This window comes from Zobellella taiwanensis, assembly GCF_003012795.1.
GTDB lineage: Bacteria > Pseudomonadota > Gammaproteobacteria > Enterobacterales > Aeromonadaceae > Oceanimonas > Oceanimonas taiwanensis.
In genome coordinates, this window is record NZ_PXYH01000017.1 from 1 (window position 1) to 55,339 (window position 55,339).

At 61.2% G+C, this 55,339-nt stretch carries 53 protein-coding genes and 8 tRNA genes (1 of these 61 cut by a window edge); 34 read left to right on the plus strand and 27 right to left on the minus strand.

What is annotated here, in order from left to right; all coding sequences use genetic code 11:
• Positions 1-232 precede the first annotated feature (232 nt).
• The 3 genes from C7I36_RS12165 to rraB all read left to right on the plus strand — a co-directional run bounded on the left by C7I36_RS12165 (position 233) and on the right by rraB (position 3,053).
• A complete protein-coding gene (locus tag C7I36_RS12165; RefSeq protein WP_245880109.1) occupies positions 233-1,885 on the plus strand; it encodes a methyl-accepting chemotaxis protein in 1,653 nt (550 codons plus the stop codon).
• Between the two features lie 70 nt (positions 1,886-1,955).
• On the plus strand, positions 1,956-2,675 hold the full coding sequence (locus C7I36_RS12170; protein ID WP_106453980.1) for a 1-acylglycerol-3-phosphate O-acyltransferase: 720 nt from the start codon (positions 1,956-1,958) through the stop codon (positions 2,673-2,675).
• Positions 2,676-2,708: 33 nt separating this feature from the next.
• Complete coding sequence (gene rraB, locus C7I36_RS12175; RefSeq protein ID WP_106453981.1) at positions 2,709-3,053, plus strand: ribonuclease E inhibitor RraB; 345 nt, start codon at positions 2,709-2,711, stop codon at positions 3,051-3,053.
• Here the strand turns inward: rraB and C7I36_RS12180 are convergent.
• A complete protein-coding gene (locus tag C7I36_RS12180) occupies positions 3,038-3,556 on the minus strand; it encodes a GNAT family N-acetyltransferase (protein ID WP_106453982.1) in 519 nt (172 codons plus the stop codon). The two genes, rraB and C7I36_RS12180, sit on opposite strands and share 16 nt — an antisense overlap.
• 92 nt (positions 3,557-3,648) lie before the next feature.
• On the opposite strand from C7I36_RS12180, the gene C7I36_RS12185 reads away from it, so the two are divergent.
• Both C7I36_RS12185 and C7I36_RS12190 read left to right on the plus strand, forming a co-directional pair.
• Positions 3,649-5,889 carry a DUF6351 family protein gene (locus C7I36_RS12185; protein WP_106453983.1) on the plus strand — a complete coding sequence of 747 codons (2,241 nt, stop codon included), beginning with the start codon at positions 3,649-3,651 and terminating at the stop codon, positions 5,887-5,889.
• Between the two features lie 32 nt (positions 5,890-5,921).
• Positions 5,922-6,335, plus strand: a complete 414-nt coding sequence (locus C7I36_RS12190; protein ID WP_106453984.1) for a hypothetical protein — start codon at positions 5,922-5,924, stop codon at positions 6,333-6,335.
• Here the strand turns inward: C7I36_RS12190 and C7I36_RS12195 are convergent.
• Positions 6,332-7,144 carry a helix-turn-helix domain-containing protein gene (locus tag C7I36_RS12195; RefSeq protein WP_094040312.1) on the minus strand — a complete coding sequence of 271 codons (813 nt, stop codon included), beginning with the start codon at positions 7,142-7,144 and terminating at the stop codon, positions 6,332-6,334. The genes C7I36_RS12190 and C7I36_RS12195 overlap by 4 nt on opposite strands.
• Positions 7,145-7,580: 436 nt before the next feature.
• Here C7I36_RS12195 and C7I36_RS12200 point away from each other — a divergent pair, with 436 nt between their 5' ends.
• The 3 genes from C7I36_RS12200 to osmB all read left to right on the plus strand — a co-directional run bounded on the left by C7I36_RS12200 (position 7,581) and on the right by osmB (position 10,326).
• The gene (locus C7I36_RS12200) at positions 7,581-8,978 is read left to right on the plus strand and encodes an aspartate ammonia-lyase (protein ID WP_106453985.1); all 1,398 of its coding nucleotides are present in this window, start codon (positions 7,581-7,583) and stop codon (positions 8,976-8,978) included.
• Position 8,979: 1 nt separating this feature from the next.
• Positions 8,980-9,990: an asparaginase domain-containing protein gene (locus C7I36_RS12205; RefSeq protein WP_106453986.1), complete on the plus strand. Its 1,011-nt coding sequence runs from the start codon at positions 8,980-8,982 to the stop codon at positions 9,988-9,990.
• A gap of 117 nt (positions 9,991-10,107) precedes the next feature.
• The gene (gene osmB / locus C7I36_RS12210; protein WP_106453987.1) at positions 10,108-10,326 is read left to right on the plus strand and encodes an osmotically-inducible lipoprotein OsmB; all 219 of its coding nucleotides are present in this window, start codon (positions 10,108-10,110) and stop codon (positions 10,324-10,326) included.
• Positions 10,327-10,333: 7 nt separating this feature from the next.
• On the opposite strand, the gene C7I36_RS12215 is transcribed toward osmB, so the two are convergent.
• On the minus strand, positions 10,334-10,810 hold the full coding sequence (locus C7I36_RS12215; RefSeq protein ID WP_106454041.1) for a CAP domain-containing protein: 477 nt from the start codon (positions 10,808-10,810) through the stop codon (positions 10,334-10,336).
• A 192-nt stretch (positions 10,811-11,002) separates the two neighbouring features.
• On the opposite strand from C7I36_RS12215, the gene C7I36_RS17290 reads away from it, so the two are divergent.
• Positions 11,003-11,560, plus strand: a complete 558-nt coding sequence (locus C7I36_RS17290; protein ID WP_146137332.1) for a PAS domain-containing protein — start codon at positions 11,003-11,005, stop codon at positions 11,558-11,560.
• A gap of 9 nt (positions 11,561-11,569) precedes the next feature.
• Complete coding sequence (locus tag C7I36_RS17875) at positions 11,570-12,301, plus strand: methyl-accepting chemotaxis protein (RefSeq protein WP_146137333.1); 732 nt, start codon at positions 11,570-11,572, stop codon at positions 12,299-12,301.
• Positions 12,302-12,363: 62 nt separating this feature from the next.
• Here the strand turns inward: C7I36_RS17875 and C7I36_RS12225 are convergent, their stop codons facing one another.
• From C7I36_RS12225 to pepA, 3 genes are read right to left on the minus strand one after another with little or no spacing between them, the layout of a single operon-like run.
• Positions 12,364-15,216 carry a valine--tRNA ligase gene (locus tag C7I36_RS12225; protein WP_106453988.1) on the minus strand — a complete coding sequence of 951 codons (2,853 nt, stop codon included), beginning with the start codon at positions 15,214-15,216 and terminating at the stop codon, positions 12,364-12,366.
• A 4-nt stretch (positions 15,217-15,220) separates the two neighbouring features.
• On the minus strand, positions 15,221-15,664 hold the full coding sequence (locus C7I36_RS12230; protein WP_106453989.1) for a DNA polymerase III subunit chi: 444 nt from the start codon (positions 15,662-15,664) through the stop codon (positions 15,221-15,223).
• A 2-nt stretch (positions 15,665-15,666) separates the two neighbouring features.
• Positions 15,667-17,178: a leucyl aminopeptidase gene (gene pepA / locus C7I36_RS12235; protein WP_106453990.1), complete on the minus strand. Its 1,512-nt coding sequence runs from the start codon at positions 17,176-17,178 to the stop codon at positions 15,667-15,669.
• 160 nt (positions 17,179-17,338) lie between these two features.
• On the opposite strand from pepA, the gene lptF reads away from it, so the two are divergent.
• Both lptF and lptG read left to right on the plus strand, forming a co-directional pair.
• Positions 17,339-18,448: an LPS export ABC transporter permease LptF gene (lptF, locus tag C7I36_RS12240; RefSeq protein WP_219899651.1), complete on the plus strand. Its 1,110-nt coding sequence runs from the start codon at positions 17,339-17,341 to the stop codon at positions 18,446-18,448.
• Positions 18,448-19,518, plus strand: a complete 1,071-nt coding sequence (lptG, locus tag C7I36_RS12245; RefSeq protein WP_106453992.1) for an LPS export ABC transporter permease LptG — start codon at positions 18,448-18,450, stop codon at positions 19,516-19,518. The genes lptF and lptG overlap by 1 nt, the downstream gene beginning before the upstream one ends.
• Before the next feature lie 228 nt (positions 19,519-19,746).
• Here lptG and C7I36_RS12255 read toward each other — a convergent pair whose 3' ends face one another.
• A complete protein-coding gene (locus C7I36_RS12255; protein WP_106453993.1) occupies positions 19,747-20,244 on the minus strand; it encodes an RDD family protein in 498 nt (165 codons plus the stop codon).
• Between the two features lie 188 nt (positions 20,245-20,432).
• Here C7I36_RS12255 and C7I36_RS12260 point away from each other — a divergent pair.
• The 3 genes from C7I36_RS12260 (at position 20,433) to C7I36_RS12270 (ending at position 22,198) form a co-directional block, all read left to right on the plus strand.
• Positions 20,433-20,517, plus strand: a tRNA-Leu gene (locus C7I36_RS12260).
• Between the two features lie 74 nt (positions 20,518-20,591).
• The gene (gene rlmD / locus C7I36_RS12265) at positions 20,592-21,932 is read left to right on the plus strand and encodes a 23S rRNA (uracil(1939)-C(5))-methyltransferase RlmD (RefSeq protein ID WP_106453994.1); all 1,341 of its coding nucleotides are present in this window, start codon (positions 20,592-20,594) and stop codon (positions 21,930-21,932) included.
• Positions 21,933-21,991: 59 nt separating this feature from the next.
• A complete protein-coding gene (locus C7I36_RS12270) occupies positions 21,992-22,198 on the plus strand; it encodes a hypothetical protein (protein WP_106453995.1) in 207 nt (68 codons plus the stop codon).
• Positions 22,199-22,202: 4 nt separating this feature from the next.
• Here C7I36_RS12270 and C7I36_RS12275 read toward each other — a convergent pair whose 3' ends face one another.
• From C7I36_RS12275 to rsmC, 7 genes are all read right to left on the minus strand, one after another.
• Complete coding sequence (locus tag C7I36_RS12275; RefSeq protein WP_106453996.1) at positions 22,203-23,036, minus strand: ion transporter; 834 nt, start codon at positions 23,034-23,036, stop codon at positions 22,203-22,205.
• A 128-nt stretch (positions 23,037-23,164) separates the two neighbouring features.
• A complete protein-coding gene (locus tag C7I36_RS12280; protein ID WP_106453997.1) occupies positions 23,165-23,725 on the minus strand; it encodes a CBS domain-containing protein in 561 nt (186 codons plus the stop codon).
• 64 nt (positions 23,726-23,789) lie between these two features.
• Positions 23,790-24,122 (minus strand): hypothetical protein, encoded by a 333-nt coding sequence (locus C7I36_RS12285; protein WP_106453998.1) that lies wholly within the window; start codon positions 24,120-24,122, stop codon positions 23,790-23,792.
• 151 nt (positions 24,123-24,273) lie between these two features.
• Positions 24,274-24,359: transfer RNA gene (locus C7I36_RS12290), tRNA-Leu, on the minus strand.
• Between the two features lie 73 nt (positions 24,360-24,432).
• Positions 24,433-24,518: transfer RNA gene (locus tag C7I36_RS12295), tRNA-Leu, on the minus strand.
• 55 nt (positions 24,519-24,573) lie between these two features.
• Positions 24,574-24,659: transfer RNA gene (locus C7I36_RS12300), tRNA-Leu, on the minus strand.
• Between the two features lie 125 nt (positions 24,660-24,784).
• Positions 24,785-25,807 (minus strand): 16S rRNA (guanine(1207)-N(2))-methyltransferase RsmC, encoded by a 1,023-nt coding sequence (gene rsmC / locus C7I36_RS12305; RefSeq protein WP_106453999.1) that lies wholly within the window; start codon positions 25,805-25,807, stop codon positions 24,785-24,787.
• 294 nt (positions 25,808-26,101) lie between these two features.
• On the opposite strand from rsmC, the gene dapA reads away from it, so the two are divergent.
• Positions 26,102-26,974: a 4-hydroxy-tetrahydrodipicolinate synthase gene (dapA, locus tag C7I36_RS12310; RefSeq protein ID WP_106454000.1), complete on the plus strand. Its 873-nt coding sequence runs from the start codon at positions 26,102-26,104 to the stop codon at positions 26,972-26,974.
• Between the two features lie 44 nt (positions 26,975-27,018).
• Positions 27,019-27,606 (plus strand): HAD family hydrolase, encoded by a 588-nt coding sequence (locus tag C7I36_RS12315; protein WP_106454001.1) that lies wholly within the window; start codon positions 27,019-27,021, stop codon positions 27,604-27,606.
• A gap of 5 nt (positions 27,607-27,611) precedes the next feature.
• Here the strand turns inward: C7I36_RS12315 and hfq are convergent, their stop codons facing one another.
• Positions 27,612-27,986, minus strand: coding sequence for an RNA chaperone Hfq (gene hfq / locus C7I36_RS12320; protein WP_106454002.1), 375 nt, complete (start codon positions 27,984-27,986; stop codon positions 27,612-27,614).
• 103 nt (positions 27,987-28,089) lie between these two features.
• On the opposite strand from hfq, the gene C7I36_RS12325 reads away from it, so the two are divergent.
• Positions 28,090-29,262, plus strand: a complete 1,173-nt coding sequence (locus C7I36_RS12325; protein ID WP_106454003.1) for an MFS transporter — start codon at positions 28,090-28,092, stop codon at positions 29,260-29,262.
• On the opposite strand, the gene C7I36_RS12330 is transcribed toward C7I36_RS12325, so the two are convergent.
• From C7I36_RS12330 to mutY, 10 genes are all read right to left on the minus strand, one after another.
• Complete coding sequence (locus tag C7I36_RS12330) at positions 29,259-30,455, minus strand: multidrug effflux MFS transporter (RefSeq protein ID WP_106454004.1); 1,197 nt, start codon at positions 30,453-30,455, stop codon at positions 29,259-29,261. The two genes, C7I36_RS12325 and C7I36_RS12330, sit on opposite strands and share 4 nt — an antisense overlap.
• A 131-nt stretch (positions 30,456-30,586) precedes the next feature.
• Positions 30,587-30,796 carry a cold-shock protein gene (locus tag C7I36_RS12335; protein WP_106454005.1) on the minus strand — a complete coding sequence of 70 codons (210 nt, stop codon included), beginning with the start codon at positions 30,794-30,796 and terminating at the stop codon, positions 30,587-30,589.
• A gap of 322 nt (positions 30,797-31,118) precedes the next feature.
• Positions 31,119-32,093 (minus strand): hypothetical protein, encoded by a 975-nt coding sequence (locus C7I36_RS12340; RefSeq protein ID WP_106454006.1) that lies wholly within the window; start codon positions 32,091-32,093, stop codon positions 31,119-31,121.
• 89 nt (positions 32,094-32,182) lie between these two features.
• Positions 32,183-33,772 (minus strand): GGDEF domain-containing protein, encoded by a 1,590-nt coding sequence (locus C7I36_RS12345; protein ID WP_106454007.1) that lies wholly within the window; start codon positions 33,770-33,772, stop codon positions 32,183-32,185.
• 158 nt (positions 33,773-33,930) lie between these two features.
• Positions 33,931-34,006: transfer RNA gene (locus C7I36_RS12350), tRNA-Thr, on the minus strand.
• Between the two features lie 10 nt (positions 34,007-34,016).
• Positions 34,017-34,092: transfer RNA gene (locus C7I36_RS12355), tRNA-Phe, on the minus strand.
• A 31-nt stretch (positions 34,093-34,123) separates the two neighbouring features.
• A tRNA-Phe gene (locus tag C7I36_RS12360) sits at positions 34,124-34,199 on the minus strand.
• Positions 34,200-34,231: 32 nt separating this feature from the next.
• Positions 34,232-34,307 (minus strand) — tRNA-Phe (locus tag C7I36_RS12365).
• A 94-nt stretch (positions 34,308-34,401) separates the two neighbouring features.
• Positions 34,402-34,677, minus strand: a complete 276-nt coding sequence (locus tag C7I36_RS12370; protein ID WP_106454008.1) for an oxidative damage protection protein — start codon at positions 34,675-34,677, stop codon at positions 34,402-34,404.
• Positions 34,674-35,732, minus strand: coding sequence for an A/G-specific adenine glycosylase (mutY, locus tag C7I36_RS12375; protein ID WP_106454043.1), 1,059 nt, complete (start codon positions 35,730-35,732; stop codon positions 34,674-34,676). Before mutY ends, C7I36_RS12370 begins: the two co-directional genes overlap by 4 nt.
• 168 nt (positions 35,733-35,900) lie before the next feature.
• On the opposite strand from mutY, the gene C7I36_RS12380 reads away from it, so the two are divergent.
• The 3 genes from C7I36_RS12380 to C7I36_RS12390 all read left to right on the plus strand — a co-directional run bounded on the left by C7I36_RS12380 (position 35,901) and on the right by C7I36_RS12390 (position 39,886).
• Positions 35,901-37,079: an aminotransferase-like domain-containing protein gene (locus C7I36_RS12380; RefSeq protein ID WP_106454009.1), complete on the plus strand. Its 1,179-nt coding sequence runs from the start codon at positions 35,901-35,903 to the stop codon at positions 37,077-37,079.
• A gap of 153 nt (positions 37,080-37,232) precedes the next feature.
• Positions 37,233-37,949 carry a tRNA (guanosine(46)-N7)-methyltransferase TrmB gene (gene trmB, locus C7I36_RS12385; protein WP_106454010.1) on the plus strand — a complete coding sequence of 239 codons (717 nt, stop codon included), beginning with the start codon at positions 37,233-37,235 and terminating at the stop codon, positions 37,947-37,949.
• Positions 37,950-38,095: 146 nt separating this feature from the next.
• The gene (locus C7I36_RS12390; RefSeq protein ID WP_106454011.1) at positions 38,096-39,886 is read left to right on the plus strand and encodes a PglL family O-oligosaccharyltransferase; all 1,791 of its coding nucleotides are present in this window, start codon (positions 38,096-38,098) and stop codon (positions 39,884-39,886) included.
• A gap of 7 nt (positions 39,887-39,893) precedes the next feature.
• On the opposite strand, the gene C7I36_RS12395 is transcribed toward C7I36_RS12390, so the two are convergent.
• Positions 39,894-41,231 (minus strand): O-antigen ligase family protein, encoded by a 1,338-nt coding sequence (locus C7I36_RS12395; RefSeq protein WP_106454012.1) that lies wholly within the window; start codon positions 41,229-41,231, stop codon positions 39,894-39,896.
• 151 nt (positions 41,232-41,382) lie between these two features.
• Positions 41,383-42,015 (minus strand): cell division protein FtsY, encoded by a 633-nt coding sequence (locus C7I36_RS12400; protein WP_106454013.1) that lies wholly within the window; start codon positions 42,013-42,015, stop codon positions 41,383-41,385.
• 672 nt (positions 42,016-42,687) lie between these two features.
• On the opposite strand from C7I36_RS12400, the gene C7I36_RS12405 reads away from it, so the two are divergent.
• The 13 genes from C7I36_RS12405 to C7I36_RS12465 all read left to right on the plus strand — a co-directional run.
• Positions 42,688-43,887, plus strand: a complete 1,200-nt coding sequence (locus C7I36_RS12405) for an outer membrane beta-barrel protein (protein WP_106454014.1) — start codon at positions 42,688-42,690, stop codon at positions 43,885-43,887.
• 78 nt (positions 43,888-43,965) lie between these two features.
• Complete coding sequence (locus C7I36_RS12410) at positions 43,966-44,505, plus strand: polysaccharide biosynthesis/export family protein (RefSeq protein WP_181256363.1); 540 nt, start codon at positions 43,966-43,968, stop codon at positions 44,503-44,505.
• Positions 44,506-44,513: 8 nt separating this feature from the next.
• The gene (locus tag C7I36_RS12415; protein ID WP_219899652.1) at positions 44,514-46,724 is read left to right on the plus strand and encodes a GumC family protein; all 2,211 of its coding nucleotides are present in this window, start codon (positions 44,514-44,516) and stop codon (positions 46,722-46,724) included.
• A gap of 3 nt (positions 46,725-46,727) precedes the next feature.
• Positions 46,728-47,477 (plus strand): tyrosine-protein phosphatase, encoded by a 750-nt coding sequence (locus C7I36_RS12420; RefSeq protein ID WP_106454016.1) that lies wholly within the window; start codon positions 46,728-46,730, stop codon positions 47,475-47,477.
• 68 nt (positions 47,478-47,545) lie between these two features.
• Positions 47,546-48,157, plus strand: a complete 612-nt coding sequence (locus C7I36_RS12425; protein ID WP_219899653.1) for a tetratricopeptide repeat protein — start codon at positions 47,546-47,548, stop codon at positions 48,155-48,157.
• Positions 48,158-48,636: 479 nt separating this feature from the next.
• Positions 48,637-49,431, plus strand: coding sequence for a nucleotidyltransferase domain-containing protein (locus C7I36_RS17305; protein ID WP_146137334.1), 795 nt, complete (start codon positions 48,637-48,639; stop codon positions 49,429-49,431).
• A 153-nt stretch (positions 49,432-49,584) separates the two neighbouring features.
• Entirely contained in the window at positions 49,585-49,887 is a 303-nt protein-coding gene (locus C7I36_RS12435) for a nucleotidyltransferase domain-containing protein (RefSeq protein WP_106454018.1), read from the plus strand.
• On the plus strand, positions 49,884-50,348 hold the full coding sequence (locus C7I36_RS12440) for a Cthe_2314 family HEPN domain-containing protein (RefSeq protein WP_106454019.1): 465 nt from the start codon (positions 49,884-49,886) through the stop codon (positions 50,346-50,348). Before C7I36_RS12435 ends, C7I36_RS12440 begins: the two co-directional genes overlap by 4 nt.
• 260 nt (positions 50,349-50,608) lie before the next feature.
• Complete coding sequence (locus tag C7I36_RS12445) at positions 50,609-51,775, plus strand: nucleotide sugar dehydrogenase (protein ID WP_106454020.1); 1,167 nt, start codon at positions 50,609-50,611, stop codon at positions 51,773-51,775.
• Positions 51,775-52,863, plus strand: a complete 1,089-nt coding sequence (gene rfbB / locus C7I36_RS12450; protein ID WP_106454021.1) for a dTDP-glucose 4,6-dehydratase — start codon at positions 51,775-51,777, stop codon at positions 52,861-52,863. Before C7I36_RS12445 ends, rfbB begins: the two co-directional genes overlap by 1 nt.
• Positions 52,864-52,894: 31 nt before the next feature.
• A complete protein-coding gene (gene rfbA, locus C7I36_RS12455) occupies positions 52,895-53,773 on the plus strand; it encodes a glucose-1-phosphate thymidylyltransferase RfbA (RefSeq protein ID WP_106454045.1) in 879 nt (292 codons plus the stop codon).
• On the plus strand, positions 53,773-54,840 hold the full coding sequence (locus C7I36_RS12460; RefSeq protein WP_106454022.1) for a TDP-N-acetylfucosamine:lipid II N-acetylfucosaminyltransferase: 1,068 nt from the start codon (positions 53,773-53,775) through the stop codon (positions 54,838-54,840). Before rfbA ends, C7I36_RS12460 begins: the two co-directional genes overlap by 1 nt.
• Positions 54,812-55,339 carry the 5' portion of an acyltransferase gene (locus tag C7I36_RS12465; protein WP_106454023.1) on the plus strand. It continues 48 nt past the right edge of the window, so only the first 528 of its 576 coding nucleotides appear in the window; its start codon is at positions 54,812-54,814; its stop codon lies beyond the right edge, outside the window. The genes C7I36_RS12460 and C7I36_RS12465 overlap by 29 nt, the downstream gene beginning before the upstream one ends.

Genomic DNA, 55,339 nt, shown 5'->3' on the forward strand with positions numbered 1-55,339 from the left:
GAAGGTCAAAACCGGCATCACTGTCCCCGAGTTCGGGGTAAGTTAATGGCATGAGCCGTATACGTGGCCCGTATGTACGGTTCTGTGAGAGGGATGAGGCGGTAACGCCTCACCCTACTCGATGTGCGCCCGGCAGCGGCATATTTCACTATTGTTACAATTGGAGCATAATTGCGAATCTTTTGTATTCAATATTGTTTTAGGGAATGGGGAGAAGGGAATGGTGGCTAGCATGAGCCTCAGGGGTGTGATCCGGGTGATCATCGGGGTGGTGCTCGGCTTTGCGCTGATCCAGGGCGGTGCTCTGTATGGGCTGCTGCAGGCCCAGCGGGGTGTGGAGCAGGCCCAACAGAAGCGCTTCGAGTACTTCAACTCCGCCAACCTGCTGCGGATGATGTCGTCGGAGCTGACAGCGCGCATCCGCAACTATGTGTCTACCGGCGCGGAGCGGGAACTGGCCGTCTACCACAATGTACTGGCGATGACCGAAGGTCAGCAGCCCAGGGTGGACGGCAAGATGCTGTCCAACGAGCGGATGCTGCAGGCCATGGCGTTGACCCGGGAAGAGCTGTCCCTGCTGGAACGCGGGCGTCAGGCCACCCTGACCATGGCCCGGCTGGAGGCGGAGGCCGTCCGGCTGATGGAAACCGGCCAGGCCGAGCAGGCGCGGCAGAAGGTGTTCCATCCATCCTACGACGAATACCGCGACATCATGCTGGCCTCGGTCAACCAGTTCATTACCATGCTGCTGGCGCGGCTGGACGGGGAAATCCTCGAACGGGAGCGGCAAAACCGCAACATGGTTGTGGTCATGGTGCTGATGTCGGCGCTGTTGCTCGGCCTGGCGCTACTGCTGGGCTGGACCCTGAGACGCACCGTATTGCAGCCCCTGGGCACCGAGCCGGGCGAAATGGCACGGGTGGCCAGCCGCATTGCCGCCGGCGATCTCAGCCTGCGCTTCGGGCCGGGCACCCGGGGCGTATACGGCCAGCTGCATCACATGACCGACCAACTGCGCGAACTGATCGGCCAGATCAACCAGTCCAGCGCCGGCCTGGCCTCGGCGGCGGAGCAAACCTCGGCGGTGTCGCGGCAGACCAGCGGCAACCTGGAGCGCCAGCAGCAGGATACCGAGCAGGTGGCTACGGCCATCAACCAGATGTCGGCCACGGTACAGGAGGTGGCCCTGCATACCGGCCAGGCGGCGGAGTCCGCCCGTACGGCGTTCGAGGCGGCGGAGCAGGGGAAAAAGGTGGTACAGCAAACGGTGCTGTCGATCCACCGGCTGGCGGAAGATGTGGCCGCCACCGGCCAGGTGGTGCAGTCCCTGTCCGACAGCAGCGGCCGTATCAGCTCTGTGGTCGAGGTGATCCAGGAAATTGCCGATCGTACCAACCTGCTGGCGCTCAATGCCGCCATCGAAGCAGCCCGGGCCGGCGAGCAGGGGCGGGGATTTGCGGTGGTCGCCGAAGAGGTACGCAACCTGGCGGCCCAGACCCAGCAGTCGTCCCTGGAGATAGTGGCCACCATAGGCCGGCTGCAGGCGGACGCGGAGCAGGCCAGGGCGGCCATTGTCAACGGCCGCGGCCAGGCGGAGCAGACGGTGGCCCGGGCGCGGGAGGCGGAGCAGGCGCTGGAGCAGATCAGCCGGGCGGTGCAGAGCATCCACGACATGAATACCCAGATCGCCAGCGCCGTGGACGAGCAGGCGGCGGTCACCGAGGATATCAGCCGCAATATCACCCATATCCACGCCATGGGCGGCGACACCGCTGCCGGCGCCGAGCAGACCGCCGGTGCCAGCCGTGAACTGGCACAGCTGGCCGAGCAATTGCAGTTGGCGGTACGCGGCTTTCGGCTGGAGGCGGAGGGCGGCCGGGGCTGACGGACCGCCGGCCTTGTCGGTGCCGGGGGCGGTCAGTATACTGCCGTCTCCCAAATTGCGAGGATCCTTCATGTTAAAGCTGTTGCGGATGCTATTGCTTGGCCTGGCCATGATAGTCGTCTTTGTACTGGGTACCCTGCTGTGCCTGCTGCGCCCCCGTCATCCCAACAACGTCTACCTGCTCGGCCGGCTGTTCCACCGGGCCTGTCCCCTGGTCGGGCTCAAGGTCCGGGTGCGGGGGTATGAGCATGTCAGGGATCTGCACTCGGCGGTGTATATTGCCAACCACCAGAGCAACTGGGACATCATCGCCCTGCCGGGGGCCGTCATGCCGCGCACCGTGGCCATCGGCAAGAACAGCCTGTTCTGGATCCCCCTCTTTGGCCAGCTGTTCTGGCTGAGCGGCAACCTGCTGATCAACCGGGAAAACAAGGCCAAGGCGGCGAGTACCATCGGCAAGGTGGTCGAAAAAATCCGCCAGCGCAGCATGTCCATCTGGATGTTTCCGGAAGGGACCCGCAGCAAGGGCCAGGGCCTGTTGCCCTTCAAGACCGGCGCCTTCCATATCGCCCTCCAGGCCAGGGTGCCGATCGTGCCTATCGCCTGCTCCAGCTATTTCGGCCAGGTGGACCTGAACCGCTGGGACAACGGCGAACTGATCGTCGAGATCATGCCGCCCATCGCCATTGACGGCTACGAACCCGGCCACCTGCGCGAGCTGCTCAGGCACAGCCGCCAGCGGATTGCCGACCGCATTGTCGAGCTGGACAGGGAAGCCCGCCGTCCTTAAGCTTTTGCCACCCTATCCGGCCCAGGAGCCCCTATGAGTGAACAGCAAGACTGGCGGGAAGAAACCCGCGAGATTATCGCCTCCCTGCTGGAGGATGGCAGCAACCCGGATGTGCAATACACCATAGAGCATCACTTTTCCGGCCAGGATTTCAACCGGCTGGAAAAGGCGGCGGTGGACTGTTTCAAGGCCGGTTTCGAGGTGACCGACGCCGAAGAGCTGACTCTGGAGCGGGGACAGCTGTTGCTGTGTTTTGATGCCATTAAGGACGGCGCCCTCACCGAGGACGCCATCATGGCCCAGATTGAGCAACTGCTGCCCATTGCCGCCAAGTACGGCATCGAGTACGACGGCTGGGGCACCTATTTCGAGGAGTGACCGGTCAGGGGGCGCATCAGGGTGATTTCACAGTCGTTGTGCCCCGTGTCCCCCAATCGTCCGCAGGGCTCGAAGCCGAGCCGGCGGTACAGGGCCAGCGCTTCACCCAGGCAGGCGGTGGTCTCCAGGTAACAGTGGCGATAGCCCAGCGCCTCGGCCTCGGCCAGCAGGTGCAGGGCCAGCCTGCGGCCCAGCCCCATGCCCCGGCCAGTCCTGGCCAGGTACATCTTCTGCAGTTCCACCGTGTCTTCCCGGCCAGCCACGGGCCCCAGCCCGGCGCCGCCGAGGAGGGCACCTTCGGCATCCTCCGCCACCCAGTAGACACCCTTGCTGGCCCGGTAATGGCCGAACAGATCGTCCAGTTGCGGGTCTGCCACGCTGAAGCCGCGATCGGCGGTAAGGCCGTATTCGGCGGAGACTTCGCGGATAATACGGGCGATGGCATCGTTGTCGGTGGCGGCCAGCGGGCGCAGTCGTACCCTCTGGCAGGTGTTCATGGTCATACTTTTTCCTTCTGGTGGTGGTCTCGCTATCTTGCCAGAGCCGGCGGCACGGCTCGACTAAAATAGGGGAGAACGGGCCCGGAGGAAAGACGATGCAAAAGGGATGGCCGCTGCTGGTGCTGCTGTTGGCGGGATGTACCCCGCTGGCCCAGTGGCTGGGTAAGGAGTTGCTGCCGGTGCCGCCGGATGCCCTGGTCGAGCGGCTGCCGCCCGGTTACCATCCCTCGGCCCCCCAGCCGCCCTATGGTGGACCCCATCCTTCCCGGGTGCCGCTGGACCTGTCTTCTTTCCCCCTGCCGGTGCTGCCCGGCGAAACCGGGCCCATCGATACCAGCCTGGGCCCCCTGCAATACCCCTTTGCCTGCGGCACCGAGGAGTCCGGCCTGGGCCAGCCACTGGTGGATAACCGGGACGGGGGCGGCACCCCGGTATACGCCGAGGCAGGGGGGAGCAAGCTGAAGGGCATCATAGCGGGCTACAGCCGGGACTGCCTGACTCCGACTCGCATGGACTATTTTTACCAGCCCGAGGGCCGCGAGGATTTCCTGCCCCTGCCCGCCGGCCCCCTGCCGGCGGACATGGCCTGGCTGAGTCGCGACGGCGGGCGCATTCCCTTCGTGCTGCGGGTGGAGCGGGGCAGCCTCAACCGTTTCCTCTACGCCATTGCCATGCTGGCGGATCCGGCCGAGCCGGTGACGGCGACCCAGAGCCCCTACTGGAACCGACGGCTGATCTTCCATTTCCGCGGTGGCGTCGGCATCGGCAAGCGCCAGGGGCACATGAAGATGAGCACCCTCACCAAACGGCTGAGCGCCCAACTGGCCGAGGGCTATGCCGTACTCGGCACCAGCGCCAATGTCACCGCCACCCAGTATAATGTCTGGCTGGCGGGCAATACGGCGCAACTGGCCAAGGCCCAGTTCGTGGCCCGCTATGGCCGGCCAGACCACACGGTGGGCCTCGGCGCCTCCGGCGGGGCGGTGCAGCAATACCTGCTGGCCGAGACCCACCCCGGCCTGCTGGACGCACTGATCCCCCAGTACAGCTACCCGGACATGATCACCCAGAGCATCTGGGCGCTGGACTGCGAGCTGCTGGAGTATTACTTCGACGTCACCGCCCGGGACAATCCCCGCTGGCGGGTGCAGGAAAACCGCAGCCTGGTGCTGGGGCTGCCGGCCAACAGCCGGGTCGAAAGCCGGGAGCGGCGTTATTACCGCTGGGCGCGCTGGGCCGGACTGGGGCTGCGCCTGCCGCCGCTGCCGCCGGGCGCCACCGAATGCAGCCACAGCTGGCGCGGCCTGGCGCCGCTGACCAACAACCCCCACTATTCCCACCACGCCCATCGCTATGTGCCCGAGGTGGCGGCCCGCGCCCGCTTCAGCCACTGGCACGACCTGGCCCATGTCTACGGGGTGGATGAGCACGGCTTCGCCCATCGCACCTACGACAACACCGGGGTGCAGTACGGCCTTGCCGCCTTGGTAGCCGGCGACCTGAGCCTGCCGGAGTTCCTGCATCTCAACGCCCATGTCGGCAGCTGGAAGGCGCCAAAGGACATGGTCCAGGAGCGTTACTGGCTGCTGTCCGGCGACACCAGCCTGGCGCGGGCTTCGATCTGGAGCCACCACAACATGCGCCAGGTCAGGCCGGTGGCCCTGCGGGCCTTCGCCGACAACCGGGTGGACGAAATCCGGGTGGCGCCGCGCGCCCGGGGACACCAGGAAGCCATGGCGGCGGCCTATCGCGCCGGTCAGGTGTTTCTCGGGCGGGTAGCGATTCCGATCATCGACATCCGTCATTACCTGGATCCCGAGCTCGACATGCACCACTCCTTCGCCAGCCTGTCGAGCCGGCTGCGCCTGCTGCGTACCCGGGGCCAGAGTGACAACATGCTGATCTGGCAAAGCCTGGAGCCCTTCGATCCTACCCCGGCGGCCTTTGTCCTGTTGGAGCGCTGGTTGGCCGCCGGGCGCCGTCCGGCGGATGCCGAGGATGCCTGCTGGGACGGGAAGGGCGGGCTGATTGCCCGGGGCCCGGATGTCTGGCGGGGGCCCTGGCTGGGGGTGTCCGAGCCCGGCCCCTGCCTGCGGGCCTACCCTCCCTACCAGAGCCCGCGCAACGTGGCCGGCAGCCCGCTGGCCGGGGATCTGTTCCGCTGCGCCCTGATGCCCGTGGCCGAGGCCATGGCGCTGGGGCTCTACGGCGACGTCGAGGTCGGTCCCTATCGGGCCATGCTGGAAAAGATCTTTCCCGACGGGGTCTGCGATTACCGCCTGGACGATCTGGCGCGCCCGTCGGACGCTGAGCTGGGGCTGGCGCCCGTGCTATAGTGGCGCCATGCAACAAGCCGGAGAGCACGCGAGTGGAGCAAAGCGAAGAGGCGCACGCCCTGCTGTGGGACGAATACAAATACCGCCACGACCATATCTGGAAAAAGCTGTTCCAGATCACCGCCGCCGTGGTGCTGCTGGGCGCCGTGCCTTACCTCAAGCCCGACATTACCCGGGTGCTGCAGGGCTGGATCCTGATCGCGCCCCTGCTCGGTACCGTGCTGTCGTTGATCACCCTGTTCCTGATGCACTTCGAACTGGGCCTGTTCGCCAGGATTGCCGGCGCCCATCGTCGCATCCAGGAGGAGCAGGGCATGATCCGCCACACCCGCAGCAATTACTTCCGCCTGCTGGTGATGATCTACGTGGCCTTCCTGTGCCTGGTCAGCCTGGCCAACGTGGCGGTGGTGCGGCTGCTCTGGCTGGGATTGTTGCCGGTGGCCTAAAAGCAGTGGCGGGCACGGAAGTGATGCTCTCCCGGCGCCATCTCATTGCGGATGGCGGCAAGCACGGCCGGCGAGATCTGGCCGCCGTCCGCCTCGAAGGTGCTGCACAGCCTGAGGGTGCGGCGGATGTCCACCCGGTGGCCCAGGTACTCGAACACCACCCGGGTGCAGCTGGGAATGCGCTCGCCGCTGGCCGAGGCCCCCAGGCGCAGGCCGCTGAGCCGGCCCACCCGGCTCTTGAAGGTAGGGATGAGAATGGTCTGGGTCAGCTGGTTGCAGGTCAGCGACTCGTAGTCCACCAGGAAGATGCGATCTGCCAGCAGGTGGGCCATGCCCAGATATTTGCTGTGGTAGACCCGCTCGCCGGGGCTTTGCTGCAGCCGCTCGGTGCGCTGGTAGTAGACGCGGCCGTCCCGCTTCTCCAGGCACACCAGGTTGCGCAGTATCTTGCCCGGAAAGGCCATGGAATAGTGGTATTCGAAGTAGTAGCCCAGGTACTTGTCGAGCCCCTGGGAGTTGGCCTGCAGCAGATCCAGGTGGCGGTATTCCGGATGTTCCTCCGCCTCTTCCCGCGGCCGGGGCCGCACCTGGATCAGCAGCTCGAACTGGCTGTGGGGCATCAGGATCTCGTGCTCCTCCACCCCGAAGAAGTCGCACAACCGGCGCAGGCTGTGGGCCGAGGGCTTGTAGCGCCCGCTCAGGTAGCGGTTGAACTGGGGCCGGTTGACCTTGAGCTTGCGGCACACCTCGGCCACCGACTTGTAGTAGCTGCACAGCAGGCGCAGGTTCTTGGCGAAATCGTGATGCATAGGGACTCCGGGAAAACTGCGCCCAGTGTACCCAAAGTCGGTTTCCTGCAACAGAGTGCGCCTGTATCTGATTGATGCAGCCAGTGCGCCAGACAGCGCCACTTTGCTACAGGGCGCCAACTTCCCCGCCAGTCCCCCTTGTTGCTGTAATAACGCCAACAGATGAACCTGTGCGAACGCGCTCAGGCACCGGAAGGCACAGCACGCCGACACGCTGTGGGATATGACACTCACTGTTTCAACCTGCTGCGAACATTCACCGGATGTTCGGTCAGGCTGAAACAGTTCGTCACGGCGAGCAAGCACGCCCCATGTACGCTCGCACATGCCATCCATGGCATGTGACGGTCGGCTTAGCTGTATCCTTCCGTTGCCTGTTCGGGATCCCGGTCGTCTGACTCGTCAAATAACAGTGCAAGCCGGTGGGAGAAGCCAAATGCAAACACGTACCGAATACGATCTTCTGGGCGAACAACAGGTGCCGGCTGAGGCCTGGTACGGTATCCAGACTCAGCGCGCCAAGCAGAACTTCAACATTACCGGTGTGCCCATCAGCCACTTCCCCGAACTGATCCGCGCCCTGGCCATGGTCAAGGCCGCTGCCGCCCGTGCCAACCACCAGCTCGGCCTGCTGCCCGGCCACAAGGCCGAGGCCATCGAGGCCGCCTGCGCCGACATCATCCGTGGCGAGCTGCACGACCAGTTTATCGTGGATCTGATCCAGGGCGGGGCCGGCACCTCCACCAACATGAACGCCAACGAGGTGATCGCCAACCTGGCCCTGAGCAAGCTGGGGCACGAGCGCGGCCGGTACAAGGAGCTGCACCCCAACAACGACGTCAACCGCTCCCAGTCCACCAACGACGCCTATCCCACCGCCGCCCGCCTGGCCATCGTGTTCGCCGCCCGGCCGCTGAAGGAAGCCATTGCCGGCCTGCAGCACAGCCTGGCCGACAAGGGCCGGGAGTTCGCCCATATCCTCAAGATGGGCCGCACCCAGCTGCAGGACGCCGTGCCCATGACCCTGGGGCAGGAGTTCGAGGCCTTCGCCGTCAACCTGGGCGAGGAAGAGGCGCGCATCGACGACGCCTGCCGCCTGCTGTGCGAGGTCAACCTGGGCGGCACCGCCATCGGCACCGGCATCAACGCCCACCCGCGTTACGCCCGGCTGGCGGTGAACGAGCTGGCCGACATCGCCGAGCTGCCGGTGAGCCTGGCCGGCAACCTGGTGGAAGCGACCTCCGACATGGGCGCCTTTGTTACCTTCTCCAGCGTGCTCAAGCGGCTGGCGGTGAAGCTGTCCAAGCTCAGCAACGACCTGCGCCTGCTGTCCAGCGGCCCCCGCACCGGCCTGGGCGAGATCAACCTGCCGGCCATGCAGCCCGGCTCCTCCATCATGCCCGGCAAGGTCAACCCGGTGATCCCCGAGGCCATGAACCAGACTGCCTTCCAGGTCATCGGCGCCGACCTGGCGGTGACCCTGGCGGCCGAGGCCGGCCAACTGCAGCTCAACGCCATGGAGCCGCTGATCATCTACAACCTGCTCAACAGCTGCCGTATGCTGGGCGAGGCCATCCGCATGCTGGACGAGCGCTGCGTGCGCGGCATCGAGGCCAACGAAGCCCAGTGCGCCAGCCATGTGGCGAACAGCATCGGCATCGTCACCGCCCTGGTACCCCATATCGGCTACGACAATGCCAGCCGCATCGCCGGCCAGGCGCTGCTGAGCGGCGCCGGGGTGGCCGAGCTGGTGCGGCAGGAAGGACTGCTGAGCGAGGCGCAACTGGCCGCCATCCTGAGCCCGGCGGCGATGGTGGCGCCGGTGGAGGCCTGAAATGGGACGGGTACTGATACTGCATACCGGCGGCACCATCGGCTGCCGGGCCTCCAGCGAGGGACACAAGCCGGATCCGGAGTTCGCCCGGCTGCTGCGCCGGCGGCTGGCGGACAGCGGCGAGCCGGAACTGCCCGAGTTCGATGTGATCGAGCTGCATACGCTTATCGACAGCGCCAACCTGACCCCGGCCCACTGGGCCCAGATCGCCGGCCTGCTGGTGATCCACTGGCAGGACTACGACGGCTTCCTGGTGCTGCACGGCACCGACACCATGGCCTACAGCGCGGCGGCGCTGTCCTTTATGCTGCCGGGGCAGGACAAGCCGGTGATCTTCACCGGCTCCCAGATCCCCCTGTCGGAGCGACGCAGCGACGGCCTGGACAACGTCATCAACGGTTTGCACCTGTGCCAGCGGCCGGGGCTGGCCGAGGTGTGCATCTATTTCAACGGCCGGCTGCTGCGGGGCAACCGCACCACCAAGCTCAAGGCCACCGAGCTGGACGCCTTCGCCTCGCCCAACCATCCCCCCCTGGGGGTGGCCGGCATCCGCCTGGAGCCGGAGCCGGACCTGCTGCTGCCGCCGACGCCGCTGTGCTTCCGCATTCCCGAGTTCGACCCCGAGGCGGTGACGGTGCTCAGCCTCTACCCGGGCATCAGCGCCCGTGCCGCCCGTGCCCTGCTCGACGACGAGGGGGTGCGTGGTGCCGTCATGCTGAGCTTCGGGGTGGGCAATCCGCCCGACGCCAATACCGAACTGATGCAGGTGCTGGCGGCGGCGGTGGAACGGGGCCAGGTCATCGTCAACCGCACCCATTGCCTCTACGGCAAGGTGGATCAGGGCACCTATGCCACCGGCAACAGTCTAAACCGTATCGGCGTGACCCCGGGCGGCGACCTGACCCTGGAGGCGGCCTTCGCCAAGCTGCACTACCTGCTGGCGATGGAAACCGATCCCGGGCGGGTGCGCGAGCTGATGCGCCGGCCCCTGCGCGGCGAGATGAGCGCCTGAGCGACAGCAGCCTGCGCAGGACCTTTCCTCCCGGCTGGGCAGCTTTGCCTGCCGGGCATAGACTGAGGAAGTCATGGTCGGCATGGCGTTGCCGGCGTCATCGAGGAGGAATACAACATGTGCAAGGGCAAATTGACCACGGCCGCATTGGCCGCGACCCTGCTGCTGGGCCTGTCTGCCTGCAGCAATATGTCTGAACGGGACCGCAATACCGCGATCGGCGCTGGTGCCGGTGCCGTAGGCGGCTCGGTACTGACCGGCGGCAGCACCCTGGGCACCCTGGGCGGTGCCGTGGTGGGCGGGGTGATCGGCAACCAGATAGAAACCAAGAAATAATCCTGTCTCAATAGGCGCTTTCCCCCAGGTAATTGCCCGGGGGAAAGTAGTTGCATACCAGAATAAGATTGCCGTCGCAGCGGGATGTGGCGCAGCCCAGCTCCCGGGTCGCAGGCCAGATCATCTGGGTGTAATGCCCCACCACCGGTGCCATCGCCCGGGTCAGCGGCTGGCCCGCATAGTGTCTCTTTTCTTCTTCCCAGGCGCGGACCCCGTCCAGTTCGTCGTAAAAGCCCAGCGTGCCCATAAAGAGGTTTTCGCCAAAGCCACTGCCCTGGCTGTGCTCCAGCAGGCAGCGTCCGGCCAGGATGGCGGCCCAGCGGCGCGCCTGCGCGGCGGCACCTTCCGACCAGGACAGGGGCGGTGCGCCCACCTCGGCCCGGGCCCGGTTGTGGGCCTCGAGCAGGGCCGTGGCGGGCAGGGTGTCGGCCTGTGCCGGCCCACAGGCCAGCAACAGGGCGAGAAATACCAATCGGTGGCGCATTGTCTTGACCTCGAACATGACTGGCGGAGATTCGCCTTGTCCTTTCCCGAGCGGCGATGTAAAAACGCGATCCGGCTCGTCATCCTGCTACAAACTTAAGCCCTGATGAATATAAAACGCCAGCATCCGGGTCTTTAGCGGGCCATCTTTTCTTTCTTTTCTTTCGCATTCCATCCAGGAGTTCAAGCCACCATGTTCGGCAGCACAAAACGCAAGCAGCAACGGGAGCAGGAGCGGCAACGGTGTGAACAGCGCCAGGCGGAACATGAGGCGCTGCGCGCCCACCTGGCGGTGATTGAGTTCAGCCCGGAGGGAGAGATACTGGATGCCAGTCCGGCCTTCCTGGCCATGGTCGGGTTTTCGCTGGCGGAGCTGGCGGGGCAGCCTCACCGGCTGCTCTGCCTGCCCGGCCAGGCGGATTCGGCCCGGTACCGGGAGTTCTGGCAGCAACTGCGCCGGGGGCAGGGACAAAGCGGGACTTTCGGCCGTCGCCACCGCAACGGCAACCCCCTCTGGCTCGAAGCCAGCTACATGCCGGTGTTCGACACCGCAGGCCGGGTGGCCCGGGTGCTCAAGGTCGCCAGCGATGTCACCGCCCGCCAGCGGCAGCATGAAGCCCGCCAGGCGGTGCTCGACGCCCTGCACAGGTCGATGGCGGTGATTGAGTTTACGCCGGACGGTACCGTCCTCGACGCCAACGACAACTTCCTGGCCACCATGGGATATCGCCGGGAGCAGCTTCAGGGCTAGCATCACCGGATCTTCTGCGAGCCGGAGTTCTACCGCCGGCATCCGGAGTTCTGGCGGGAGCTGGCGGCGGGAGAGCATAAAACCGGACGCTTCAAGCGGTTGCACGGCAGCGGCGGGGAAATCTGGCTGGAAGCCAGCTATAACCCCATTCTCGATACCCAGGGACGCACGGTGCGGGTGGTCAAGCTCGCCAGCGACATTACCGAACGGGTACAGCAGGCGCTGCGGACCCGGGAAGCTGCGGAGCTGGCCAGTGTCACCGCCGTGCAGACCGCCCATATTGCCGAGCGCGGCAACGGCTCACTGCAGGCCTCGGTGGACTTATCTGCCCGCATCGCCCAGCAACTGGAGCAGGCGGTACAGGTCATCGGCCGGCTCAACGAACAGGCGCGCAGCATAGAGGATATTGTCGCCACCATCAGCAGCGTGGCGGATCAGACCAACCTGCTGGCGCTGAACGCGGCCATAGAGGCGGCGCGGGCCGGCGAGTTCGGACGAGGCTTTGCGGTGGTGGCCGACGAGGTGCGCCAACTGGCGGGACGCACCAGCCGGGCCACGGCGGAGATTGGCCGGGTGGTGCAGCAAAACCGGGAGCTGACCGGCGAGGTATCCTCGGCCATCAGCCAGGCCGCCGAGGTGGCAGGGCAGGGGCGCCAGCAGGTGCTGGAGGTGGAAGCGATCATGGACGAAATCTGCCAGGGCGCCCTGGCGGTGCAGCGCGCGGCGGCAGCGGTAACCTGAGCCCGGCCGCAGGCACAAAAAAGCCCCGGCGCAGGGCGCCGGGGCGATAGCAGGGGGTTGCCTCAGAGGCTTGCTATCTGCTCGCGCTGGGCCTGTAGCTTGGCCAGAGTGGCCTGGTAGTCGGCCAGCTTCTCCTGCTCCTTGGCCACCACCTCGGCGGGGGCCTTGGCGACGAAGCCCTGGTTGTTCAGCTTGCCTTCCAGCCGCTTGATCTCACCGCCAACCTTGTCCAGCTCCTTCTGCAGGCGCGACAGCTCCGCGTCCTTGTCGATAAGTCCCGCCATCGGCAGCAGCAGCTCGGTATCGCCGATCAACTGCTTGGTGGACACCGGTGCCTCTTCATCGGCGGCCAGCAGGGTAATGGACTCGAGCTTGGCCATGGCCTTGAGGAAGGCGTCATTGTCGGTGGCGCGGCGGGCGTCGTCCCCGGCCGGGCGCAGCAGCACGTTCAGGGCCTGACCGGGGGGGATGTTCATCTCGGCGCGCAGGTTGCGGATGGACACGATAAAGCGCTTCACCCATTCCAGATCCGCCATTGCCTGCTCATCTTCCAGCGCCTTATCCAGTTCGGGATAGGCGGCCAGCATGATGGTCTCGCCGCCACGGCCGGCCAGCGGGGCCACCCGCTGCCAGATCTCCTCGGTGATGTAGGGCATCATGGGGTGGGCCAGGCGCAGCAGGGTTTCCAGCACCTCGATCAGGGTCTTGCGGGTGGCGCGCTGCTCGGCCTCGGCACCGTGCCACAGCACCGGCTTGGTGAGCTCCAGATACCAGTCGCAGAACTGGTTCCAGATAAACTCGTAGAGCGCGTTGGCGGCGCGGTCGAAGCGGTAGCCGTCCAGCGCCTGACGCACGTCGGCGATGGTGGCCTGCAGCTGGGCGCGGATCCAGCGATCCGCCAGCGAGTACTGCAGTTCGCCACCGCTCTGGCCGCAGTCCTGCTCCTCGGTGTTCATCAGCACGTAGCGGGAGGCGTTCCACAGCTTGTTGCAGAAGTTGCGGTAGCCGTCCAGGCGCTTCATGTCCCAGTTGATGTCACGGCCGGTGGACGCCATGGCACACAGGGTGAAACGCAGGGCGTCAGTGCCGTGGGGCTCGATGCCCTCGGGGAATTCCCGGCGGGTGTTCTTCTCGATCTTGGCGGCCAGCTGGGGCTGCATCATGTTGCCGGTGCGCTTGGTGACAAGCGACTCCAGATCGATGCCGTCGATCATATCGAGGGGGTCGAGCACGTTGCCCTTGGACTTGGACATCTTGTCGCCGTTCTCGTCGCGAATAAGGCCGGTGACGTAAACGGTCTTGAAGGGCACCTGGGGCTTGCCGTTTTCGTCCTTGATGAAGTGCATGGTCATCATGATCATGCGCGCCACCCAGAAGAAAATGATGTCAAAGCCGGTGACCAGCACGCTGGACGGGTGGAAAGTGGCCAGTTCCGGGGTTTTTTCCGGCCAGCCCAGGGTGGAGAAGGTCCACAGGGCCGAGCTGAACCAGGTGTCGAGCACGTCTTCGTCCTGGCTGAGTTTCACCTCGTCGCCCAGGTTGTGGGTGGCGCGCACTTCGGCCTCGTCCCGGCCCACGTAGACCTTGCCGGACTCGTCGTACCAGGCGGGGATGCGGTGGCCCCACCACAGCTGGCGGGAGATGCACCAGTCCTGAATGTCGCGCATCCAGGAGAAATACATGTTTTCGTACTGTTTAGGCACGAACTGGATGTCGCCATTCTCCACCGCCTCGGTGGCCACCTTGGCCAGGGGGGCGGCGCGTACGTACCACTGGTCGGTCAGCATGGGCTCGATTACCACGCCGCCCCGGTCGCCGTAGGGCACGGTCAGCTCGTGATCCTTGACCCCGTCGAGCAGGCCCAGTTGTTCCAGCTCGGTCACCAGGGCGGTGCGGGCCTCAAAGCGGTCCAGGCCGCGGAAGGCGGCGGGCAGCTCGGCGCCGTAGGCGTCGGACGGCTCGCCCTTGGTGGTGAACACCTCGGCCTCATCGCGGATCTCGGCGTTCAGGGTGAGCACGTTGATCATCGGCAGACCGTGGCGCTTGCCCACCTCGTAGTCGTTGAAGTCGTGGGCCGGGGTGATCTTCACGCAGCCGGTGCCCTTTTCCATGTCGGCGTGGTCGTCGCCCACGATGGGAATACGGCGGTTGACGATGGGCAGAATGATGTCCTTGCCGATTAGATCCTTATAGCGCGGATCTTCCGGGTTTACCGCCACCGCGGTGTCACCCAGCATGGTCTCGGGCCGGGTGGTGGCCACCACCAGGTAGTCCTTGCCGTCGGCGGTCTTGACGCCGTCGGCCAGGGGATAGCGGAAGTGCCACATGTGGCCCTTCATCTCGCGGTTTTCCACCTCCAGATCGGAGATGGCGGTGTGCAGCTTGGGATCCCAGTTCACCAGCCGCTTGCCGCGGTAGATAAGGTCATCCTCATACAGGCGGACGAACACTTCCTTCACCGCGTTGGACAGGCCCTCGTCCATGGTGAAGCGCTCGCGATCCCAGTCCACCGAAGCGCCCAGGCGGCGCAACTGGCGGGTGATGGTGCCGCCGGATTCCTTCTTCCACTCCCAGATCTTGTCGATAAAGGCCTCGCGGCCGTAGTCGTGGCGGCTCTTACCCTCTTCGGCGGCGATCTTGCGCTCCACCACCATCTGGGTGGCAATGCCGGCGTGGTCGGTGCCCACCTGCCACAGGGTATTCTTGCCCAGCATGCGCTGGTAGCGGATCAGGGTGTCCATGATGGAATCCTGGAAGGCGTGGCCCATGTGCAGGCTGCCGGTCACGTTGGGCGGGGGGATCATGATGCTGTAGGCATCTTTGCGGGTGTCGCCGTGGGGCTTGAAGTAGCCCTTGCTTTCCCACTGCTGGTACAGGGCCTGTTCGATGGCGCTGGGATTAAACGTCTTTTCCATGGTGTTATGCGTCTTGAGTGTGAGGTGGTACCGGCTCTGTGGTCAGCTCGAAGCCGGCCTGCCGATAGGCTTTGAAACGCTCCCGCGCCAGCTGTTTGCCCGCCTCGGCGGCGGGCACAAAGTCGTACAGCTGGCCGAAGCGCCGGGCAAAGGCGGGGGCCTGGGGCGCCAGGTTGATCAGCACCGGGCGTCCGCTGTGGGGAGCCTGTGGGCTGATCACCACCGGCGCGCCCTGGCGCGGGCCTTCGCCTTGCAGGTTATGGGCCACGAAGCTGTCGGGCTCCTGTTGCCACAGTCGTTCGTCGATGGCTTCGGCCTGGGCCTGGTCGACGGTGTGGATAAACACGCCCAGGCCCTGGCGGTAGCAGTCGGTGGCCAGCCGGCACACCCACTGCTCCAGCAGGTGGCCGTCGTCCTCCGGCAACAGGTAGAAGCAGCCCCGGCTCATGCTCATTCTTCGGCGTTGTTGACGCCGGAGCGGTTCAGCAGGAACTGGGTCAGCAGCGGCACCGGGCGGCCGGTGGCGCCCTTGTCCTTGCCGCTCTTCCAGGCGGTGCCCGCCACGTCCAGGTGCGCCCAGTTGTACTTTTTGGTGAAGCGGCTGAGGAAGCAGGCGGCGGTAATGGCGCCCGCCGGCCGGCCGCCGATGTTGGCCATGTCGGCGAAGGGGCTTTCCAGCTGCTCCTGATACTCGTCGTTCATGGGCAGTCGCCAGGCCCGGTCGCCGGCCTGCTCGGAGGCATTGAGCAACTCATGGGCCAGGGGGTTGTGGTTGGCCAGCAGCCCCGAGGTATGGTGGCCCAGGGCGATGATGCAGGCCCCGGTGAGGGTGGCCACGTCGACCACGGTTTCCGGCTCGTAGCGCTCCACGAAGGTGAGGGCGTCGCACAGCACCAGACGGCCTTCGGCATCGGTGTTGAGCACTTCCACGGTCTGGCCGGACATGGTGGTGAGGATGTCGCCGGGACGGTAGGCGTTGCCGTCGGGCATGTTCTCGCAGCCGGCCAGCACCGCCACCACGTTGATGGGCAGCTGCAACTGGGCCAGGGCGTGCATGGTGCCCAGTACGGAGGCGGCGCCGCCCATGTCGTACTTCATTTCATCCATGCCGTCGGCGGGCTTGAGGGAAATACCGCCGGCGTCGAAGGTGAGGCCCTTGCCCACCAGCACGATGGGGCGGGCGGCCGGATCCGGGTGGCCCTTGTATTCGATCACCGACATCATGGCTTCGTTGTGGGAGCCGCGGGCCACCGCCAGGTAGGCGTTCATGCCAAGCTCCGCCATTTCTTCCTCGCCGATCACCCGGGTGCTGATGTTGTCGTGGGCGTCCGCCAGCTGGCGCGCCTGGGAGGCCAGGTAGGCCGGGTTGCACACATTGGGCGGCATGTTGGCCACGTCCCGGCAGATACGCACGCCCTTGGCCACGGCCAGGCCGTGCTGGATGGCGCGCTCGCCTATGGTCAGTTCCCGTCGCGTCGGCACATTGAACACCATCTTACGCAGCGGGCGGCGCGGCTCGGCCTTGTTGGTCTTGAACTGGTCGAAGCTGTAGAGGCTGGCCTTGGTGGTTTCCACCGCCTGGCGCACCTTCCAGTAGGTGTCGCGGCCCTTGACGTGCAGCTCGGTGAGGAAGCACACCGCTTCCATGGAGCCGGTTTCGTTCAGGGTGCTGATGGTTTTCTGGATAATTTGCTTGTACTGGCGCTCGTCCAGCTCCCGTTCCTTGCCGCAACCGACCAGCAGCACCCGCTCGCCCAGCACGCCGGGTACCTGGTGCAGCAGCAGCATCTGGCCGGCCTTGCCTTCCAGATCGCCGCGACGCAGCAGGGAACTCAGGTAACCGTCGCTGATCCTGTCCAGCTGTTCGGCCACCGGCGACAACCGGCGCGGCTCGAAGACACCTACCACTATGCAGGCACTGCGCTGTTTTTCGGGACTACCGCTTTTTACACTGAACTCCATGGATTCTCCTGAGCCTGAAGACAATGGGCGCCAGATGAACGATAATGGCGGTTATCGCCAACGGCGCCGATCTTCGCGTACTTAATATGCGAAAATCGTGATTTTACGCTTATTCTTAAGCGTTTCCATTAAAAAAGACAAGTTTACACTGGGATTAACGGTGATTGCATTCCGCTATTTGTTTCGGGAAACCCTGAAGACCCAAGTGGCCGTATTGTTCGTCCTGCTGCTTATCTTCATCAGCCAGAACTTTATCGAGGTGCTGGGCGATGCCGCCAGCGGCGACATTCCGGGCGCCCTGGTGGGCAAGCTGCTGCTGCTCAACCTGCCGGAAATGGCGACCCTGATGCTGCCGGTCAGCCTCTTTATCGGCATTCTGTTCGCCCACGGCCGCCTCTATGCCGAAAGCGAAATGACGGTGATGAAGGCGGTGGGAATGGGACCGGCCGACATCATGCGCTCCACCCTGTTGCTGGCGTTGCTGTGGACGGGGGTGGCGCTGTTCAACTCGCTCTGGCTCAATCCCTGGTCGAAGGCACAGGTGTATCAGTTGCTGGAAGAGGTCAAGGCCGATCCCGGATTTGCCGTGTTGCGCGAGGCGCGTTTTATGAGCCTGGACGGTGGCCGGGTGGTGGCGTATGTGGAGGAGCTGGAGCAAGACGACGAGGGCAACCGCCTCAACCGGCTGTTTGTGGTGCAGCGGGCCCAGGCCCAGCGGGCGCCGGCCATCGTGGTGGCCGAGGGTGGCCGGCTCCACGAGCGTGCCGGCGGCCAGTGGCTGACCCTGGAAGAAGGCCGCCGCTACAGCGGAGTCCCGGGCGATCGCCAGTTTGACGTGGCCGAGTTCAGCGAATACAGCGCCTATATCCGGCCGTCGGAAGTGGGCGAAGCGCGCAGCCGGGACGAGGCCCTGCCCAGCCTGGCGCTGTGGCATTCGGACCAAACCGGCCACCAGGTGGAGTTGCAGTGGCGGCTGGTACTGCCGCTGTCGATGCTGGTGCTGACCCTGGCGGTGGTGCCGCTGGCGGTGGTCAACCCCCGCCAGGGCCGTTATGCCAAGCTGCTGCCGGCTATTTTACTGTACCTGGCCTATTTCCTGCTGCAAAGCGCCGCCCGCTCGGCGGTCAACGGCGGCAGCCTGCCGGTGTGGCCGGGGCTTTACCTGGTGCCGCTCGGCTTTTTGCTGCTGGTGGTGATACCGCTCAACCTGGCGGAAACCGCCTGGTGGAACCGGACCCGCGAAAAATTCCAACGGAGCAAGGCCGCCTGATGTTCAGTATTCTCGATCGTTACATCGGCCGCACTGTGCTGATGTCCATATTGCTGTGTGAATTTACCCTGGTGGGACTGTCCGCCATTATCCGCTATGTGGAGCAACTGCGCAGTGTGGGCGAGGGCAGCTATACCCTGCTGACCGCCTTCTACTATGTGCTGCTGTCCATGCCCAAGGAAATCGTGCTGTTCTTTCCCATCGCCGCCCTGCTCGGGGGCCTGATTGGCCTGGGGCAACTGGCCAGCTCCAGCGAGCTGGTGGTGATGCAGGCGTCCGGCAATTCCCGTTTCAACATCGTGGCCAGCGCCCTGAAAACGGCGGTGCCGCTGATGCTGGTGGTGATGCTGGTGGGGGAATACCTGGCGCCGGCCACCAAGCTGGCGGCCGACGACCTGCGCACCCAGTCCCGTTCCGACGGCCAGGTGGTGCTGTCGGTATACGGGGTCTGGGCCAAGGACGCCGAGGCCTATATCAATATCGGCCAGGCCCGGCGCGACGGCACCCTGAGCAATGTGCTTCTCTATTACTTTGGCGACGACATGAAGCTTGATCGTATCACCCAGGCTGCCGAGGCGGAGTACCGGGATGGGCAGTGGCAACTGCTCAACGTGACCCATACCCGCTTCAATCATGGTGTGGCCGTGACCACGGAGCAGCAGGCGGCGCTGAATTGGCAAACCAGCCTGACGCCCGACAAGCTGGGAGTGGTGGCGATCGATCCGACTGAGCTGTCGATGCGCGGCCTGTGGGAGTACCGCGGTTACCTGGAAGACAATGGCCAGGACGGCAGCCGTTATGCCCTCGAATTCTGGCGCAAGGCGCTGCAGCCGGTGATGGTGGTGGCCATGATGCTGCTGGCCTCGTCGTTTGTGTTCGGCGCCCTGCGCAGCGTCAGCATGGGCGCCCGGCTGTTGACCGGCATACTGTTTGGCTTTGGTTTTTACGTGGCCAACGAGGTGTTCGGCCCCATCAGCCTGGTGTATGAGGTGCCGCCGGTGGTCGGGGCCCTGGGGCCCAGCCTGCTGTTTATCGGAGTGGCGCTGTTCTTGCTGAATCGCCGGGCTTAAAAGCGGGGATTAGGGATTAGGGATTAGGGATTAGGGATTAGGGATTAGGGATTTTATAGGTAGGTAGTTGACTTAGAATGTTTTTATCAAATCCTGCCAGTCCCCAGTCCCCAGTCCCCAGTCCCCAGTCCCCAGTCCCCAGTCCCCAGTCCCCAGTCCCCAGTCCCCAGTCCCCAGTCCCCAGTCCCCAGTCCCCAGTCCCCAGTCCCCAGTCCCCAGTCCCGGTAATTAATCCCGGCTCAGCAACTGCCGGTTTTGCTCCTTGGTCAGTATCACCACTTCGCAGTCGGCAATTTTATCCTGCAGCGCCAGTTTGGTGCCCGGATTGAGCCAGACCCAGAAATTGCCCAGGCCCAACAGGGCGCTGGCGGCGCGGATCAGTGCCTGGCTGATGCGCAGCCGGGAGCCGTCGGTATTCTGTACCCTCAGCCGCCAGGCGCGCATGCCGAGGGTCTGGCCGCTGGTGTGCCAGAACCAGCCGTAAAAGCCCAGCACCACGCTCAGCAGATACAGGCTGTACAGACGGCTGGCGCCGAGCAGGGCGGCGGTGTCCGGGTATTCGCCCAGTTGCAGCCAGCCCAGCACCAGCGCCAGCTGGACAGCGCCAAAGCCGACAAAACCGGCCACCATCAACAGTGCCACCACGACCAGAACATCATACAGCCAGGCGCCCAGGCGGCGCAGCACGCCCGCCCTGGGCAGGCCGGTAAATACGGAAACTCCCATCTGTTTACGCCATTGCCATGCAAAAGTGGCTGCATTCTAATGAACTGGCGGCCAGACCGCCACCACAGCGGCGCCGGCAGGTGGACGGATATTTAATATGCAATTGCGAATCGGGATGCGACAATCTGCTTGCGGGCCACCAGGGGATACGTATAATGCAAGCCGCTCACCCTGTGAGCCTACCAAGTGGCAGTGTGATGGAATTGGTAGACATGAGTGATTCAAAATCACTTGCCTTCGGGCGTGCCGGTTCGAGTCCGGCCACTGCTACCATTAAACCCAGCATCGGCTGGGTTTTTTCGTTTTTGCCAAGCTGACACCAGCGCCAATTTGCAGAGTGTAAACCCATGTTTAAACCCGGCCAGCAGGTTACTGTTTCCGTTCATAGCCTTACCGACAAAGGCGATGGTATCGCCACCCTGGATGGGCGTCCGCTTTATGTGGAAGGCGGGCTGCCGGGCGAGGACGTCGAGGTGCGGCTGACCCTGGCCAAGCCCCGTTTTTTCCAGGGCCGGCTGCTGCGGGTGCTACGGGCAGCGCCCTGCCGCCGTGAGGATTTTTGTCCCCATACCGCGTGCGGGGGCTGCCAGCTGCGGGTGATGGATTATCCGGCCCAACTGGCGCTCAAGCGCAGCCTGGTGGCGGAAGCATTGCAGGGCCAGGGCCTGGACTGCCCGGTCGGCCAGACCTTGGGTATGGAGGATCCCTTTCATTACCGCAACAAGGCCCAGTACGCTGTCCAGCCGGGCCCTTTTATCGGGTTTTATGCCAAGCACAGCCACCAACTGGTGGAAGTGGACGAGTGCCGGGTGCAGGCGCCGGCTACCGCCGAGGTGGCACAGCGGGTGCGTGGCTGGATGCGCCGGCAGGCGGTGGCCGCCTACAACGAGCAGAACCGGCAGGGCTGTGTCCGCCATCTGGTGGTACGCAATGGCGTATACAGCGAAGAGGTAATGGTGGTGCTGGTGGTGGCCGAAGAGCCTTCCACTGAGGCGCTGGAACAGCTGGTGGCCGAATTGCAGGGAGTGGCGGGCCTGGCCAGCATCCAGCTCAACCTCAATCCCCGGGAGGGGAACCGCATCCTCGGGGATGAGACCCGGGTATTGTGGGGGGAGCCCTGCATCAGCGATCGCCTGGGCGGGCTGACGTTCGCCATTTCCCCCCTGTCCTTTTTCCAGGTCAATCCGCGTCAGACCGAGGTGCTGTACCGGGAAGCCCTGCGCCAGGCGGAACTGAAGGGGGATGAGGTGGTGTTCGATTTGTATTGCGGTATCGGCACCATTGGTTTGTTCATGGCCGCTCATGCGGCCAGGGTGCACGGGGTTGAAGTGGTCCCCGAGGCTATCGCCGATGCCAGGGCCAACGCCGAGCGCAACGGCCTGACCAATGCGGTGTTCCACCAGGGCTCTGCCGAGGACCTGGTGCCCGGCCTTTATGAAGCGGGGATCCGGGCCGACGTCGTGGTGGTGGACCCGCCCCGCAAGGGCTGTGATCAGGCGTTGCTCGATACCCTGGCCGCCATGGGGCCGCCACGGCTGGTGTATGTGTCCTGCAACCCCAAGACCCTGGCGCGGGATCTGGCCTGGCTGTGCCAGCATGGATACCGGCTGGAGCAGGTCACACCGGTGGACATGTTTCCCCACACCATGCACGTGGAAACGGTTGCTCGCCTGACTCGAGAGCCATAAAGGGCTTGCAATAATATTAATGATAACTATTATCAATAAATCGGCAGCAGGAGGTCCCTATGGTCGTGTTATTGGTATTGGCATGGTTAACGCTGGTGTGGTGGGTCCCTACTTCCTCCCTCACCTTGTGGCTGAGCGCGGGCTTCGCCCTTTTTGCCCTGGTGCTGGCATTGCCGGCGGTCAGCCGGCACTGGTATTGGTTGCCGGTAGGCGGGCTGGCAGGGCTGGGGCTGACCCTGGGCCTGTTGCTGGCCCAGGCGCCCTGAACCCTCAGGGGGATTTGTTCGTGTTTCGTAGCAGGGTTTCCACCCGGTCCAGCTGTGCCCGCAGCTGGACCAGCTCCTGACGCAGGGCCCGGTTGTCCAACTGAGGATCATCCCCTTGCTCGGCCTTGTACTTCTCGCTTTCACTCTGCATGACTTCCAGTACTATGCCGATCATCATGTTGAGAAAGATAAAGGCGGTGAGGAAAATAAAGGTGACGTAATAAATCCAGCTGTAGGGATACAGCTCCATGGTGTCGTACATCACATCGGTCCAGTCCTCGAAGGTGGCGATGCGAAACAGGGTCAGCATCGCCAGGCTGATGTTGCCCCACAAAAACTCGTCTACCCCCTCGAATACAAAGCTGCCGATGGCGGCGTAGATGTAAAAGATGATGAACATCAACAGGGCCACATAGCCCATGCGCGGTATCGAGACCACCAGGGCGTTGAGCAGTACCCGCAGCTCGGGGATCATCGAGATCAGCCGCAAGGCGCGGAACACGCGCAGCAGCCGTGCGATCAGCACGGTATCGGTGCTGTCCACCGGTATGATGCTGGCAAGCACGATAATCAAATCAAAAACATTCCAGCCGGATTTGAAAAAATCCCTGAGGCGGGGCTCCGCCGCCATGCGGATGGTGATTTCGGCCAGGAAGAACAGGGTGACCGCCGTATCCAGCAGGGACAGGAGGTACTCGAAGCGACTGGTGGTGTCGTAGGTCTTGGCGCCCACCACCAGGGCCGACAGCACGATCACACTGATCACAAAACCTTCAAACAGCTTGTTGCTGCGCAGGCGCAAAAACCGGGCCTGCAACTGGGCAAATCCATTATCCATGGTGATTGAATCTCTTAAGCCGAAAAAAGCCGGCAGGGCGCCGGCGCGGCCGCATGGTAATACAGCCCCGGGGAGCTGTCATCCCGGGGTGGGCCGAAGAGAAAGCGGCGGCCGGGGCCGCCACAGTGTCAGGCCGGCAGGGAGCCGAACAGGTTGAGGAAAGTGGGGGGAGTGTGAATATCGAAGCGCATGCCCAGGCGCTGGGCGATATCCCGTGCGCACAACACGCCGCGGATTTGGTGTGACTCCCGCTCGATCACCAGGCAGTGCTGCTCGCCGCTGGATTGCAGGGCATGGATGACATCGGCGATGCTGCAGTCCTGCAACTGCTGATAGTCGAGAGCCCTGAGCTTGTCGCGCGGGCACATCAGGTCGCTGACCGTGATGTCGTTGCGGTGATCGCCGTTGGCGACCCGCCGAACAAAGGCCTGGCCGTTCAGCTGCTCGAGATGGATGATGCCGATCAACTCTTCCTGCTCATCCACCACCAGTTTCAGGCGGGTATGATCATGGTGCATCATGCCCAGCAATTCAGCCGCGCGGGTGTTGGCATCGATCATGGTGGGGGGATTTTGCCGAAAATCGTTCAGCAGCTCCCGGGCGGGGGAGCTTAAGTCCAGATCGCGGATTTCACCGGGCTGGATCAGGTGGTCGCCCTGCTCTACGGCATACAGATTCAACGTTTTCATGGTGTTTCTCCTCGGTCCGGCCGGGTGGCCGTGACCACAGACAAATGACGGGGTAACAGGTGGATCAGGCAGGCTGATCGGGTTGTCTGCGGGAGGAAGAAGGCGGTGCCCGGGCCTGGCATTCGGTAAGGCAGGGATGAAGGGAAGGCGCGGCGCTGATCGGCGACCAGCCATGTTGGCGCGGCACCAGGCCCTGGCCGTTGTTTGCGGCCAGGGCGCTATCGTGGTCGTCACTGCCTTCCTGTTCGGGCGGCAGCCAGGTCTGCCCGACCGGCGGGTTGACCAGTTGCGCCTGCTGATCGGTCAGCTCCAGCCATGACGGCCCGGCCACGGTGGCGGGGGACGAGCACAGCAGGCTGAGATACAGCAGCAGGGCAAGGGTACTGAGCCAGGGCAAGGCAGGACTCCGTTAACCAAAAATTAACAATGGAGTCATCATCCGACGAAATGCCGGCAAAAACAAGAGGGGCAGCAAAAACAGGAAAAACCCAAAAAAGGGGAAGGTTTTGCTAAACAAGGGAAAAAACAGAGAGAATTTTTAACAATCGTGGTGCGAAGGGGGGGACTTGAACCCCCACGTCCGAAGGACACTAACACCTGAAGCTAGCGCGTCTACCAATTCCGCCACCCTCGCGTACCTGATTGTCCGGCTGTTTTAGATGGGCCGCCATCATGAAGTCCGGGTATGTCGTCAAACCTGACCGGTTTGGTGCGAAGGGGGGGACTTGAACCCCCACGTCCGAAGGACACTAACACCTGAAGCTAGCGCGTCTACCAATTCCGCCACCCTCGCATACCCGAATTGTCCGGCTGTTTTCGATGAGGCCGTCATCCTGTTGACTCAGTCGTGGTGCGAAGGGGGGGACTTGAACCCCCACGTCCGAAGGACACTAACACCTGAAGCTAGCGCGTCTACCAATTCCGCCACCCTCGCCCGTGCTGAGGACTGCGAATTCTATAGATTTTTTATCGGTCGTCAATACGCAGCTTCCGGGAAAAATTAAAAAAAACCGGCATAGGCCGTCAGCCAGTCAAAAAAGCCGCAAACTGCGCAAAATCTCAACGCCGGGCTCGATAAATCCTGAACTTGCCGTTGGCCGCCAGGGTGTCGCAATGGCCAAATGCCTGGCCGATGATCTCCGGATAGGGCAAGAAGGCATTGGCTACCAGCAGCAACTGCCCGCCCGGAGCCAGGTAATCGCGGGCCTGGCGCAGCAGGGTTTCGGTGGTATGGTAAAAGGTTTTCAAGCCAGCATGAAACGGCGGATTGGTGACGATGCAGTCGAAGGGACCCCGCACCTGGGCCAGGCCGTCGGAGGCATACACTTCCCCCGCCAGGCCGTTCTCGGCCAGGGTCAGCCGGCTGGCCTGCAGGGCCAGGGCGCTGATGTCGGTTTGCTCCAGGCGGATGGCGGGGTTGCGCTTGAGCAGGGTAGCGCCGATGACACCGGCACCGCAGCCGACATCCAGTACCCGCCCTTCCACCTGATCCAGGGTGTCGAGCAGCAACCGGGTGCCGCTGTCCAGGTGCTCGGCGCTGAATACCCCGGGCAGGCTACAGATGCTCAGGCCGTCCCTGGCCAGGGAATAACGGCGCACCCAGGCGGCCGGGTCCGGCGGGGTGACCGGGCGGCTCAGTTCGGCCTGGTAAAGGCTGGCGCGGCGGGCGCTGTCGAGCTTGTTGACCTGGTCGCAATAGGCGGCCAGCAAGCGGGGCGCGGCCTTGACGCCGCCCTTGTTGTCGCCGGCGATAAACACAGGTGCGCCCGGGGCCAACAAGGGCAGGCAGGTGGCCAGCAGGTATTCCGCTTCGGCCTTGGCCTTGGGCATCAACAGCAACAGGCCGGCAGCCGGCTCCTGGGCCGGCAGGTGGCCGAACTCCACCGCCAGGCCCCGGTTTTTGCCCTGCAACCACTGGAAATAACGAAAATCGGTGGTGAATATCCGGGGGGCCGGGCCTGCGTCGGCCAGCAGTCCCGGCAGATCGTCTTCGAGCAGGCCGCAAACCAGCAGCGGCTGGCGGCTCAGGGTATCCAGGTTGCGGGTCAGCATCTCGCTGACCGGGGTCAAGGCCTCAAACATTTCTGCGTCCGTCGTCAATTGGCAGGAATCGGCATTATACATGCCGCCACCCCCCTTGACATTTGCCGGCCATTGGCAAAATATGCAGTTCAGGGTCTTTTCAGGTGCAACTCATGATTTTCATCGTTAAACGCAAACCGGCCAAACCGCTCAAACGAAAGGCGGCCTTATTTGTTTGCGTGACCGACGCCTGATCTTTATCAAGACCAACATTTCTCAAACCCCGGTTACGCAGCAGCGACCGGGGTTTTTTATCTGCACTATTTCATCCTCTAGCCAGGAGAAGGAGTTTCCATGTTTCGCGGTTCTTTAGTTGCCCTGCTTACCCCCTTTGACGGTGACCGGCTTGACGAGGCGGCCCTGCGCCGCATGGTCGAGTGGCACATCGGGGAGGGTACTCACGGCATTGTGCCGGTGGGCACCACCGGGGAAAGTCCTACCCTGAGCCATGACGAACATTGCCGGGTCATTGAAATCGTGGTTGAGCAGGCCGCCGGCCGGGTGCCGGTGATTGCCGGCGCCGGCTCCAACAACCCGGTGGAAGCCATTGAATACAGCAACTACGCCCAGCAGGTCGGCGCCGACGCCACCCTGCATGTGGCCGGCTATTACAACAGGCCGAGCCAGGAAGGCCTGTACGCGCACTTCAAGATGCTGCACGACGCCACCGAGCTGCCGATCATCGTGTACAACATACCGCCGCGGGCCGTGGTCGACATAACCCCTGCCACCATGGCGCGGATCGCCGAGTTGCCGCGGATTGTCGGCGTCAAGGACGCCACCGGCGACCTGGCCCGGCCCTGGGCCGAGCGGCAGCTGATTAAAAAGCGTTTCGCCTGGCTGTCCGGCGAAGACGGCACCGCCGTTTCCTACAATGTGGCCGGTGGCCAGGGCTGTATTTCGGTCACGGCCAACGTGGCGCCCCGGCTCTGTGCCCAGGTGCAGGAGCTGACCCTGGCGGGCAAGTGGGAAGAAGCCAGGGCCCTGCAGGACAAGCTGCTGCCGCTGCACCAGGCCATGTTCGCCGAACCCAACCCGGCCTGCCCCAAGTACGGCCTGTCCCTGCTGGGATTGGCCAGCGAACACTGCCGGATCCCGGTGGTGCCGCTGCAGGAGGGCACCAAGGCGCGCATCCGCGCCGCCATGGAAGCCCTGGAATTGATTTAACCCCCAATGGCCGCGCGAGCGGCCATCTTATTTTGGTAATCCCGATGATTCCTGAACATTGTCATGCCCTGCTGTTCGACCTGGACGGCACCCTGGTGGACACCATGCCCCTGCACCTGGCTTCCTGGGAGCGGGCGGCGCGGGAGTTTGGATTTGGCTACGACGCCGACTGGCTTTATGCGCTCGGCGGGGTGCCCAGCCGCAAAATTGTCGATATCATCAACCGGGAGCAGGAACTTGCCCTGGACCCGGAGCGTGTTGTCCGGGTGAAGAATGATCACTACCAGACGCTGCTGCCCACGGCGCGGCCCTTTCCCGCCATGCTGGCGCTGTTGGAACAATACCGGCACTTGCCCCGGGCCATCGGCACCGGATCATCTCGCGCCAACGCCGAACGGGTGCTGGCCAGCACCGGCCTGCATGAGTGGTTTTCGGTGGTGGTGACCGCCGACGACGTTGAACGGCACAAGCCGAATCCGGATACCTATTTACAGGCGGCGCTGAAGTTGGGGCAGGAGGCGGAACACTGCCTGGTATTCGAGGATACGCCTATTGGCCGGCAGGCAGCCACGGCAGCGGGCATGGCGTGTATCATGGTGGTCGGGGGCCGGCCGCAGACAGGCCGGCCCTGAGCCGATCAGGGCTGGTCGTCCTGACCGTCTTCGTGATGATGATGGTCGTCGCGATGGCCGCCGTGGTCGTCGCGGTGGCTTTCATAGCGCGGGCGGCGCGGCTTGTTGATGATCACGCCGGTGCGCGGCGGACGGCGTGTCGCCGGCGAAATGGTGGAAATCTTCGCTTTGTAAATCAGTTGCTGCTGGCCGCGGGGATCGGACAGCAGGATGCTGTATTGGTCGAAAGCACTGATCATCCCTTCCAGCTTGATGCCGTTGGTGAGGAAGATGGCGCAATGGGTCTGGTTCTTGCGCAACCAGTTCAGTGCCGCATCCTGTCCGTTACCCAATGAAAAGGCCTGCTGCAGCGATTGGGGGTTAGATGATGGGGCGGTCATGTGAGGAAGTCCTTTTTGTAATTTTTCAGCCCTGATTGTGCTTAATGAATACCCAGCTTGTCAAAGCAAAGCGCAAATTAATCCGTCAACCCAAGGAGTTAACGTGGCGCCTTCCGCTTCTACCGCCGGCACAGTGGCGTTGGCCTGCCTTATCGTCAGCATTGGCCAGCTCAGCCTGGGGCTGGTGTTCCCGGTGCTGCCCGCCATCAGCCAGGCCCTGGCGGAAGATCCGGAGCGGATACAGTGGCTGATCTCCGCCTATCTGTTCGCCTTTGGCCCTGTGCAGCTGCTGTATGGCCCGCTCAGCGACGCCCGGGGCCGGCGACCGGTATTGCTGGGCGGCTTGGCGCTGGCCCTGCTGGGGGTGGCGCTGTGCCTGTTGCCGGGCGCATCTTTTGAGTCGCTGTTGGTCGGGCGGCTGTTGCAGGGCATGGGGGCCGGCTGTAGCGCCGTGGTTTCCCGTGCCATGTTGCGCGACAGCTTCGACGGACCGGCGTTGCGCAATGCCCTGTCCTACGTCGCCATGGCCGCGGCCTTCACCCCCATATTGGCGCCGGCCCTGGGCGGCCTGATTGGTCATTATCTTGGCTGGCAGAGCGTGTTCGCCGCCATGCTGCTGTACCTGAGCCTGTTGTGGCTGTTGTTGCTCGGGCGCTTCCGGGAAACCCACAACGGCCGGCGTTATCCGCTGCGGCTGGCCACAGTGCTGGGCAGCTACCGGCAATTGCTTGGCGAGCGCCACTTTCTCGGCCACGGCGGCATGTTGTGGGGACAGTTTTCACTGATGATGACGGCGGTATCGGTACTGCCCTATGTGCTGCAGCAGCAAATCGGCATGAGTGCCGCCGAATACGGCCGCTGGGCCCTGCTGCCGGCAATGGGATTGTTGTTGGGCGGGATCATCAACAACCGCATCCAGCACCGGGTGGGGGCAGAACAGGTATTGCGCTTTAGCCCCTATCTCCAGCTTTCCGCCGGGCTGTGGATCATGCTGATGCCACTGTCCCCCGGCCTGGTGATCGCCGGGGTCTTTATCCAGGCCCTGGGCAACGGCATGGCCTTTCCCAACGCCATGAGCCGGCTGCTGGAACCCTACCGGGAAGGGACCGGCGCGGCCGCGGCCCTGTCCGGAGCCCTGCAAATGCTCTGCGCCAGCCTGCTGACTGCCGGCCTGGCCCAGGCCGGGGTAGACACCGCCTTCAGCCTGGGGCTGTGCATCGTGCTGGGTGCCCTTGTGCTCAAGATCTTGTCGTTTCTTGCCGTGGGGCGGTTTTAGGCATCCGCATCGGCCAGCCGGCGCTGTTCTCGCGGCAGCCAGGCAAGGGCAAACAGACCGCAGCCGGCCAGAATGAGGATGGCCAGGGCACAGGCTTCCCCCGGCGGCAACGGCAGGCGCGAGGCGGCATAGGCGGCGGTGGCGGCCCCCGCCATTTGCAGGCAGCCGAGCAAAGCGGCGGCGCGTCCGGCCCTGTCGGCAAAGGGAGCCATGGCGGAAGCCGCCGCCGCGCCCAGCACCAGGGAGAAACCCACGGAACAACCGGCAACCGGCACCATGAAGGCGGCCACAGAGGGGGCCACCTGCATCCACATCAACATGGCGCCACCGCCGGCCAGCAAGAGCAGGGCGCCGATATGTACCACCCTGTGTCGGCCCAGGCGACGGCTCAGCCGGGGCGCGGAAAAACTGGCCGCCATCACGATCAGGGCATTGCTGCTGAAAGCCAGGGCAAATTGAGCCTCACTGAGCCCCAGTTGTTCCATCAGGATCAGGGGTGCAAAGGTGACGTAGGTCAGGATACAGCCCATGGCGGCGATGCAGGTGGTGACGTAGACCCGAAAGGCCCGGTGCCGCCAAACCGACAAATAGGCGGCCGGGGACAATATGGACTGGTGGCGGGTGTCCGCGGGGCGGCTTTCCTGCAAACGGATCAGCACCGGCAGCAGGGCCAACACCGCAAACAGGGCCAGGAACAAAAAGTTGGCCTGCCAGCCGGCATGCAGGGTCAGCCAGGCGCCCAGTACCGGGGCCAGGGCCGGCGCCAGGCAAAGGGCGCCATTGAGATAAGAATAGGCGCGGGCGCTGTCGGCGGCATTGAGCCGGTCGCGCACCACAGCAAAGGCCACCACCGAAGTGCCGCAGGCCCCCAGGCCCTGGATCAGCCTACCCAACAACAGCTGGGGTAGCGCCTGGGCAAAGGCGCTGACCAGGGCGCCGGAAAAGAACAGGACGATGGCCGCCAGGGCCACCGGCCGCCTGCCGAGATTGTCGACCAGGGGGCCGAACACCAGCTGTCCCAGGCCGAGCGCCAGCATGAACAGCGACAGGCTGAGCTGGATATCGGCGGTACTCACCGCCAGGGCGGTGGCCATCTGCGGCATGGCGGGCAGGTAGATATCGATACCCATGGGGCCGAACAGGATTAACGGGAGCAGTAGCAGAACCAGGCTGATAACGGGGTTTTTGGCCATCGTATCTGTCCTTTCGCAAGAAAAGGGCGAAATTATAACCTAAAAGTCAGCTTGCTGGCAGCGCGGAAAACGGGCAATAAAAAAGCCGCGCCCTGGGGGCACGGCTTAGGAATTCTTGGTGAGGTAGTCTCTTACAGAGGAACTACGTTCTCAGCCTGAGGACCTTTCTGGCCTTGAGCTACAGTGAACTGTACTGCTTGGCCTTCAGCCAGAGTTTTGAAACCCTGGGTCTGGATGGCGCTGAAGTGAACGAACACGTCAGGACCCTGTTCTTGCTCGATGAAACCGAAACCTTTGGATTCATTGAAGAACTTAACTTTACCTTTAACGATATTAGACATACCTAAATCCTGTAAACAAACTTACATAAATAACTAGCTGTGAAAAATACCGGTTTAACTTATGAAATACAGGACGAGGTACTACTAGGAACTTCGTAAGCAAGAACATAAATAAGCCGCATCTTCCAAGCCGAGGCCACTCTAACCCGTTACCTGGTGGGGGTCAACAGGTATTTCTGTGACCCCGCACCCTTTAATGGAAGTTTCACAACGCGCCGAGATAGTCGCCAATTAGTTCCGTTTGGGTTTGGTTTTTCCTGGAATCCGCCGTTCCGGCAAGCCCGCCGCCGGCTGTGCGGCGGGACTGGTGTGGTTGCGGTGATTAACGGCGCAGGATCAGATCACCCCGGAACATCATCTCCAGGCGCAGGGTAATGCCGAACTCGGGGTCGTAATCCTGCTCCCGGGGAAAATGCAGTTCGGGGATGACGTCGAGAAACAGGATTTCCCGGTGCAGGTTGCGGCGGTACTGGCTGAGCAGGTAATAGTCGTGCAGGCGGGGATCCGAGGTGCTGCGGCCCACAGCCACGGCGGCGTAGCGAATGGCACTGCGCCGGCCCAGGATCTGGTTTAGCTCAACCGACTCCGAATACTCCAGGGTATCGACCGTTTCCAGCCACTGGATATTGGTGACGAAACGCAGGTGGCGGATCTCGTCCAGCGGCCGGCCAAAATCCCAGCGGCTGCGCACCGAGTAGCCTTCTTCGTTGAACCAGGACGCCCGGTTGTAGGTATCCAGTTGCCAGGGCGATTCACCCAACTGCCACAGCCGTTCACCGGTAAAGCGCAGATAGGGATCCAGCGGCAGCCTGACCTTGACCCCGGCTCCGGCCTGCAGGTTCCAGGCATCGGCCTTGTCGCGCTTGCCCAGCCGGCGCAGGCCGACCAGGAAATTGTCGGTACCGGTCTGGTTGGCGCGCAACCGGCTGGAGCCCTGCTCCGCCAGGGTGCCCTGGGTTTCTTCCGGGTCGCTTTCGATGATAAAACGCAGCCGCTCTTCCGTGGTGGGCAGGTCAAGGCGCAGGCGCACCGCGGTTTCGGCGTTGAAGTCGTCGGTATCGTTCCATTCCAGCTCCTGGCTCAGGCGCAGGTAGGAGCCGTTTTCCACCGTCAGGCTGTCGTCGGTGCCGAAAAAGCCGTCGATACTGCGGGAACTGTTGTCGAGCCAGCGGGATACGCTGTCGTGCACCGGGGTGATCCTGTCGATGGCCCAACGGGGCAGGTCGGAGTCGTCTTCGGGGGTGGCTGCCGCCACCGAGGCGCTGAGCAGCAGCGCGAACAGGGGAAGTGTTTTCATGGCATCATTCCTTTGCCGCATCAATACAAGCCTAGGTAACCGGGGCGGGAATACCATGTCTTTTTCTGGATAGTCGTCAATATCTTGCATCAGGAGACGACGGATTTGAAGTGTTCGCCGTCGGGGCTCACCATCACCCGGTTGCGGCCTGCCTGCTTGGCCTGGTAAAGCGCCGCGTCGGCGATTTTCAGGCTCTGGCGCACCGCCGGCCCCCGGGCGGCATGGTGGGTGACGCCCAGTGAAATGGTCAGGGAGTCCACAAACGGCGGCGTGCTGTGGGCCACGTGACGGCGCAGCCGCTCTGCCACCTGGCTGGCCACCGCCAGGGTGACCTCGGGCAGCAGCATCACAAACTCTTCTCCACCGCTGCGGCAGAGGATATCGCTGTCCCGGGAGTTCTCTTGCATCATCCGCGCCAAAAAGCGGATCACCTCGTCGCCGGCGGCGTGTCCCTTGCTGTCGTTGATTGCCTTGAAATGATCGATGTCGAGGGCAATTACCGCAAAGGCGGTGTCGTCACCCAGCCGATCCAGCATGGTTTGCAGGCCGCGCCGGTTAAGCAGGCCGGTCATGGGATCGGTGAGACTGTCGATATTGAGCTGGGTGATTTTTTCATGGAGCAGGCCAATCCCCTTGAGCATGGCCTGGCGCAATTGCCGCGCCTCGAAATACCAGGAGCGGATCCGGCGGATCTGCTGGGGCACCTCGGGGGAGTCCATATGCTGGGCATGGCGGGCCAGTTGCCACAGGGGCCGGGAAATCAAGGCCGCCAGCAGCCAGATGCAGGGCAGGGTAAGCAGGGTGAGCGGCAGTATGCCGATAAAAATCCCCCGCATCTTTGCGTTCAGCTCGGACAGGGTGGCGGCGGTGGGGCGCTGGGCCACCACCCCCCAGCCGGAGAGGGGCACGGGGGCGAAACCGGCCAGCATATCGAGGCCCTGGCTGTTGAGGAGCCTCTGCTCGCCGCTGTTGCCCAGCAATACGCTGTCGATGACCGGATTGCCTTCAATTTGCTCTCCCAGGCGGGTGTTATCCGGGTGGTAGATCAGGTGTTTTTCACTGTCGACCACATAGAGATAGGAGCCATCCTGGTAATAGTGCTGCCCCAGCAACAGGTTGAGCACATTTGCTTCGGTCAGGAAAATATCCGCGCCAAGATAGCCCTGATATTCACCGGCGCTATCCAGCAAGGGATAGGACAGGGTGACCACCAGCCGGTTGTCGGCAGACAGATAAGGCTGGCTGATCAGGGGCGCGCGCCGGCGCAAAATGGCCTTGTGCCCCTCGGTGTCGAGCCGCAGGGCTTTATGCTGCTCAAAGGGGGCCGCGGCCAGGATCTTGCCGTATTTGCTGACCACCGCCACAGCGTTGAAATTGTCGCTCTGGTAGAGCAGATCCTGTGTTGCCTGTTGCAGCCGGGCGGGATCGTCCAGCCGGTCGCGGACCTGGCCGGTGCTGTAGGCCAGCTGTTGCCAGGCGGTGCGAAAAAAGTGATTGGTGACCTCGGCCAGCTTGGTGGCATAGACCCGGTTGGCCTCCAGGGTGGAATGCAGCAACAGGCGATGCTGGGCCTGGTAACTGGCGTAGAACACATTAAGCAGGGTCAGCAGGGCACTGCCGATGGCCAGTAACAGGATCAGCGTTCTCAGATCCAGGCGAAACAGGGTGGATAGTTTCATCACTCGTTTAGCGAATCCCTTCCATGGATTTGAATGAGGACGTGGGAATGTTTGTATACATTGTGGCAGCAAAGCGGCACCATCTCCACCGCAAAGGGAAGGGGAGGCGCGGGTACGGATGGCGGGCACAAAAAAACCAGCGCTCTGGCTGGTTGGGATGGTGCCGGCAGAAGGAGTCGAACCCTCGACCTACTGATTACAAGTCAGTTGCTCTACCAACTGAGCTATGCCGGCACAAAACAGATGGTGCCCAGAGGCGGAATCGAACCACCGACACGGGGATTTTCAATCCCCTGCTCTACCGACTGAGCTATCTGGGCGTTGGGCTTTTGCTGGAAAAGACACCGAAAATGGTGCCCAGAGGCGGAATCGAACCACCGACACGGGGATTTTCAATCCCCTGCTCTACCGACTGAGCTATCTGGGCGTTGGGCTTTTGCTGGAAAAGGCACCGAAAAATGGTGCCCAGAGGCGGAATCGAACCACCGACACGGGGATTTTCAATCCCCTGCTCTACCGACTGAGCTATCTGGGCAACGGGGCGCCATTAAATAAGATTGGCCAGGGCAAGTCAACCGGTTTTTAGGCGCCCCGGATGCGTTCGCTCAACCCTTGAACAAAGCGGCGATTTACTCCGCGGAAGGGGGGGTGTAGCCCTCGATTTTCACGTCTGCGCCTTCAAACAGGTAGGCAACCATTTCCTGCTCCAGCAGTTGGCGATGCTCGGCATTCATCATGTTGAGCTTCTTCTCGTTGATCAGCATGGTCTGCTTTTTCTGCCACTCGGCCCAGGCTTCCTTGGAGATATTATCGAAAATGCGCTTGCCCAGTTCCCCCGGGTAAAGCTGGAAATCCAGGCCATCGGCCTCTTTTTGTAAACGCTGGCAAAAAACGGTACGGCTCATCGGATCCTCTCTTGCAGTTGCGGGTAGGCCAGCAGCTTTTTGGTGGCGGCCGCCAGACCCACCTCGGCGGGTTGCTGCAAGTTATACCAAAGACGCTCATCCCCTGCCATGACCTCGTCCGGCATCCTGGACAATTGTACCCGCCAGGGGGTGATGTCCAGGTGGAAATGGCTGAAGGTATGGCGAAAGCCGGGCAGCGGTTCGGGCGCCCCCGCATCGGGAAAGCGGCTCAGCCAGCGGTGCATTTCCTGCTCGTCGGCAAATTCCGGGAAACAGTACAAACCGCCCCACAGTCCCTGGGGAGGGCGCTGCACCAGCAGCAGCCGGTGTTCATGCTGGAGCAGCACAAAGCAGGCCTGTTTTTGCGGCTGTTCGGTTTTTTTCGGCTTGCGGTGGGGAAAGTCGGTGGGGCGTCCCAGGGTCCTTCCCTGACAATCTTCGCGCACCGGGCACAGCTCGCACCTGGGTTTGCTGCGGGTACACAGGGTGGCGCCAATATCCATCATCGCCTGGTTGTATTGGCTTACCCCCTCTCTGGGCGTGAGCCGTGCCACCTGTTCCCAGAGCGCGTTTTCCACTTCTTTTTTACCGGGCCAGCCTTCCTGGGCCAGCCAGCGGGCCAGCACCCGCTTGACGTTGCCGTCCAGGATGCCGTGGTGCTGGCCCAGGGACAGGGACAGCACGGCCCCGGCGGTGGAGCGGCCAATGCCCGGCAGGCCCAACACCTCTTCGAAACGTTCGGGAAAACGGCCCTGGTAGTGATCGCGGATCACCTGGGCGGCTCTGTGCAGGTTGCGGGCACGGGCGTAATAGCCCAGCCCGGTCCAGTGATGCAGCACCTCGTCCTGACCGGCGTCGGCCAGGCTGACCACATCGGGAAAGCGGGCCATAAAGCGCTGGTAATAGGGGATCACGGTGACGACCTGGGTTTGCTGCAACATGATTTCCGACACCCACACCCGGTAGGGGGTTTTATCCTGCTGCCAGGGCAGGGTTTTGCGGCCGTGCTGGTCATACCAGGCCAGTATCCGTTCGGCAAAAGAAGCTGTATTCACGGGGATCAACACTGGAAAAGAATGGCGGGATCTCAGCACAGCCCGCCCGCCAGTGCAAATCCGCTGCCAACAATCTTTCCCCGCCATGGTTTGTTATTTGAATGTTTTCTGATACAAAAGATGCAGTTTTGTTGGCGCCCGCCATGCCTGTAATCTAGAGAGACCCCTATGCAGCCCTTTTTCGCCCAGCGCTTTGCCAAGGTAGAGCCTTCCTTCATCCGTGAAATCCTCAAAGTCGCCGTCAACCCGGAAGTCATTTCCTTTGCCGGCGGCCTGCCCAACCCCGATTTTTTCCCGAATGAAGAGCTGCAGGTGGCCACCGCCAAGGTGCTGGGCAACAAGGGCAATGGCGCGCTGCAATATGCCGCTACCGAAGGCTTTGGCCCGCTGCGGGAATATATCGCCGAGCGCTACCGCACCCAGCATGGCCTGCAGGTCTCGCCCGACAACATTCTGATCACCAACGGCTCCCAGCAGGCGCTGGATCTGATCGGCAAGGTGCTGGTCAATGAAGGCGACGATCTGATCATCGAAGAGCCGGGCTACCTGGGCGCCATCCAGGCGCTGTCGGTCTACCAGCCCAACTTCCGGGGTGTTTCCCTCAACGACGACGGCCCCGACCTGGCCGAACTGGACGCCTTGCTGGCCGAACCCAACCACGCCCGGCTGATGTATGGCGTGACCAACTTCCAGAACCCGTCGGGCCTGAGCTACAGCCTGGAAAAACGCCGGGCGGTGGCCGAACGGCTGATCCGCCACAATGTGCTGATGGTGGAAGACAACCCCTATGGCGAACTGCGCTTCGAAGGGGAGCATCTGCCGCCCATTGCCAAGCTGGCACCCGAAAACGTGGTGCTGCTCGGCTCCTTCTCCAAGGTGGTGGTGCCGTCCTTCCGCCTGGGCTGGATGGTAGTGCCGGACTGGCTGCGCACCAAAATCACCATCGCCAAGCAGGCGTCCGACCTGCACACCAACGGCTTCGTGCAACAGGTGCTGTTCAGCTACCTGCAGGACAACAGCCTGGACGCCCATATCGATCGCATCCGCACCGTCTACGGCCAGCAGAAAAAGGCCATGGAGCAGGCGCTGCTGCGCCACTGCCCGGGGCTGGATTTCACCCGGCCCGAGGGCGGCATGTTCCTGTGGCTGAAGCTGCCGCAGCACCTGAGCGCCATGGACTTGTTCAACCTGGCGATCAGGGAAAACGTGGCCTTCGTACCGGGCCGGCCCTTCTATGTGCGTCCGGACATTCTCAACACCGCCCGTTTCAGCTATTCCGGCGCCGATGCCGCCACCATAGAGGAAGGCATCAGCCGGCTGGGCCGGGTTATCCAGCAGGTGCTTTGAGCGCGGCCATCGGCCATAAGAAGCCGCCGGTTTATACCGGCGGCTTCTTTATATCTGGTGAACGCTTCCCGCTTGCAGCCTGACGTTTTTTGCCCTTGCACCTTTGGGCTAACTTTGGATAATTCGCCTTCCCAAGCCAGCCGGAGAAAGCCAATGACAGATCAACACCCGCCCGCTCAAACCGAGGAAGCGCTGCGCCAGCGCAAGATCCGCAGCTTCGTGCGCCGGGAAGGCCGCCTCACCAAGGGCCAGGAAAAGGCCCTGGCCGAGCAATGGCCGCGGATGGGGCTGGAATTCAGCGGTCGGCTGCTGGATCTGGATGCGGTGTTCGGCCGCCGCGCGCCCCGGGTGCTGGAAATCGGCTTCGGCATGGGCGCGTCCCTGGTGGAAATGGCCGCCGCCGCCCCGGAGCAGGATTTTATCGGTATTGAAGTGCACACCCCCGGCGTGGGCGCCTGCCTGATGGCGGCGGCGGAAGCCAATCTGACCAATCTGAGGGTGATGTGTCACGACGCGGTGGAAGTGTTCGAACAGATGCTGCCCGAGCAGAGCCTGGATCGGGTACAGCTGTTTTTTCCCGATCCCTGGCACAAGAAGCGCCACCACAAGCGGCGCATCGTGCAGCCGGCCTTCGTGGAGATGGTCCGCAGCAAGCTCAGGATCGGCGGCGAATTCCACATGGCCACCGACTGGGAAAACTACGCCGAGCACATGCTGGAAATCATGCAAGCCGCCCCCGGCTACGCCAACGCCGCGCCCGAGGGCGACTATATGCCCCGGCCCGACTACCGCCCGCTCACCAAGTTCGAGCAGCGCGGCCACCGCCTGGGCCACGGGGTCTGGGATCTGATCTTCACCCGTACCGCCTGATCCGGCCCACTCCCTCCCCCGAACACGGCATTGCCAGAATGGCGCCGGAGTATCGCGAGGGGGAGGGCTGGGGTGGGGGTGTTGGTGGTGTGCCGGCCAGGATCGGCTGATATACTCATCCGGCTTATTTTCCTATTGCTGGCTCCATGACATCAACGCACACACACGCCGCCCGCTGGGTACTGCTCATCTTCGCGCTCTGGTGCCTGGTGGGGCAGCACGTCTTTATCCATCATCTCGGTGGCGTCGGGTTGGACTTGCCGTTCAACGCCATCAGTTGGCTGTTCGTAGGAGCCATGCTGGCCGCAGGCGCCGGTTGTGTGAAACCGGTAGTGATCACCTCTCGCTGGTGGCTTTGCATGGCGGCCGGTGCCCTGATGTTATGGATTCCCTACTTTTACCCCCATGCCGAAACCACCCGCATCCAGGCTTTGCCACGCTTGTTGGGGCTGGCCGGTGGCCTGCTGTTTTACCTGATGTTGCAACAATGCCGGTTCAACAGCGCACAGCGCCGGGGGCTGCTAACCGGCCTGCTGGTGCTGGCCTCGCTGCAAATGCTGTTTGGCTTTATTCAATTTTTTCTGCTGCCGGCGGAAAACTGGTTTCACTTCAACACCAGCGTCAGGTTGCCCTACGGCATATTCATGCAACGCAACGTTATGTCCAGCTTTGTAGGATCGGCCGTGTTGCTGGCGCTTTACCTGCTCATTGTGGCGCGGGCCGGCCGGGGACACTGGCTGATGTGGCTGTGGGGCGGCACCGCAGCCGTGGCCGGCATTGTGCTGGTAGTACTGCTGCAGAGTCGGGCGGGGTTGTACAGCTTGCTGGCTGGCCTGTTGCTGTTGTTGCCGGTGTGCTGGCTGCGCCTGAACACCCGCTGGCAACGCTGGTTACTGCTGGCGGTGGTGGTAATGGCCGTTGTGGCCGGCGTGGTGTTGTTGCTGCAGTCCGATTTACACCGGCGAATGCTACAAGTGTATGGCGAGCTTGGAGTACGCCACGAAATATGGCTGACCACCCTGGGCCTGATTGGCCGGCACATTTGGGCCGGCATTGGCTATGGCGGCTTTGAACCCGCCTATTATGCCGAAGCTGCCAGCATCATGGTACGCAGTGGCATTGCGCCGCAAATGCCCGGCGGGCTGCACCATCCCCATAACGAAATACTGCTGTGGTTGGTTGAAGGTGGCGTGGTTGCCCTGCTGGCATGGCTGATTTGGGCGCTGGGCGTGGGGCAACTGCTCCGGCGCCTGCCCTGGAGCGAACGCCTGGCCATGGTGGCCCTGTGCCTGCCGGTGCTGGCCCACCTGATGTCGGAATATCCGTTTGAGCACTCGGTATTGCACTGGCTTTGGCTGCTGATCCTGCTTTACTTTTTCGATAGCCAAAACAACAAAGGCAAGGTCCTCAGCGTAACCACCGCCTGGCCGCTTAGGGGCATACTGCTGGCCTCCGGGATGGGGCTGGTGCTTTATATGGCAACCGGGTTGCAAACCACCTATCAACTGACCCATTACCAGCGGGAAGGATACAGCAGGCCAGGGCGCTTGAGCACCGTGCTCAACCCCTGGTTCTGGCCCGAGCGCCTGCAACTTTACCAGCAGAGTGAAAACCTTGTCCTGGCGTTGACACAACAGCGGCCAGAGGGAGTAAAAGCGTATTTAAACTGGTCGGAGCCCCTGATCACTCGCCTGCCCAGAGTGACCCTGATGCACAACCACCTGGTTGCCCTACTGGCGTTGGGCAAAGACCACCAGGCGGAAGAACTGGCGGCCAGGCTGCGGCTGGAATATCCCAAGGTTGGGCACTATTCGGTCGCGGCGCTCAACAAGATCCGCGCGCAGTTGCAGCAGGGCAAGGCTCAGGTGTATCGCCACCTGTCCCAGCCCGTGGGCAGTGCAACCTACTATGGGCAATGGCATTACCCATCGCCCTGAGCCGGTGCTAGTGGCGTGTTCGGTTGGTGCGCGTTTTATCGTGCTTGCCGGCCAGCACGGCAATGGCGCACAACACCACAAAGGTAGCGGCATTGGCCGGAATTTGCAGGTTAAAGTCGGTAAAGGAATGGATCATCAACGACACAATCCCCATGCAGGCCGCAAAGCCCACGCCACTGCGATACCACGACTCCCGCTGCCATAACGCCCGCAGGGCATGCCATAACGCCAGCAATACAAAGGCCGCCAGCGGCAGGGTACCGAGCAGGCCGTACTCAAGGGCGAACTGAATAAAGTCATTATGGGCATGATCAAAATGGCCAAGCAGCTCGGGCCCTGCATACTGCGGAAAGATCGCTTCAAAACTGCCGGCACCGCTGCCCGTGAGCCAGTGCTGCTCCAGTGCGGGGAGCGCGTCCCTGTAGGCATCGTCGCGCAAATCGTTGCTGCTGGCCCTAAGCTGGCCTTCCACCAGCTGCACCTCTACCTGGGTGGCGGACAAACGCTGTTTAAGTTCATCCAGGCCAAAAAACTGACTGATAACCAGAATGTCAATCGCGATAAAACTGCTCAGCAGCACGGCGTTTCTTAGGCGGTTTTGCTTGTTCAGCAAAATAAAAGTGCTGCCAATCACCACCAGGCTAATGAAAAAAGCGGTGTTGCCCATGCGCGATCGGGTCATTACCAGGCCTATCACCATAATAACCAGGGCGATACGCAGTCGCGCCTTGGGGCTCATAACCAGTTCCAGCAGCGCCTTAAGATTAAATGGCTGGCCGTCGCGTAACGCCATCATCAGGCCAATGCCGCAGGCCAGGGTTATTTCCAGGTAGCCCGCCAAATGATTGCGGTTGACAAAAGTGCCGGTGGCAACCGCCTTGGAAGTTAAAAAGCCCCACTCCAGATTTGAAAGCACCATAAAGGTACCCACAAACGCCTGCAAGGTACCGCTGGCCACCAGCACCGCCAGCAGTACCGTAAGCCTGCGGCGGGTATGAAAAACGCTGAGCACCATCACAAACAGCAGGGTATAAGCCAACCCCAGCATCAAATACTGGAAAGTCGCGCCCACATCCAGGCTAAGGCCCAGCCACCATTGCGCAGCCACCCAGGCCTGGGTGGCCAACAGCAAGGCCACCATGGGGCCAGCGGCCGCCAAAACGCGGCCAAAAGGGCGCTCCTTATCCAGGCGGCTCCAGGCCCAGAGCGTTCCCAGCAGGCTCACCAACAGCACCAGCAACCCCACAGACCAATCCCGGTTGCTGCCCAAGGGCAGAGGCAACCATAACAGCAGGCCCAACAGGCCAACATAAACAAAAGAATCGAGAATCGAGCGCTTTTCCATTGTGCTTCCGTAACAACAAGCGACAGCCCCAAGGAGCCTGACATGGCGGGTATTCTATAGTCCGGGGCGCACCAGTAACAGGTTAAACAGCGCCGTTAAAAACGAAAAAACGCGCCCGATGGCGCGTTTAAGGCAATAAAGACAGTCGAACTCAGCTTTCGCTGGCGGAAGAACCGCCGCCACCGCCACCACCACCGGCAGACGGGGTAGAGCCGGTGTTGCCGGTGCCGGTAGTGCCACCAGCAGCGGTACCGCCGGCAGTAGCGGCAGCGGCCACGCCGGCAGCCACGGCGGCCTGCACGGCAGCCACATCGGCAGACGGCACGGCCTGGGTGACGGCGGCGGCAACCTGGGTAGCGGCCTGCGGAGCAGCCTGGGCTACCGCCTGGGCAACCTGGGCTGCAGCGGCAGGCACGGCGGCAGCCACGGAGGCGGCAACCTGGGCTGCAGCGGCGGGCACGGCGGCAGCCACGGAGGCGGCAACCTGGGCTGCAGCGGCGGGCACGGCGGCAGCCACGGAGGCGGCGATGGCGGCAGCGGCGGCGGGTGAAGCCTGGGCGGCGGCAGATGCAATGGCGGCAGCGGCGGCCGGGTTGGCGGCAGCCACGCTGGCAACGGCGGCGGCAATGGCCTCGGCGCCTTCGGCAGCCAGTACGGCGTCGGCTTGTTCGGCGGTTAATTCAATACCGGCTGCTTGCAAAGCAGCCAGCGTAGCCTGGTCGGCCAAGGCAGGGCCTGCGGCCAAAGCCGCGGCCAGCGAAAGGGCGGTAAGCGTTTTACGCATTAGTCAACATCCTCGTCTTTGTATCGGTAAGCGACATGCCATACGGCCGGCAGCATGCAGGCATTACCCCATATGGTGTTTTTCAAAGCCTTGCTAAATTACCTTAAGCTAAAGCGGAAAGTAAAAACAGCTCCGATTGTATATGCACTGTGCGATATGGGCAATTGGCTAGCCGGGAAAATCCCGTACCCGTTCAAACGGTATTTCAGTTGGCCATAATGAAGTTTTAATTACTACAGGTGCCGGCCCGGGGCCACTTTTCCTTAACGTTTTGGTTGATCAATGAACAGTGGCCGAGAGGGCTTCCTTATGACGGCTGAATGTGTGTAAAATGTCCGCCCGAAAGATCCTGAAAATGGCCTGCTGCTCAAATTTTATTGTAACTATTTGATAATACAGGATAAATGCGTGATTTTCCCGGTGTTGAGGCAACTGTCATCAAAGCGTGACAGACACATCGTTAAACTCACTACGAAAAGAATGGTCGTGCTGGTTGGCACGTGTGACAGCGGCAGGCGCAGCAGTACCAATAGGCAAAAAACAGCAGTGCGCCGTGTGGCTTAACGCCAGGCTGCGGCAGAAAAACCCAAACACAAGCCGCCAGTCCACCATCAGCAGTCTTGGATTGCGCGAAGGTAGGTTAGCGATAAAAAGGTGAAGGAATCCTGAACTATGCATAAAAAAAACAAGTTGTTCACCCTGTCGGCAGTGGCCACCGGCATTCTGTTTGCTGGCCAGGCGGCCGCCATTGAACCGCAGGCGGTAGACCTGGGTGGTGTAGGTTTTATCCCTACCGTCAAGCTCAGCGAAACCTACGACGACAACATTTGGGAAGCCTCAGGCCTGGCCGGCGATGAAGAGCAATCTTCCTGGGTAACCAGCATCGAGCCCAGCTTTACCCTGGCAGCGCGCGACCGGCTGAACACCTACCAGTTCAACTACCGCTTCAACAACACGACCTATCATTCCAGCCATGATGACGACAAAACCGACCATTTTGTCTCGGCCAACAGCCACATGGAGTTCAACGCCCGCAATCGCCTGGACCTGAACGCCGGCCACAACCGCCAGCAGGACACCCGCGACAGCACCAACCGCCAGAACGATGAAGTAGGCAACAAGTATCACACCACCAACCTGGGCGGTTTGTACGGCTTTGGTGCCGAAGCGGCCAGAATGCAGCTGGAGCTGGGCGCCAACCACGAGTGGCGCCGCTACACCAACAACCGCGACAGCGGCTCCCTTACCCGTGAAAAAGATCGCGACACCCTGAGCCTGGTGACCACCGCCTACTACCGTATTGGTCCCAAGACCCGCCTGTTGGCCGAGATCCAGCGCAACGACTACGACTACCAAACCGCCAACCTGGACAGCACTTCCTGGCGCTACCTGCTGGGTGCCACCTGGCAGGCCACCGCCAAGACCAGCGGTACCGTAAAAGTGGGTTTTGAAGACAAAGACTTCAACGACGCCACCAAGAATGACCCGAACAACTCCACCTGGGAAGCCGGCATTACCTGGGAGCCGCTTACCTACAGCCGGGTCAAGCTGAATACCAGCAGCCGCGCCGAAGAAGGCAGCGCCACCGAAGATTACATCGACACCGACAGCTACGGTATCGGTTGGGAACACGACTGGACTCCGCGCATCACCAGCAACCTGGGCTACAGCCTCACCGAAAAGGCCTACAAGGGTGGCGGCCGCGAAGGCCGCAAGGATGATCTGGACGTATACAACATCGGCGTAAACTACAAGATGCGCCGCTGGCTGGACCTGGGCGTGGGCTACACCCATAAAGACAACAGCTCCAACTCGGCCACCGACAGCTACGACCGTAACCAGGTGTTCGTAAACGCCAATATCAGCCTGTAACGGCACCCCTTAAACCGGCAAGGCTAACACCTTGCCGGTGTTAGCCTTTTTTGTAATGAGCCTAAAAACAGGATGTAAATGACCATGAAGCTGCTGCAATCCCTGCTTCTTTTACTGGTGTTCACCTTTACCGGGACCGCCATGGCCCAGACCGACTCCAGCTATACCCTGGGCTCCGGCGACCTGCTGCGGGTAAGTGTGTTCGGCGAACCTGATCTCAGCATTGAACAGATCCGCCTGAACGACGCCGGCACTTTTTCCTACCCGTTTTTAGGCTCCATTAACGCCAAGGGCAAAACCGCCAAACAGGTGGAAGCCCAAATAGCCAACGGCCTGCGGGGCGACTACCTGATTGATCCCAAGGTGACGGTAAGCATACTGGAATATCGCGAATTTTTCGTAAACGGCGAAGTGCGCAACCCCGGCGGCTACCCGTTTCAGCCGGGCATGACCCTGCGCAAGGCGGTGGCCCTGGCCGGCGGTTTTAGCGAGCGCGCCTCGCGCAGTGCCTTTAGCATCATTCACGACAACGATCCTGGCCGCACCCCCCGCAAAGCCACCCTGGATACACCGGTTATGCCGGGCGACATTATTACCATTGATCAGAGTTTCTTCTAAGCATGGACATGAGCAAATTCCCCGGCTTTAACAACAGCGGCACCGGCAGCGACGACGAAATAGACCTGCTGGCCCTGTGGCGCAGCATTTACCGCCGCAAATGGAGCATTATTACCCTCACCCTGGTGGTGGCCATGCTCACCGTGCTGGTGGTATTCAACATTACCCCCATCTACCGTGCCAGCAGCACCCTGCTGATTGAAAACAAGTCCGCCAATGTGGTGTCCATCGAGCAGGTATACGGCATTGAAGGTGCCGGCAGCGAATATTTGCAAACCCAGTTCGAACTGCTGAAGTCCCGCGCCCTGGCCGAACGGGTAGTGCGCCAGCTGGCACTGGACACCCACCCCGAGTTCGACCCCCGCCAGCAGCCCGAGCCGTTGCTGAACTGGCGCGGCTGGCTGAGCGGCATCAAGCCCTTTATTATGCCGGGCGATCTGGAGCCGCAAACGCCCCCCAGCGAGGCCGAAATTTTTGATGCCGTGGTGCGTAGCTTTCGCGAGCGCATTACCGTGGCGCCCCAGGGCAAAACCCAACTGGTGCAGGTAAGCGTGGACATGGCCGATGCCCACACCGCCGCCATGGCGGCCAACGCCCTGGCCCAGGGCTACATAGAAAGCCAGCTGGAAGCCAAGCTCAACATGACCCAAACCGCCACCAGTTGGATGAACGAACAACTGGGCGGCCTTAAAGGCAAGCTGGAAGACTCCGAAGCCCGGCTGCAGGCCTTTATGGAGCAGGAAAACCTGGTTAACCTGGGCGGTATTACCACCGTTAGCGCCAGCGAACTGAGCAATACCGGCGAGCGACTGACCGATGCCCGTCGCGAGCGCAACGCCGCCGAAAGCATGTATAACCAGGTGGCCGCCATGAAAAGCGCCGGCTATATGCGCCTGGCCAGCGTGCCGGCGGTAATGGCCGACCCGGTGGTGGCCCAGTTTAAGGCCGCCGAAGCCACCGCCAGCGCGCGGGTGCAGGAGCTAAGCCGCCGCTACGGCGCCAAGCACCCCGCCATGGTGGCCGCCCAGAGTGACCTGAACTCCGCTCGGGCCAGCCTGCGCGCCCAGGTGGAACAGGTGGTGGCCAGCATAGAAAACAGCTACCAACTGGCCCTGGCCAACGAACGCGGCCTGCAAAGCAGCTTTGAGCAGAACAAAGAGCAAATTCAGAACATCAGCCGCAACGAGTTTCGCCTGCGCGAACTGCAGCGCGAGGTAGAAACCAACCGCTCGCTGTACGACACCTTTATGACCCGGCTGAAGGAAACCACCGCCACCCAGGATCTGGAAACCGTATCCGCCCGCATCGTGGACCAGGCGGTGGTGCCGAGCCAGCCGATCAAGCCCAAAAAGAGCCTGATTGTCGCCCTGGCCACCCTGCTGGCGCTGATGGTGGGCGTGGGCCTGGCGCTGCTGCTGGAGATGCTCAACAACACCTTCAAGGGCACCGAAGAAATTGAAAACAAGCTCAACCTGCCGGTGCTGGGCATACTGCCGCTGCTTAAGGGCAAGCAGAACAACAACGTGGCCAAGCTGTTTGAACAGGGGGGCAACAAACCCTTCAGCGAGGCGGTGCGCACCATTCGTACCAGCCTGGTGCTGTCGGGCATAGACAACCCCTACAAGGTAACGGTGGTGACCTCTTCCGTGCCCGGCGAGGGCAAGAGCTCGGTGGCCAGCAACCTGGCCAATGCCCTGGGGCAGATGGAACGGGTGCTGCTGGTAGATGCCGACATGCGCCGGCCCACCGTGGCCAAGAACTACGAGTTTCCGGTGGGAACGCCGGGCCTGGCCAACCTGATTGCCGGCACCGCCAAGCTGGACGAGTGCATTCAGCAGGCCGACGGCATAGACGTTATGCCCGCCGGCACGGTGCCGCCCAACCCGCTGGAGCTGCTGTCTTCCGACCGCTTTGCCAGCATCATCAAGGTACTGGCCGACAAGTACGACCGGGTGATCATCGACTCCGCCCCCACCCAGGCGGTGAGCGACGCCCTGGTGCTGAGCCGCCATGCCAACGCCGTGATCTACGTGGTGAAGAGCGAAGCCACCAGCATTCCGCACGTAAAAGCCGGCATTGGCAAACTGCTGCAAATGGGCGCGCCGGTAAAAGGCGTGGTGCTCAACCAGCTGGACGTGAAAAAGGCCGCCAAATACGGCTACAGCTACGGTGGTTACTACGACTACTACGGCTACAGCAGTACCAAGGCAGAGGCCTGATCCATGGCGGCACGGCTTGTTGATATTCATAACCACCTGCTGCCGGGCATAGACGACGGCGCCGCCACCCTGGCGGACGCCCTGGAGCTGGCCCGGGCGGTGGTGGCCAATGGCATTACCCACTGCGTGTGCACCCCGCACATGCAGCCGGGCAAGTTCGACAACGACCGTGCCTCCATCAGTGCCGCCTTTAACCTGCTCAAGGCGGCACTGATGGAGCACCAGATACCGCTGCACATTGCCATGAGCGCCGAAGTTCGCTTTGGCCTGGAAGTGATGCAACAGGTCATGAACCAGGAAATTCCCTACCTGGGCCAGTGGCAGGGCAAACCGGTGCTGCTGCTGGAATTCCCCCACAACGAGGTGCCCTTTGGCGCCGACAAGCTCACCCAGTGGCTGCTGAAGCAGGGCATAATGCCGATGATTGCCCACCCCGAGCGCAACAGGGGCATTCAGCAAAGCCACCGCAAACTGGCCCCCTTTATTGCCCAGGGCTGCCTGTTCCAGGTGACCGCCGCCTCTGTGTGTGGCTATTTTGGTGAAACCAGCCGCGACATAGCCGAGCAACTGCTGAAAGAAGGCATAGTAACGGTGCTGGCCAGCGACGCCCACAACGTAAAATACCGCCCCCCCATGCTCAAGGAAGGACGCGAAGCCGCCGCCAAAATAGTAGGTGACGTGGCCGCCATGCAACTGGCCAGTGTTAATCCCTGGAACATCAGCGAACCGCTGTTCCGGGAGCAAAACCCATGACCCAAGCTCTGGGCCGCGGGCGGCCCGCCCGCATTTCGCGCACAGCGCGTCCAAAGCAATACCTTATTTTGGCCGCCATGCTCCTGCTGGCCCTGGGCATGATCTACACCGGCGCCCGCATGACCCTGGCCGGCGCCTACCTGCACCAGACCGACCTGTTCCTGGACGACTGGGCCGCCAAAAATAGCCAGCCCCCGGCCGCCGCCTGGCAAGTGGCCGAACAGGCCGCCCAAAGCGCCATTGCCCTTTACCCCACCGCCAATGGCGGCTATTACGACAGGCTGGGCCGGGTATACGACTGGCAGCAAATCAACGAGCCCATGTCCAGCCCCGCGGCCATGCAGAGCCGCGCCAATGCCATAGCCGCCTATCGCCAGGCCATTGCCAGCCGCCCGCAATGGCCTTTTAGCCACATCAACCTGGCCACCGCCAAACTGCGCCAGGGCGAGCTGGACGACGAATTTAAACAGGCACTGACCCGCGGCTTTGAACTGGCGCCCTGGCGGGCCCTGGCCTACCAGCAAACCGCCTGGCTGGGCCTGGTAAGCTGGCACACCCTGAATGCACAGCAGCAGGCCACGGTGGCCCAGGCCGTGAACCACGGCCTGAGCCACACCGCGCGCAGCAGGCAAGATACCGAGCAATTACTAACCCGGCTACAACGCACCGACCTGCTTTAAAAGCCGAGAGCCAGAAGCCAAAAACAACCCGCTCAATGGAGCAATGGGGCGCGGGCGGCCCGCCCGCCACTTCCCGCGAAGCGGGAACCCGTAGGGTCGACTTCAGTCGACCAAAACAACCCGCTCAATGGAGCAATGGAACGCGGGCGGCCGGGCAAGGGCCAAAACAAGCAAAACCGGCAATGGGAGCAACGCCAAACAACTCCACGGGCGGTAGCGTACCCAAACGCCGCCGGAAGCCAAAAGCAACTCGATCCGCCCCTCCCCCTTGGCAGCGGCCAAGCAGGCACCCCAGCGGGGAAGAGCGAGGGGGAGGCCGGGTGGGGGTGTTGCCCTAAAGCCAGAAGCCAGCAACCAAAAACAACCCACACCTTGGAGCGCGGGCGGCCCGCCCGCCACTTCCCGCGAAGCGGGAACCCCGTAGGGTCGACTTCAGTCGACCAAAAAACTTCAGTCAACCAAAAACCGGTGCCAGCACAATGCGCATTACCGAACAACAGCACAACACCATCATCACCCTGGCCCAAAAACAATTTGGACCAAGCGTAAAAGTGTGGCTGTTCGGCTCCCGCGCCAACGATCAAAAACAGGGTGGCGACATAGATCTGCTGGTAGAAAGCAGCACCGCGGTTAACAACCACATGCTGGCGGCGGCGCAGTTCAACGCCGCACTGCAACTGGCCCTGGGCGAACAAAAAATAGATGTGCTGCTGCTGGATCCACAAACACAACCCCAGCCCATACACCAAATAGCCAAACGAGAAGGCATAGAACTCACCGCCATGCAGCAAGATCCGGAACAACTCAGACTGCTTAATCTGCTTGAGGTAGTACAAAGGGAAATCCACTGGCTGCAGCGGGCAGAAAAACGCCTGTTTGCCTACCCCATGGACGAAGCCTGGTTCAACGGCCTGGCGAACGACGATGCCGCCGCCGAAACCCTGGAGGCATTTGTATCCCGTTTTGCCCGCCTGCAAGACAACCTGGGAGACAAACTGATCCCGGCCACCCTCAAGGCCCTGGCAGAACGCACCGGCAGTGCGCTCGATAACCTGAACAAGGCAGAAAAACTGGGCCTGCTATGGTCCGCCCAAGACTGGCTGGCCGCCCGCAACCTGCGCAACCGCATGGTGCACCAATACCAACCCCTGGCCCGGGATTTTTTACAGGCCCTGCAGGCCGCCCATGGGCTCATCCCCAACATGGTGGATACCTACCGCAACATACAGCAAAAACTGAGCCAAAGCGGTGTGATAAGGGCTATCAAGCCCTAGAATGAAAACAACCCGCGAAGGCGGCAACCCCGTAGGGTCGACTTCAGTCGACCAAAACAACAGTGGGGACCAGCCAGGGGCAGGCCGGGTGGGGGTGTTGCCCCAGGCCAAGCAGTTAAACATGATTGATTCACCAATCAAGGAGCCAGCAAGATGCGCATAACACCGGAACAGCATCGGCACATTACCGGCATCCTGAAAAAACACTTCGGCCAGGGCAGCAGGATCTGGCTGTTTGGCTCCCGTATCAACGACCAGGCCAAAGGCGGCGATATAGACCTGTACCTGGAGCCCGAATACCAAAGTGCCAAAGACATCGTTGCCGCCCGGCTGGCCGCCATGGCAGAACTGCACCAAGCCCTGGGCGACCAAAAAATAGACCTGGTCATCAACCGCCATCAGGGGCCGCGGCAGCCCATTTACGACATCGCCAAAACCAGCGGAATCGAATTATGAACAGCACCGTATTCCAGGGGATTCAGGACATTTGCCACACCCACGCCGAGCGCCTGAGCTGGGCCATGCACACCCTGGCGGACAAACAGCCCTTTACCCCGGCAACACTGCAACAACTGGATGCGGTAGACCTGGCGGTAATGGACCAGTTCATCGTGCGCTTTTCCAAACTGCAGGACGCCATGGGCGCCAGGCTGATGCCGGCCATACTTGAGCTCACCAAAGAGCAGGGCAGCCTGAGCACCTTTATCGACAAACTGAACCGGCTGGAAAAAATCGGCGCCATCAACAGCGCGGAGCAATGGCTGCAACTGCGGGAAATGCGTAACCAGTTTGCCCACGACTACCCGCAAGACAGCGAAATACAAGCCGAACTGCTGAACGCCGCCTTTGGCATGGCAGAACAAATGCTGGACATACTGAAACAACTGAACGACTTCGCCAAAAACTACCTGCCATAGGCCAGAAATATCCTCCCGCGAAGCGGGAACCCCGTAGGGGTCGACTCCAATCGACCAAAAAACTCGATCCGCCCCTCCCCCTAAACAGCGGACCAACAGGCACCCCAGCGAGGAAGAGCGAGGGGGAGGCCGGGTGGGGGTGTTGCCCTAAAGCCAAAAGCCAGAAGCAACTCGATCCTTGGAGCGCGGGCGGCCCGCCCGCCACTTCCCGCGCAGCGGGAACCAGGAACAACAACACCAAACTTAACAGGCAAAAACAGATGAAAATCGCCATCGCCGGCACCGGCTACGTCGGCCTCTCCAACGCCATGCTGCTCGCCCAGCATAACGAAGTAGTGGCCCTCGACATCATCCCCGAAAAAGTAGCACTGCTGAACAACCGGCAATCGCCCATCGTGGATGCCGACATCACCGACTTCCTGCAAAACAGGCCCATCGACTTTTGCGCCACCACCAGCAAGGAAGAGGCCTACCGCAACGCTGACTTTGTGGTGATAGCAACACCCACCGACTACGACCCCGATACCAACTACTTCAACACCCAAAGCGTGGAAGCGGTGGTAAAAGACGTAATGGCCATCAACCCCAACGCGGTGATGGTGATCAAATCCACAGTCCCGGTGGGCTACACCCAAAGGCTCAAGGAACAAACCGGCAGCAACAACATTATCTTCAGCCCCGAATTTTTGCGCGAAGGCAAGGCCCTGCACGACAACCTTTATCCTTCCCGCATCATCGTGGGCGAACAAAGCGAGCGGGCGGAACAATTCGCCGGCCTGCTGCTGCAGGGCGCCATTAAAAAAGACGTGCCGGTGCTCTACACCCACAGCACCGAGGCCGAGGCAGTAAAGCTGTTTTCCAACACCTACCTGGCCCTGCGCGTGGCCTACTTTAACGAGCTGGACAGCTACGCCGAAAGCCATGGCCTGGATAGCCGCCAGATTATAGAAGGGGTGGGGCTGGACCCGCGCATTGGCAACCACTACAACAACCCCAGCTTCGGCTACGGTGGCTACTGCTTGCCGAAAGACACCAAGCAACTGCTGGCCAACTACCGGGACGTGCCCAACAACATCATCCAGGCGATAGTGGACGCCAACACCACCCGCAAAGACTTTATTGCCAACGCCATCCTTAAAAAGAACCCCAGGGTAGTGGGTATTTACCGGCTGGTAATGAAAGCGGGATCGGACAACTTTCGCGCCTCCGCCATCCAGGGCGTGATGAAACGCATAAAAGCCAAGGGCGTGGAAGTGATCGTATACGAGCCGGTGCTCACCGAGCCCGAGTTCTACCACTCCCGGGTGGTGAACAATCTGGAAGAATTCAAGCAGCTGGCGGAGGTGATTGTGGCCAACCGTCCTTCCGCCGAGCTGCAGGACGTAGCAGACAAGGTATATACCAGAGACCTGTTCGGGAGCGACTAATGAAAATCCTGGTCACCGGCGGCGCCGGTTTTATTGGCTCGGCCGTCATTCGCCATATTATCCGGCACACCCAAGACAGCGTGGTGAACGTAGACAAGCTCACCTATGCCGGTAACCTGGAAAGCCTGGCAGAGATAAGTGGCAGCGCCCGCTACGCCTTTGAGCAGGTGGACATTTGCAACCGGCCCGAACTGGAGCGCGTATTTGCCGAGCACCAGCCGGATGCGGTGATGCACCTGGCAGCAGAAAGCCACGTAGACAGATCTATCGATGGCCCGGCGGAATTTATCACCACCAACATAGTGGGCACCTACACCCTTCTGGAAGCTGCGCGGCATTATTGGAATGGCCTGAGTGCAGAGCGCAAACAAGTGTTCCGTTTTCACCACATCTCAACCGACGAAGTGTACGGCGACCTGCCGCACCCGGAAGAAGACGAAGCCGCGCACCAAACGCTGTTTACCGAAGCCACCCCCTACGCCCCCAGCAGCCCCTATTCCGCCAGCAAGGCCAGCTCCGATCATTTGGTGCGGGCCTGGCGACGCACCTACGGGCTGCCAACCCTGGTCACCAACTGCTCCAACAACTACGGCCCTTACCATTTTCCGGAAAAGCTGATACCGCTGGTGATCCTCAACGCCCTGGAAGGCAAACCCCTGCCCATTTACGGTAAAGGCGACCAGATCCGCGACTGGCTCTATGTGGAAGACCATGCCCGTGCACTCTACCAAGTAGTGACGGTCGGCAAAGTAGGCGAAACCTACAACATCGGCGGTCACAACGAAAAAACCAACCTGGAAGTTGTACAAACCATCTGCACCCTGCTGGATGAACTGGCACCAAAAACTTCCAGCTTCCAGCTTCCAGCTTCCAGCTTGATCACTCATGTAAGTGACCGCCCCGGCCATGACCGCCGCTACGCCATAGACGCCAGTAAAATTGAGCGGGAACTGGGCTGGAAGCCGGTTGAGACCTTTGAATCCGGCATTCGCAAAACCGTGCAGTGGTATTTAAACAACCTGGAATGGTGCCGGCGAGTACAGGATGGCAGCTATCAACGTGAACGCCTGGGAGTAACTTATGCATAACCGTGCCCTGCATACCAACCTGGATACGTCCATGAAAGGCATCATTCTGGCCGGCGGCTCCGGCACCCGGCTTTATCCCATTACCATGGGTATTTCCAAGCAGTTGCTGCCCATTTACGACAAACCTATGATCTACTATCCCCTGTCGGTGCTGATGTTGGCGGGCATTCGGGACATTCTGATCATCACCACACCGGAAGATAAAGCAGGGTTTGAACGTTTGCTGGGCGATGGCAGCCAGTTTGGTATTAACCTCAGCTATGCGGTGCAGCCCAGCCCAGATGGCCTGGCTCAGGCCTTTATTATTGGTGAAGACTTTATTGGGCAGGATCCTGTTTGCCTGGTACTGGGTGACAATATTTTTTATGGCCAGGGTTTTGGCCCTATGCTGCGCGATGCAGCCAAGCTCACGCACGGTGCCAGGGTGTTTGGCTATCAGGTAAAGGATCCCGAGCGCTTTGGCGTGGTGGCATTTGATGAAAACAAAAAAGCCATTTCCATCGAAGAAAAGCCAGCTAAGCCTAAGTCCCATTATGCTGTTACCGGGCTGTATTTTTACGATAACCAGGTGGTGGAAATCGCCAAGTCGGTGCAGCCTTCTGCCCGCGGTGAACTTGAAATTACCTGTGTAAATAATGCCTATCTTGAGCAGCAGGCACTGTCAGTAGAATTGCTGGGCCGGGGTTTTGCCTGGCTGGACACCGGCACCCACGACAGCCTGTTGGAAGCAGCCCAATTTGTGGAAACCATTGAAAAACGCCAGGGCTACAAGGTGGCCTGCCTTGAAGAAATCGCCTTTTATAATGGCTGGCTTAGTAAAGAGCAACTGAGTCTGGTTGGCCACCGCCTCAGTAAAAACAGCTACGGTCAGTATTTGTTATCCTTGGTGCAAGAGGAGCAAGAGGACTGATGATTTTGCATGTGGCCAGTCTGGATAAGTTTATCCCTCCCTTTATCGAGCTGATAAATGAACACTTCGATTCATCAAAGCACCAGTTTTGGCTGAGCGGTGATAAAGAAAAATATCCATATCAGACTAGCAATAACATTTACCAGGTAAAAAGAACAAAAGCAGGAAGGCCAAAAGGGCTGCTGTATCTTGCTGTTCAACTGCATAAGGCAGATAAAGTTATTCTACATGGTCTTTTTAATCCATACGTAGTCGTTATGCTTTTCTGCATGCCCTGGTTGCTCAAAAAATGCTACTGGGTAATGTGGGGGGGAGATCTTTATACCTATCAGCTGGGTGAGAAAAACTGGAAGTGGAAAGTAAAAGAGTTCTTCCGGCGACCGGTTATAAAAAACATGGGGCATTTGGTAACTTATATATCTGGTGATGTAGAGCTTGCCCGCCAATGGTATGGTGCCAAAGGGCAGTATCATGAATGTCTTATGTACACCAGTAATCTGTATAAAGAACTTAAGTTAGAGCCTAAAGCCAGTAGCACATTAAATATACAGGTGGGCAACTCTGCCGACCCAAGTAATAATCATATTGAGGTGCTGGAAAAATTATTACCTTACAAAGAACAGGATATAAAAATATTTGTTCCCTTGTCCTATGGTGATCAGCAACATGCTGAGAAAGTAATTAGGCTGGGGAGAGAATGGTTTGGTGATAAGTTCTATCCATTAACAGATTTTATACCGATTGATGATTATTTGAAGTTTCTGGGCGATATTGATATTGCTGTTTTTAATCACAGGCGTCAGCAAGGTATGGGGAATACCATAACCTTGTTAGGGTTAGGTAAAACTGTTTATCTTCAGCAGGATACATCGCAGTGGCAGTTTTTTAAATCATTGAATATAAAGGTTAAAAGTGTTCGGTGTGGTGATATCTCAGTGTTAGCTGATAATTTGACTGAGAGTAATAAATTAAAAATTAAAGAGCACTTCTCAAAAGAAACTCTTTTGGAACAGCTTTCGCACATATTTGGAGAGGGCAATGGCTTACCTTACCAGAGAGCAGCTTGAAACAGTTGGTTTTAAAAAATTAGGTAAAAACATCAAGGTTAGCGACAAGGCTAGTATATATAATCCTGAGTTAATAGAGTTGGGTGATTATAGCCGAATAGATGATTTTTGTATTATTTCTGGGAATGTAAGGATTGGCCGGTTTGTTCATGTTGCGCCACAGTGTTTATTGGCTGGTGGAGAAGAGGGTATTGTTATGAGTGATTTTTCTGGACTAGCTTATCAAGTTCAGGTTTTTACTCAGTCTGATGATTATTCTGGAAGAACATTAACCAATCCAAATATTCCAAGTAAATATAAGCGGGAAAAGAAAAGCTCTATTTTGTTAGGTAAGCATGTAATCGTAGGGGCAGGCTCTATCATTTTTCCCGGAGTTGAAGTGAGTGAAGGCTGCTCTGTGGGCGCAATGACCTTGGTCAATAAGAGCACTCAGCCATGGGGTATTTATGTTGGCAATCCTGCTCGTCGAGTAAAAGAACGTAAAAAAGATTTACTTGCA

What these genes read in the sequence shown, in the direction of transcription:
- C7I36_RS12165 (WP_245880109.1), top strand. Translation starts at nt 233, where the DNA reads ATGAGCCTCAGGGGTGTGATCCGGGTGATCATCGGGGTGGTGCTCGGC.
- C7I36_RS12170 (WP_106453980.1), top strand. Translation starts at nt 1,956, where the DNA reads ATGTTAAAGCTGTTGCGGATGCTATTGCTTGGCCTGGCCATGATAGTC.
- rraB (WP_106453981.1), top strand. Translation starts at nt 2,709, where the DNA reads ATGAGTGAACAGCAAGACTGGCGGGAAGAAACCCGCGAGATTATCGCC.
- C7I36_RS12180 (WP_106453982.1), bottom strand. Translation starts at nt 3,556, where the DNA reads ATGACCATGAACACCTGCCAGAGGGTACGACTGCGCCCGCTGGCCGCC.
- C7I36_RS12185 (WP_106453983.1), top strand. Translation starts at nt 3,649, where the DNA reads ATGCAAAAGGGATGGCCGCTGCTGGTGCTGCTGTTGGCGGGATGTACC.
- C7I36_RS12195 (WP_094040312.1), bottom strand. Translation starts at nt 7,144, where the DNA reads ATGCATCACGATTTCGCCAAGAACCTGCGCCTGCTGTGCAGCTACTAC.
- C7I36_RS12200 (WP_106453985.1), top strand. Translation starts at nt 7,581, where the DNA reads ATGCAAACACGTACCGAATACGATCTTCTGGGCGAACAACAGGTGCCG.
- C7I36_RS12205 (WP_106453986.1), top strand. Translation starts at nt 8,980, where the DNA reads ATGGGACGGGTACTGATACTGCATACCGGCGGCACCATCGGCTGCCGG.
- osmB (WP_106453987.1), top strand. Translation starts at nt 10,108, where the DNA reads ATGTGCAAGGGCAAATTGACCACGGCCGCATTGGCCGCGACCCTGCTG.
- C7I36_RS12215 (WP_106454041.1), bottom strand. Translation starts at nt 10,810, where the DNA reads ATGCGCCACCGATTGGTATTTCTCGCCCTGTTGCTGGCCTGTGGGCCG.
- C7I36_RS17290 (WP_146137332.1), top strand. Translation starts at nt 11,003, where the DNA reads ATGTTCGGCAGCACAAAACGCAAGCAGCAACGGGAGCAGGAGCGGCAA.
- C7I36_RS12225 (WP_106453988.1), bottom strand. Translation starts at nt 15,216, where the DNA reads ATGGAAAAGACGTTTAATCCCAGCGCCATCGAACAGGCCCTGTACCAG.
- C7I36_RS12230 (WP_106453989.1), bottom strand. Translation starts at nt 15,664, where the DNA reads ATGAGCCGGGGCTGCTTCTACCTGTTGCCGGAGGACGACGGCCACCTG.
- pepA (WP_106453990.1), bottom strand. Translation starts at nt 17,178, where the DNA reads ATGGAGTTCAGTGTAAAAAGCGGTAGTCCCGAAAAACAGCGCAGTGCC.
- lptG (WP_106453992.1), top strand. Translation starts at nt 18,448, where the DNA reads ATGTTCAGTATTCTCGATCGTTACATCGGCCGCACTGTGCTGATGTCC.
- C7I36_RS12255 (WP_106453993.1), bottom strand. Translation starts at nt 20,244, where the DNA reads ATGGGAGTTTCCGTATTTACCGGCCTGCCCAGGGCGGGCGTGCTGCGC.
- rlmD (WP_106453994.1), top strand. Translation starts at nt 20,592, where the DNA reads ATGTTTAAACCCGGCCAGCAGGTTACTGTTTCCGTTCATAGCCTTACC.
- C7I36_RS12270 (WP_106453995.1), top strand. Translation starts at nt 21,992, where the DNA reads ATGGTCGTGTTATTGGTATTGGCATGGTTAACGCTGGTGTGGTGGGTC.
- C7I36_RS12275 (WP_106453996.1), bottom strand. Translation starts at nt 23,036, where the DNA reads ATGGATAATGGATTTGCCCAGTTGCAGGCCCGGTTTTTGCGCCTGCGC.
- C7I36_RS12280 (WP_106453997.1), bottom strand. Translation starts at nt 23,725, where the DNA reads ATGAAAACGTTGAATCTGTATGCCGTAGAGCAGGGCGACCACCTGATC.
- rsmC (WP_106453999.1), bottom strand. Translation starts at nt 25,807, where the DNA reads ATGTTTGAGGCCTTGACCCCGGTCAGCGAGATGCTGACCCGCAACCTG.
- dapA (WP_106454000.1), top strand. Translation starts at nt 26,102, where the DNA reads ATGTTTCGCGGTTCTTTAGTTGCCCTGCTTACCCCCTTTGACGGTGAC.
- C7I36_RS12315 (WP_106454001.1), top strand. Translation starts at nt 27,019, where the DNA reads ATGATTCCTGAACATTGTCATGCCCTGCTGTTCGACCTGGACGGCACC.
- hfq (WP_106454002.1), bottom strand. Translation starts at nt 27,986, where the DNA reads ATGACCGCCCCATCATCTAACCCCCAATCGCTGCAGCAGGCCTTTTCA.
- C7I36_RS12330 (WP_106454004.1), bottom strand. Translation starts at nt 30,455, where the DNA reads ATGGCCAAAAACCCCGTTATCAGCCTGGTTCTGCTACTGCTCCCGTTA.
- C7I36_RS12335 (WP_106454005.1), bottom strand. Translation starts at nt 30,796, where the DNA reads ATGTCTAATATCGTTAAAGGTAAAGTTAAGTTCTTCAATGAATCCAAA.
- C7I36_RS12340 (WP_106454006.1), bottom strand. Translation starts at nt 32,093, where the DNA reads ATGAAAACACTTCCCCTGTTCGCGCTGCTGCTCAGCGCCTCGGTGGCG.
- C7I36_RS12345 (WP_106454007.1), bottom strand. Translation starts at nt 33,772, where the DNA reads ATGAAACTATCCACCCTGTTTCGCCTGGATCTGAGAACGCTGATCCTG.
- C7I36_RS12370 (WP_106454008.1), bottom strand. Translation starts at nt 34,677, where the DNA reads ATGAGCCGTACCGTTTTTTGCCAGCGTTTACAAAAAGAGGCCGATGGC.
- C7I36_RS12380 (WP_106454009.1), top strand. Translation starts at nt 35,901, where the DNA reads ATGCAGCCCTTTTTCGCCCAGCGCTTTGCCAAGGTAGAGCCTTCCTTC.
- trmB (WP_106454010.1), top strand. Translation starts at nt 37,233, where the DNA reads ATGACAGATCAACACCCGCCCGCTCAAACCGAGGAAGCGCTGCGCCAG.
- C7I36_RS12390 (WP_106454011.1), top strand. Translation starts at nt 38,096, where the DNA reads ATGACATCAACGCACACACACGCCGCCCGCTGGGTACTGCTCATCTTC.
- C7I36_RS12395 (WP_106454012.1), bottom strand. Translation starts at nt 41,231, where the DNA reads ATGGAAAAGCGCTCGATTCTCGATTCTTTTGTTTATGTTGGCCTGTTG.
- C7I36_RS12400 (WP_106454013.1), bottom strand. Translation starts at nt 42,015, where the DNA reads ATGCGTAAAACGCTTACCGCCCTTTCGCTGGCCGCGGCTTTGGCCGCA.
- C7I36_RS12405 (WP_106454014.1), top strand. Translation starts at nt 42,688, where the DNA reads ATGCATAAAAAAAACAAGTTGTTCACCCTGTCGGCAGTGGCCACCGGC.
- C7I36_RS12410 (WP_181256363.1), top strand. Translation starts at nt 43,966, where the DNA reads ATGACCATGAAGCTGCTGCAATCCCTGCTTCTTTTACTGGTGTTCACC.
- C7I36_RS12415 (WP_219899652.1), top strand. Translation starts at nt 44,514, where the DNA reads ATGAGCAAATTCCCCGGCTTTAACAACAGCGGCACCGGCAGCGACGAC.
- C7I36_RS12420 (WP_106454016.1), top strand. Translation starts at nt 46,728, where the DNA reads ATGGCGGCACGGCTTGTTGATATTCATAACCACCTGCTGCCGGGCATA.
- C7I36_RS17305 (WP_146137334.1), top strand. Translation starts at nt 48,637, where the DNA reads ATGCGCATTACCGAACAACAGCACAACACCATCATCACCCTGGCCCAA.
- C7I36_RS12435 (WP_106454018.1), top strand. Translation starts at nt 49,585, where the DNA reads ATGCGCATAACACCGGAACAGCATCGGCACATTACCGGCATCCTGAAA.
- C7I36_RS12440 (WP_106454019.1), top strand. Translation starts at nt 49,884, where the DNA reads ATGAACAGCACCGTATTCCAGGGGATTCAGGACATTTGCCACACCCAC.
- C7I36_RS12445 (WP_106454020.1), top strand. Translation starts at nt 50,609, where the DNA reads ATGAAAATCGCCATCGCCGGCACCGGCTACGTCGGCCTCTCCAACGCC.
- rfbB (WP_106454021.1), top strand. Translation starts at nt 51,775, where the DNA reads ATGAAAATCCTGGTCACCGGCGGCGCCGGTTTTATTGGCTCGGCCGTC.
- rfbA (WP_106454045.1), top strand. Translation starts at nt 52,895, where the DNA reads ATGAAAGGCATCATTCTGGCCGGCGGCTCCGGCACCCGGCTTTATCCC.
- C7I36_RS12460 (WP_106454022.1), top strand. Translation starts at nt 53,773, where the DNA reads ATGATTTTGCATGTGGCCAGTCTGGATAAGTTTATCCCTCCCTTTATC.